This is a genomic window from Nicoliella sp. ESL1106 (genome assembly GCF_058509965.1).
In genome coordinates, this window is the sequence record NZ_CP196340.1 from 1499457 (window position 1) to 1545676 (window position 46220).

51 protein-coding genes, 5 tRNA genes, 1 other RNA gene and 1 other annotated feature (1 of these 58 only partly in view) are annotated in these 46220 nt (G+C 37.9%); of the genes, 8 read left to right on the plus strand and 49 right to left on the minus strand.

What is annotated here, in order from left to right; genetic code table 11:
* Both groES and ACSVI6_RS06510 read right to left on the minus strand, forming a co-directional pair.
* Positions 1–5: the 5' portion of a co-chaperone GroES gene (gene groES / locus ACSVI6_RS06505; protein ID WP_491716640.1), read on the minus strand. It extends 280 nt beyond the left edge of the window; 5 of the gene's 285 nt are visible here — the first part of the coding sequence; its start codon is at positions 3–5; its stop codon lies beyond the left edge, outside the window.
* Positions 6–216: 211 nt separating this feature from the next.
* The gene (locus ACSVI6_RS06510; protein WP_491716641.1) at positions 217–849 is read right to left on the minus strand and encodes a redox-sensing transcriptional repressor Rex; all 633 of its coding nucleotides are present in this window, start codon (positions 847–849) and stop codon (positions 217–219) included.
* A 171-nt stretch (positions 850–1020) separates the two neighbouring features.
* Between ACSVI6_RS06510 and ACSVI6_RS06515 the strand changes: the two genes are divergently transcribed.
* Positions 1021–2982, plus strand: a complete 1962-nt coding sequence (locus tag ACSVI6_RS06515) for an ATP-binding cassette domain-containing protein (protein ID WP_491719720.1) — start codon at positions 1021–1023, stop codon at positions 2980–2982.
* 45 nt (positions 2983–3027) lie between these two features.
* Here ACSVI6_RS06515 and tsaD read toward each other — a convergent pair whose 3' ends face one another.
* From tsaD to ACSVI6_RS06595, 16 genes are all read right to left on the minus strand, one after another.
* On the minus strand, positions 3028–4041 hold the full coding sequence (tsaD, locus tag ACSVI6_RS06520; protein ID WP_491720953.1) for a tRNA (adenosine(37)-N6)-threonylcarbamoyltransferase complex transferase subunit TsaD: 1014 nt from the start codon (positions 4039–4041) through the stop codon (positions 3028–3030).
* A 33-nt stretch (positions 4042–4074) separates the two neighbouring features.
* On the minus strand, positions 4075–4674 hold the full coding sequence (gene rimI, locus ACSVI6_RS06525; protein WP_491716643.1) for a ribosomal protein S18-alanine N-acetyltransferase: 600 nt from the start codon (positions 4672–4674) through the stop codon (positions 4075–4077).
* Positions 4658–5371 (minus strand): tRNA (adenosine(37)-N6)-threonylcarbamoyltransferase complex dimerization subunit type 1 TsaB, encoded by a 714-nt coding sequence (gene tsaB / locus ACSVI6_RS06530; RefSeq protein WP_491716644.1) that lies wholly within the window; start codon positions 5369–5371, stop codon positions 4658–4660. The genes rimI and tsaB overlap by 17 nt, the downstream gene beginning before the upstream one ends.
* A gap of 82 nt (positions 5372–5453) precedes the next feature.
* The gene (locus ACSVI6_RS06535) at positions 5454–6203 is read right to left on the minus strand and encodes an acyl-[acyl-carrier-protein] thioesterase (RefSeq protein ID WP_491716645.1); all 750 of its coding nucleotides are present in this window, start codon (positions 6201–6203) and stop codon (positions 5454–5456) included.
* Positions 6204–6212: 9 nt separating this feature from the next.
* Positions 6213–7100 (minus strand): 16S rRNA (cytidine(1402)-2'-O)-methyltransferase, encoded by an 888-nt coding sequence (rsmI, locus tag ACSVI6_RS06540; protein WP_491720676.1) that lies wholly within the window; start codon positions 7098–7100, stop codon positions 6213–6215.
* A 17-nt stretch (positions 7101–7117) separates the two neighbouring features.
* A complete protein-coding gene (locus tag ACSVI6_RS06545; protein WP_491716647.1) occupies positions 7118–7462 on the minus strand; it encodes a DNA replication initiation control protein YabA in 345 nt (114 codons plus the stop codon).
* 25 nt (positions 7463–7487) lie between these two features.
* Positions 7488–8513, minus strand: coding sequence for a DNA polymerase III subunit delta' (gene holB, locus ACSVI6_RS06550; RefSeq protein WP_491716648.1), 1026 nt, complete (start codon positions 8511–8513; stop codon positions 7488–7490).
* Positions 8513–8839 carry a cyclic di-AMP receptor DarA gene (gene darA, locus ACSVI6_RS06555; RefSeq protein WP_491716649.1) on the minus strand — a complete coding sequence of 109 codons (327 nt, stop codon included), beginning with the start codon at positions 8837–8839 and terminating at the stop codon, positions 8513–8515. The genes holB and darA overlap by 1 nt, the downstream gene beginning before the upstream one ends.
* Complete coding sequence (tmk, locus tag ACSVI6_RS06560) at positions 8839–9483, minus strand: dTMP kinase (protein ID WP_491716650.1); 645 nt, start codon at positions 9481–9483, stop codon at positions 8839–8841. Before tmk ends, darA begins: the two co-directional genes overlap by 1 nt.
* A gap of 99 nt (positions 9484–9582) precedes the next feature.
* Entirely contained in the window at positions 9583–9831 is a 249-nt protein-coding gene (locus tag ACSVI6_RS06565) for a YaaL family protein (RefSeq protein ID WP_491716651.1), read from the minus strand.
* 13 nt (positions 9832–9844) lie between these two features.
* Positions 9845–10444 (minus strand): recombination mediator RecR, encoded by a 600-nt coding sequence (gene recR, locus ACSVI6_RS06570; protein WP_491716652.1) that lies wholly within the window; start codon positions 10442–10444, stop codon positions 9845–9847.
* Between the two features lie 18 nt (positions 10445–10462).
* Complete coding sequence (locus ACSVI6_RS06575) at positions 10463–10774, minus strand: YbaB/EbfC family nucleoid-associated protein (protein WP_491719726.1); 312 nt, start codon at positions 10772–10774, stop codon at positions 10463–10465.
* 19 nt (positions 10775–10793) lie between these two features.
* Positions 10794–12704: a DNA polymerase III subunit gamma/tau gene (dnaX, locus tag ACSVI6_RS06580; RefSeq protein ID WP_491720677.1), complete on the minus strand. Its 1911-nt coding sequence runs from the start codon at positions 12702–12704 to the stop codon at positions 10794–10796.
* Between the two features lie 137 nt (positions 12705–12841).
* Positions 12842–12928, minus strand: an RNA gene (ffs, locus tag ACSVI6_RS06585) — signal recognition particle sRNA small type.
* A 31-nt stretch (positions 12929–12959) separates the two neighbouring features.
* Entirely contained in the window at positions 12960–13451 is a 492-nt protein-coding gene (gene tadA / locus ACSVI6_RS06590) for a tRNA adenosine(34) deaminase TadA (protein WP_491719728.1), read from the minus strand.
* Positions 13452–13462: 11 nt separating this feature from the next.
* Complete coding sequence (locus ACSVI6_RS06595; RefSeq protein ID WP_491716656.1) at positions 13463–14065, minus strand: class I SAM-dependent methyltransferase; 603 nt, start codon at positions 14063–14065, stop codon at positions 13463–13465.
* A gap of 246 nt (positions 14066–14311) precedes the next feature.
* On the opposite strand from ACSVI6_RS06595, the gene ACSVI6_RS06600 reads away from it, so the two are divergent.
* From ACSVI6_RS06600 to nrdF, 3 genes are all read left to right on the plus strand, one after another.
* Positions 14312–14548 carry a redoxin NrdH gene (locus ACSVI6_RS06600; RefSeq protein WP_491716657.1) on the plus strand — a complete coding sequence of 79 codons (237 nt, stop codon included), beginning with the start codon at positions 14312–14314 and terminating at the stop codon, positions 14546–14548.
* Positions 14549–14636: 88 nt separating this feature from the next.
* Positions 14637–16802, plus strand: a complete 2166-nt coding sequence (gene nrdE, locus ACSVI6_RS06605; RefSeq protein WP_491720678.1) for a class 1b ribonucleoside-diphosphate reductase subunit alpha — start codon at positions 14637–14639, stop codon at positions 16800–16802.
* 103 nt (positions 16803–16905) lie between these two features.
* Positions 16906–17874, plus strand: coding sequence for a class 1b ribonucleoside-diphosphate reductase subunit beta (gene nrdF / locus ACSVI6_RS06610; RefSeq protein WP_491716659.1), 969 nt, complete (start codon positions 16906–16908; stop codon positions 17872–17874).
* 52 nt (positions 17875–17926) lie between these two features.
* Here nrdF and mprF read toward each other — a convergent pair whose 3' ends face one another.
* The 16 genes from mprF to ACSVI6_RS06690 form a co-directional block, all read right to left on the minus strand.
* Entirely contained in the window at positions 17927–20551 is a 2625-nt protein-coding gene (gene mprF, locus ACSVI6_RS06615; protein ID WP_491716660.1) for a bifunctional lysylphosphatidylglycerol flippase/synthetase MprF, read from the minus strand.
* Between the two features lie 90 nt (positions 20552–20641).
* Positions 20642–21007 (minus strand): 50S ribosomal protein L7/L12, encoded by a 366-nt coding sequence (gene rplL / locus ACSVI6_RS06620; RefSeq protein WP_491716661.1) that lies wholly within the window; start codon positions 21005–21007, stop codon positions 20642–20644.
* A gap of 34 nt (positions 21008–21041) precedes the next feature.
* Entirely contained in the window at positions 21042–21548 is a 507-nt protein-coding gene (gene rplJ / locus ACSVI6_RS06625) for a 50S ribosomal protein L10 (RefSeq protein WP_491716662.1), read from the minus strand.
* Between the two features lie 28 nt (positions 21549–21576).
* Positions 21577–21687: a sequence feature (ribosomal protein L10 leader region), on the minus strand.
* Between the two features lie 67 nt (positions 21688–21754).
* Positions 21755–22447 (minus strand): 50S ribosomal protein L1, encoded by a 693-nt coding sequence (gene rplA / locus ACSVI6_RS06630; RefSeq protein WP_219282776.1) that lies wholly within the window; start codon positions 22445–22447, stop codon positions 21755–21757.
* Between the two features lie 102 nt (positions 22448–22549).
* Positions 22550–22972: a 50S ribosomal protein L11 gene (rplK, locus tag ACSVI6_RS06635; RefSeq protein ID WP_491720679.1), complete on the minus strand. Its 423-nt coding sequence runs from the start codon at positions 22970–22972 to the stop codon at positions 22550–22552.
* 125 nt (positions 22973–23097) lie between these two features.
* Positions 23098–23646 (minus strand): transcription termination/antitermination protein NusG, encoded by a 549-nt coding sequence (nusG, locus tag ACSVI6_RS06640; RefSeq protein ID WP_491716664.1) that lies wholly within the window; start codon positions 23644–23646, stop codon positions 23098–23100.
* A 128-nt stretch (positions 23647–23774) separates the two neighbouring features.
* A complete protein-coding gene (gene secE / locus ACSVI6_RS06645) occupies positions 23775–23948 on the minus strand; it encodes a preprotein translocase subunit SecE (RefSeq protein ID WP_491716665.1) in 174 nt (57 codons plus the stop codon).
* A gap of 12 nt (positions 23949–23960) precedes the next feature.
* Positions 23961–24110, minus strand: coding sequence for a 50S ribosomal protein L33 (gene rpmG, locus ACSVI6_RS06650; protein ID WP_491716666.1), 150 nt, complete (start codon positions 24108–24110; stop codon positions 23961–23963).
* Between the two features lie 73 nt (positions 24111–24183).
* Complete coding sequence (locus ACSVI6_RS06655; protein ID WP_491719731.1) at positions 24184–24825, minus strand: sigma-70 family RNA polymerase sigma factor; 642 nt, start codon at positions 24823–24825, stop codon at positions 24184–24186.
* A 120-nt stretch (positions 24826–24945) separates the two neighbouring features.
* Positions 24946–25470 (minus strand): NYN domain-containing protein, encoded by a 525-nt coding sequence (locus ACSVI6_RS06660; protein ID WP_491716668.1) that lies wholly within the window; start codon positions 25468–25470, stop codon positions 24946–24948.
* Positions 25471–25490: 20 nt separating this feature from the next.
* Positions 25491–26243 (minus strand): 23S rRNA (guanosine(2251)-2'-O)-methyltransferase RlmB, encoded by a 753-nt coding sequence (gene rlmB, locus ACSVI6_RS06665; RefSeq protein WP_491716669.1) that lies wholly within the window; start codon positions 26241–26243, stop codon positions 25491–25493.
* Entirely contained in the window at positions 26233–26652 is a 420-nt protein-coding gene (locus ACSVI6_RS06670; RefSeq protein WP_491720680.1) for a Mini-ribonuclease 3, read from the minus strand. Before ACSVI6_RS06670 ends, rlmB begins: the two co-directional genes overlap by 11 nt.
* Positions 26652–28061 (minus strand): cysteine--tRNA ligase, encoded by a 1410-nt coding sequence (cysS, locus tag ACSVI6_RS06675; protein ID WP_491720681.1) that lies wholly within the window; start codon positions 28059–28061, stop codon positions 26652–26654. The genes ACSVI6_RS06670 and cysS overlap by 1 nt, the downstream gene beginning before the upstream one ends.
* Positions 28062–28182: 121 nt before the next feature.
* On the minus strand, positions 28183–29670 hold the full coding sequence (gene gltX / locus ACSVI6_RS06680) for a glutamate--tRNA ligase (RefSeq protein WP_491716672.1): 1488 nt from the start codon (positions 29668–29670) through the stop codon (positions 28183–28185).
* A 71-nt stretch (positions 29671–29741) separates the two neighbouring features.
* Positions 29742–31136 carry a DNA repair protein RadA gene (radA, locus tag ACSVI6_RS06685; RefSeq protein WP_491719733.1) on the minus strand — a complete coding sequence of 465 codons (1395 nt, stop codon included), beginning with the start codon at positions 31134–31136 and terminating at the stop codon, positions 29742–29744.
* Positions 31137–31150: 14 nt separating this feature from the next.
* Positions 31151–31690, minus strand: coding sequence for a dCTP deaminase/dUTPase family protein (locus ACSVI6_RS06690; protein WP_491716674.1), 540 nt, complete (start codon positions 31688–31690; stop codon positions 31151–31153).
* A gap of 283 nt (positions 31691–31973) precedes the next feature.
* Between ACSVI6_RS06690 and rpiA the strand changes: the two genes are divergently transcribed.
* The gene (gene rpiA, locus ACSVI6_RS06695; protein WP_491716675.1) at positions 31974–32654 is read left to right on the plus strand and encodes a ribose-5-phosphate isomerase RpiA; all 681 of its coding nucleotides are present in this window, start codon (positions 31974–31976) and stop codon (positions 32652–32654) included.
* A 98-nt stretch (positions 32655–32752) separates the two neighbouring features.
* A complete protein-coding gene (locus tag ACSVI6_RS06700) occupies positions 32753–34093 on the plus strand; it encodes a C1 family peptidase (RefSeq protein WP_491716676.1) in 1341 nt (446 codons plus the stop codon).
* Between the two features lie 41 nt (positions 34094–34134).
* On the opposite strand, the gene ACSVI6_RS06705 is transcribed toward ACSVI6_RS06700, so the two are convergent.
* From ACSVI6_RS06705 to ACSVI6_RS06715, 3 genes are read right to left on the minus strand one after another with little or no spacing between them, the layout of a single operon-like run.
* Positions 34135–34785, minus strand: a complete 651-nt coding sequence (locus ACSVI6_RS06705; RefSeq protein WP_491716677.1) for a 2,3-bisphosphoglycerate-dependent phosphoglycerate mutase — start codon at positions 34783–34785, stop codon at positions 34135–34137.
* Positions 34786–34826: 41 nt separating this feature from the next.
* Positions 34827–35789 (minus strand): DMT family transporter, encoded by a 963-nt coding sequence (locus tag ACSVI6_RS06710; protein WP_491719736.1) that lies wholly within the window; start codon positions 35787–35789, stop codon positions 34827–34829.
* Positions 35790–35812: 23 nt separating this feature from the next.
* Complete coding sequence (locus ACSVI6_RS06715; protein ID WP_491719737.1) at positions 35813–36778, minus strand: AEC family transporter; 966 nt, start codon at positions 36776–36778, stop codon at positions 35813–35815.
* Between the two features lie 215 nt (positions 36779–36993).
* Between ACSVI6_RS06715 and ACSVI6_RS06720 the strand changes: the two genes are divergently transcribed.
* Complete coding sequence (locus tag ACSVI6_RS06720; RefSeq protein ID WP_491720682.1) at positions 36994–38103, plus strand: LCP family protein; 1110 nt, start codon at positions 36994–36996, stop codon at positions 38101–38103.
* A 54-nt stretch (positions 38104–38157) separates the two neighbouring features.
* Here ACSVI6_RS06720 and ACSVI6_RS06725 read toward each other — a convergent pair whose 3' ends face one another.
* The 7 genes from ACSVI6_RS06725 to ACSVI6_RS06755 all read right to left on the minus strand — a co-directional run bounded on the left by ACSVI6_RS06725 (position 38158) and on the right by ACSVI6_RS06755 (position 44051).
* Entirely contained in the window at positions 38158–39609 is a 1452-nt protein-coding gene (locus ACSVI6_RS06725; protein WP_491716681.1) for a catalase, read from the minus strand.
* A gap of 128 nt (positions 39610–39737) precedes the next feature.
* Positions 39738–39823, minus strand: a tRNA-Leu gene (locus ACSVI6_RS06730).
* 61 nt (positions 39824–39884) lie between these two features.
* Positions 39885–40757, minus strand: a complete 873-nt coding sequence (locus tag ACSVI6_RS06735) for a homoserine kinase (protein ID WP_491719739.1) — start codon at positions 40755–40757, stop codon at positions 39885–39887.
* Positions 40758–40771: 14 nt separating this feature from the next.
* A complete protein-coding gene (locus ACSVI6_RS06740; protein ID WP_491720683.1) occupies positions 40772–41215 on the minus strand; it encodes a SprT family protein in 444 nt (147 codons plus the stop codon).
* A 92-nt stretch (positions 41216–41307) separates the two neighbouring features.
* On the minus strand, positions 41308–41727 hold the full coding sequence (locus ACSVI6_RS06745) for a hypothetical protein (protein WP_491716684.1): 420 nt from the start codon (positions 41725–41727) through the stop codon (positions 41308–41310).
* Between the two features lie 16 nt (positions 41728–41743).
* Positions 41744–42571, minus strand: a complete 828-nt coding sequence (gene nadE / locus ACSVI6_RS06750) for an NAD(+) synthase (protein WP_491720684.1) — start codon at positions 42569–42571, stop codon at positions 41744–41746.
* Between the two features lie 16 nt (positions 42572–42587).
* Positions 42588–44051, minus strand: a complete 1464-nt coding sequence (locus tag ACSVI6_RS06755) for a nicotinate phosphoribosyltransferase (protein WP_491716686.1) — start codon at positions 44049–44051, stop codon at positions 42588–42590.
* A gap of 74 nt (positions 44052–44125) precedes the next feature.
* On the opposite strand from ACSVI6_RS06755, the gene ACSVI6_RS06760 reads away from it, so the two are divergent.
* Positions 44126–44857 (plus strand): WecB/TagA/CpsF family glycosyltransferase, encoded by a 732-nt coding sequence (locus tag ACSVI6_RS06760; protein WP_491720685.1) that lies wholly within the window; start codon positions 44126–44128, stop codon positions 44855–44857.
* Positions 44858–44888: 31 nt separating this feature from the next.
* Here the strand turns inward: ACSVI6_RS06760 and ACSVI6_RS06765 are convergent, their stop codons facing one another.
* From ACSVI6_RS06765 to ACSVI6_RS06785, 5 genes are all read right to left on the minus strand, one after another.
* Positions 44889–45590: a GntR family transcriptional regulator gene (locus tag ACSVI6_RS06765; protein WP_491717311.1), complete on the minus strand. Its 702-nt coding sequence runs from the start codon at positions 45588–45590 to the stop codon at positions 44889–44891.
* Positions 45591–45742: 152 nt separating this feature from the next.
* Positions 45743–45814 (minus strand) — tRNA-Gln (locus ACSVI6_RS06770).
* A gap of 6 nt (positions 45815–45820) precedes the next feature.
* Positions 45821–45903 (minus strand) — tRNA-Tyr (locus tag ACSVI6_RS06775).
* A gap of 113 nt (positions 45904–46016) precedes the next feature.
* Positions 46017–46089: transfer RNA gene (locus ACSVI6_RS06780), tRNA-Thr, on the minus strand.
* A gap of 53 nt (positions 46090–46142) precedes the next feature.
* A tRNA-Asn gene (locus ACSVI6_RS06785) sits at positions 46143–46215 on the minus strand.
* Positions 46216–46220 lie beyond the last annotated feature (5 nt).

The following is a 46220-nucleotide window of genomic DNA, read 5'->3' on the forward strand; positions in this document are numbered from 1 at the left end:
AACACATTAATCCCTCCAATTAAGTTTACATAAATTTAGCACTTGAACTATGTCAGTGCTAATTGTTATCTTTAATATATATTCTTTTAATTTTAATTGCAAACATTTTGACCGCTGCCCAAATAAAAAAACGCTCATGCAACTTTGCATGAACATTTTATCGAAATCAGATTAATAATGCGATGATTTAAAACTAGGAATCTTGAATCTAAAGGTTTACTTAATGTAATGTTCAATAAAGTAAATCAAGGTCTGTAACTCATTCGTTAAATCAACATTTTGCACCGTTACGTTCTCGGGAGTTGATAGACGGACCTGGGTGAAGTTAAGAAAGCCCTCCGCCCCCGCTTTAATGGCATTATCGCAAACTTCTTGGGCCACTTTAGAAGGCACCGTTAAAATAACGACCTTGATCTGTTGATCCCTTAATTGTTGAACCATTTCTTCATATGAATAAATGGGGACCCCATTTTGAATGGTGTTAATCATTCGCTCCTTAGTATCAAAGGCAGCAGCAATCCTAACGTTGCTATCACGATGAAAATTAAAGTTCAGTAGTGCCTGTCCAAAGTTTCCGACCCCGACTAATGCAACGTTAGTCAAACGGTCTTCATTTAGAATCCGCTTAAAGAAATTCAATAAATTCTCAACATCATAACCATAGCCACGTTTACCAAGCGCCCCAAAATAGGAAAAATCCCTTCTAATCGTAGCAGAGTCCACTTGAATTGCGTCCGCGAATTTATTTGATGAGATTCGTTCAACGTTTGAATCGTGTAAAATCGTAAGGTATCGATAATAGATCGGCAATCTTTTTGCGGTTGCCCGTGGAATTTTATTTTCAGCCATAAGTCTTTCCTCCCGGCATTTTCGTTCATAAAAAAACGTTTCCAGATTATTTTATCATAAAAAAAGACTTTGTGAAATATTAATCAATTATATCGATTTTCATAATTTCATATTATATGTAAATTATGATAAAATTATCCTTAAACTACTATAATATAAAGGGGTGAGGACTTGCAAATCTTACAAGTAAATAACGTAACCAAAAGATTCGATGGTGTGCCAATTTTCACAAATGTTAATATGAATATTGAAAATCATGCTAGAATCGGGCTCGTTGGCCGCAATGGAGCCGGTAAATCAACGCTAGTTAAAATGATTATTGGTGAAGAAAGCATCGACGAAGGGAAGATTACTGAAAAAAACGGCCTTACAATTGGCTATCTTTCACAAAATACGGGTCTTCATTCAGAACGAAACGTCTGGGATGAGATGTTAAGCGTGTTCGCCGAATTAATTAAAACGGAACACAAGATGCACGCGTTAGAAATACAAATGAGTGATCAACAGGTTAATCAAGATCCACAAAAACTAGCAGAAGTCACTAAATCATACGACACGATTCAGGCTAACTTTACCGCTAATCATGGGTACAGTTATAAAGCTGAAATCAAGGCGGTTTTAAACGGATTTGGTTTTGGAGAATCATTCTACGAACAACCCGTTAATTCTCTTTCAGGTGGGCAACAAACCCAACTTGCATTAGCGAAACTGCTCCTTGAAAAACGCGACCTCCTTATTTTAGATGAACCAACCAACCACTTAGATGTTGAAACGATCACATGGTTGGAAGGCTACGTCCAAAACTATCCTGGTTCGCTTTTGATCATTTCACATGACCGTTACTTCATGGATAAGTTAGTCAATGAAGTCTATGACTTGGATAACGGAACGCTAACATATTACAAAGGTGATTACACTAGCTTTGTGAAGCAAAAACAAGCGCGCTATGCTGAACGGCTCCATGCGTATGAAAAACAGCAAGCTGAAATTAAAAAAATGCAGGACTTTATTGATAAAAACATCGTTCGGGCATCGACTACTAACCGTGCTCAGGCACGTCGTAAACAATTAGAAAAAATGCCAAAGCTCGAAAAACCATTTGATAATAATAAGGTCGCTCAATTTCGATTCTCAGAAGCAAAGCCCAGTGGTAACATCGTTTTAACCGTTCGGAATCTGGCGGTCGGCTATGATGATCAGGTTCTAGCTAGTCCAATTAACATTGACGAAAAAAAGCACCAATCGATCGCAATTATCGGACCCAACGGGGTTGGTAAGTCGACCCTATTAAAAACCATTTTAGGCAAGCTACCAAAATTAGCGGGGACCGTTTCATTCGGGACCGGAGTCAGCATTGGCTACTACGATCAAAAACAGACTTCATTACACAGTAATAAAACCGTTTTAAATGAAATTTGGGACGACTACCCTACTACTCCAGAAGGCCACATCAGAACCATTTTAGGGAGCTTTTTATTTTCTGGTAATGACGTTGAAAAAGTCGTCGGTAACCTTTCTGGTGGTGAAAAGGCGCGTTTGATGCTCACCAAATTATCAATGGATCACGATAATTTCTTAATTCTCGATGAACCCACTAACCATTTGGACATTGAAAGTCGCGAAGTTCTTGAAAATGCATTGAAGCAATTTGATGGGACGATCCTGTTCGTTTCACACGATCGATACTTCATTAACCAAGTTGCTAGCGAAATTATTGAAATTACCCCTGAAGGATCAGAAAGATACCTAGGGGATTATGATTACTATATCGAAAAAAAGGAAGATCAAATCGCCCAAGCACAACACGAGGCCGCTAAATTAGCTGCTGAACATCCCGAAGCGGTTCAACCCACCGAATCGAAGGGCAAGGTCGATTACCAAAAGAGTAAGCAAGACCAAAAGCAACGGCGTAAATTAGAACGCCAAATCAGCGAAATTGAGGAACAAATGGGCAAGCTCAGCGAACAACACGCTCAAATCGAGGATCGAATGGCCCAACTAGCTGCTGATCAAAAGATTAGTGAACTTGAGGAACTCCAAAAGAATCTCGATCAAGTCAACCACCAAAATGAAAAACTATCAGATCAGTGGACTCAACTAAGTTTAGAACTCGAAGATTTAAATAATGAGTAAATAAAAGGACTGAATCAAAAATTTTGATTCAGTCCTTTTTGAATTTTATTGAGCTACATCAGGAGCCCATTCAAACTCAAGGCTCGGGTCAGCATTTAAATCGAGGCCTGCAAAACGCCCTTCTTTAAACATAATAAAGCCAGCTGCACCAATCATCGCAGCGTTATCACCACATAGTTTACGTGGCGCCATTATTAATTTCGTATTTGGTAGTTGATCAATTGCTGATTGCAAGCGTGTCCGCAGTCCATTGTTGGCAGCTACTCCTCCTGCTAAGATCAATTGTTTGACTGGGTAGTTCTCCAACGCCCGCAGTGTTTTATCTACTAAAACATCTACGACCGCATTTTGAAAACTAGTTGCCAGGTCATCATGATTCAACTTATCACCTACTTGTTCTGCGTGATGGTAAGTGTTAATAAAGGCACTCTTTAACCCACTAAAACTAAAATCATAATTAGATGACTTATCCATTGCTCGTGGAAAGTTAAATGTATCCTTACCCTTGGCTGCCATCGCATCAACAGTAGGGCCGGCGGGGTAGTTAATCCCTAACACCCGACCAATTTTATCGTAGGCTTCACCAGCGGCATCATCGCGCGTTTCACCAATAATTTCGAACTGGCCCTCTTTGGGCATGTAAACCAATTCAGTGTGGCCACCAGAAACGACTAATGCAAGGGTTGGAAATTCAATTGGTTCGACAAAGCGAGCAGCATAAATATGCCCCGCGAGGTGATTGACTGGAATTAACGGAAGGTGGTGAGCCCACGCAACCATCTTAGCAGCAGTCACCCCGATCAAAAGCGAACCTACTAATCCAGGCCCATAGGTAACGGCCACGGCATCTAAATCATCATAGGTAACATTGGCCTCTTGCATCGCATCACGAATACAGATGGTAATTTCTTCGATATGATGACGACTAGCAACTTCTGGAACTACGCCACCAAATCGTTTATGGCTATTGATCTGTGTGGCCACGATGTTAGAAAGAATTTGATTGCCATCTGCAATAATTGCGACACTAGTTTCATCGCAACTAGACTCAAATGACATGATTAAATTACGCTTCAAAATTATTCCTCCAAATTATAATCCATAATTAATTGGGCTATTATCAATTTCACTAATATCTAGCGTCATATCAATGGCATCTTCTTGATTATCAATATAGTAGTTATTTTTAATGCCTGAACGTTTAAATCCTAAATCAGCATAAAGATGCTGAGCACGATAATTACTACTTCTCACTTCTAGCGTGATCTTTGAATAGTCAATGCGACGCGCTTTTTTAATAATTACCGTTAACAAGTAATATGCAAGCCCCCGATGTTGAAATTCTTTTTGAACCGCTAGATTCGTAATATGGCATTCCTTATTATTATCAAACATTGCACAACCAATGAATGCAACCAATTGATCATGATATCTAATTACTAAGTATAAACGGTCTTGATCACGCTTAAGTTCCCTTAGCATCGTATTGTAATTCCATGGAGTTTTGCCGTCATAAACAGATTTTTCAATCTTTAATAACTCTGGGGTATCTGTAACCATGGCCCTTCCAATAAAGTACTTAACATTTTTAATTTCAATCGTATGGTTTTTAACCGCAATTTGTTGTTCACGAAATACTGCTTCACTTTTTAAAAATAGGCTATGGTACCATTGCTTAAACTTTTTTAACATATGAACTTGAATCCTCTTTTGGGTGTAGTTTTTGCCAATCGGCTTCTGCTTTCGTCAATCTCAAATAATTAGGAACAAACGTATCAATGTCTTGAACTGGTGGTAAAGTCTCGCCAAATAGTCCTAGGTTTGCAGCTTGAGGAAGGTTATCTAAATTATTAATCATCGTAAAATTAGCAGGCAAGCGATCGTTAAAATGATTAGCATCACCTAATCCAATAATCGATTCATTTTGATAGGCCTCCATTTTACTCAACCAACGGGATAATGAAACGTGTTGATCAGGAATCACTGCAACTGGGCGTCCGTTTTGAATCCGATACAATCCAGTAAACATGTTCTCATTTCTGGCATCAAACACTGGATTCACTAATTGACCTTCAATATTGATATTCAAAGCCAATGTTTGCAAACTAGAAACCCCCACTAATTTAATCCCTAGGGTAAATGCTAATACCTTAGCAGTCGCAGTTGCAATCCTAATTCCGGTGTAAGAGCCAGGACCATCAGCAACTACCACGCGATCTAAATCGCTGGGCTGCATTCCACAATCTTTCATTAGATTATCGATAATCGGTAGTAAGTATTGAGCATGTTTTTGATGCGTCGTTGTTGTCGTTGTTGCTAAAATTTGTTGATCCTCTAAGATCGCGATACTTAGGGGGCGATTGGAAGTATCCAATGCTAAAACCTTCATAAAATAATCTCCCTATTGTTGTTAATTTTTATCATGCTTATTATATACCATTATAAAGCATTAAAAAAAGCGAACCAGATGTTTAATCTACCTCGCCATCGTGTTGCCAAGTAATATTAGCAATTGCTGCTAATTGTTGATTGTGATAAATTTCGTGCTTCGTAACAACGGTTCCATCAATTTCTTGATGTTCATAATTACTTTCAATTACGTTGCCATAACGCACTTCGCTATCATATTTTAGGTTAATGTGAGCAGGAATGTTTTGAACTAAAAAATCATATGGTAATAAATCAGTCATCCAATCCAAATAACGAGTATTGTTGACGTGAATATTCGTATCAATATCGCTATAACGGATTCGATACTGGCGACTATTAGATAATGATTCAATCTTGCGTGGCTTTTTAATTCGAGGAGTTAACTTCACAGCATTAGAATGATACGGATCAACAATTTGATGCGGGATCGGTGCTAAACGCCGTTGTTCAATATTCATTGAAACCCATAAGCTTTTGATGTAAACGCACTGACTGCCCTTCTCATCTAAAATCCAAAACTCTCGAAAGGCAAAAAATTTATTATAAGATGTCGATTGGGTTTGGATGGTAATATTTTCATCCGTCTTAGGAAGATGATTAATTTCTAAATCATATTGAATGACCACCCAAGTTACCCCAAACGATGCAATAAATTCATTGGTTAACCCAAGCTCTTCATTTTGATCCTCAGAAACTAAAATTGCCATGTTAAGGAGCATTGGTAACGTAACTCGATTCTGATTATCAGTTTCATAATAAGTGATTCGATGTTTTTCACTAAAGCGACTCACGATAAATGGTCAATCCTCCTTTTCAATATGGTGATATAGGTTATAAACTTCTTGCTTTTTAATTTGGTGTAACTTAGCAACTTGCTTAATCGCAACGTTTGGCTTATCACCTTGCGCAATTAAATAATCGACCTGTTCAACCATCGAAAGCCCGTTCAGTTCATCATCTTGATGATCATCGATTTGTGCCTCTGAATTGCCCTCAACAATAATTACGAATTCTCCCATAATTTTATTGTTGGCAGCCCAATCTAATAATTCAAGCAAGGTCCCCCTATGAAAATCCTCATACCGCTTTGTAATTTCCCTACATAAGACGGCACGTCTTCCTTCACCAAGTACGCTCGCCATGTTCTTAAGGGTTTTTCTTAAACGATGTGGCGCCTCATATAGAATGAACGTTTCTTGATGACGGTTCAGATCTTCAAGTTCAGCGATTTGATCACTTGGCTTCCGATTCAAAAAGCCATAGAAATAAAAGGGTTGTGGTGATAACCCAGATGCAATTAGTCCAGTTAATCCGGCATTCGCCCCTGGCAATGGAACGACTGGGATATTAGCCTCAATACAAGCAACCACTAATTCGTGTCCTGGATCACTTATCGATGGCATTCCCGCATCGCTAGCTTGGGCAATGTTCATTCCTGATTGCAATTTTTGAATTAATTCTGGAATCCGTTCCATTGTGTTATGTTCATGAAAACTAATTTCCTTAGTCTCAATTTCAAAATGATTCAATAATTTCTGGGTATTTCGTGTATCCTCAGCCGCAATTAAATTGACTTCACGAAGCACCTTAACTGCTCTAAAAGTCATGTCATCTAAATTGCCAATTGGGGTTGGCACTAGATATAACGTTCCAGTATCATGTTTAGCAAAACTGTGTTGAACTTGCAATTTAATCCCTAACTTTCTTATTTTCGGTTAATAATTTCATCACAGAACATACAACCTTCACCATTTTCACGCGGTTTACCATAAAATTGATTACATACGTGAAATCCATCGTTAAATAACTTTTCTAATATCTTGCGGGACTCATTATGCTTGGTTGCTTTCTGTGTTGGTACTTTTTGATCATGATTTTCATTTGAATGTGTTTCCAATAATTCACGCAAATGCTGATTTTCAATTTCTAATTCTGAATTTTTTTCCAAAACTTCGTTCATTGCTTCACGGAGTTCGGAAAAGCGGGTCAACATCGATTGAGTTTGAGACTCCATATTCTTTAACCCACTGTATAGCTCTTTATTATTCAATATCAATTTCACCCTTATTAATTGTTTAATTCAACTGATCTAGCACCTTTAAAGTAGTTGATTCTAAAACGTTTTGAAAATTAATGTTAATTGCTAAATCACTATTACTCTTAAGCATTAGTTCAATTATACTGAGCAACTTTTGCTTAGGAATCTGCAACGCAATTTGGTGAATTTGGCTATTAATTTGTGGAAAATTAAGTTCATTATCATCAACTGCTTTAAATTTAATATCTAATACATCCCGCCAAACTTCAATCATCATATCGATTGTAATTCGCTTTGCATCCTGATTATTAATCAAGGCCATCATATCAGTTTGCACCATTGTAAATGCAACTGGATTGCGCTTGTTGAGCTGAAGAAACCATTGACTAATTGCATTTTGCAACTTTGCGAACCAATTATTTTCAAACCACCCAGAGGCAGTATCAATATTATTAGTCATTTTCATAATTAAGTTAAAATATACACTATCAATACCAGCTTTAGTGAGTTCTTCGCTAAAGAGGGTCGGCGAAATTGAAGGAAATTCAACTAATTGGGTTCTTGAAATAATGGTTGGTAACAATAGTGATTTATTGCTGGTAAGTAGAAATGAAAATACATTCCCAACTGGCTCCTCAATAAACTTTAAAAGACTATTAGCAGCCTCTGTGGTCATTTTATCAGCATCATTGATTATGAATGCCTTTTGATTACCCTCAACAGCACTCTTGGTAAATTCAGCCTTTAGTAATCGCACTTGATCAATTTTGATGCTTGCTCCGTCTGGTTCAATGATCATTACATCTGGATGCTGCCGACTGGCAATTCGGATACACTCATTGCACTTACCACAAGGTCTACCATCTTTTTGATGGGGACAAAACAATGCCATCGTAATCTGTAACGCAACCGCTAACTTCCCAGTTCCTAGCGCCCCGCTAAATAGGTACGCATGGGTCAAATCATGGTCACTAACAACCTGGGCAAAATGTTCAACTAATTGGGGTTGCTTAATAGATGCCTCTTTAATAATGGACTCAGCAACTGATTTTTCCATCGCCATTAGAATTGATAAAATTGATCCATTGGTAAGATCATTACAGTTGCCCCACCAACTTGGATTTTGACGGGATATGAACCTTCATTTGCTCCGCCATCTAGATTAACTGGTGGCGTCATATATTTCTTTCTAGTTCTTGAAATATTCTTGATGATATCTAAGGTTTTTTGCACCTTTTCATCTTCAATTCCAATCATGTAAGTGGTGTTCCCTGATTTAAGAAAGCCCCCAGTTGTAGATAACTTGGTTGCTCGAATATTATTTTTGATAAATGCCTCTTGTAGCTCACTAGTATCTTTATCTTGAATAACTGCAATTAATAATTTCATTATTTGTCACCCCTATTTAGATAATCGTGCAAAATTTTTAATACCGCATCATAAACTTCATCGATTGACCTAGTTGCGTCAACTCGGATGATTCGATTAGGATAATCATGAACTAGCTGCTCATAAGTAGCATGAACCCGATAATGAAATTCCTTGGTCTCAACATCCAATCGATCAACTTCATTGGCACTTCGATGAGCACTAATCCTATTTAAACCAACTTCAACCGGGACATCAAAATAAATCGTTAAGCCCGGCATTAAACCATCGGTAGCAAATTGATTCATGTCAAAAACTGGTTTGATTCCCAGCTGACGACCGCCACCTTGATAAGCAAGCGAACTGTCCAGGTATCGATCGCTTAAAACCAATTTACCCTTCTCCAGAGCTGGAATGACAGTCTCCACCAAATGTTGCCGTCTAGCGGCAGCATACAATAACGCTTCCGTTTTGAAATCCATTGCTTGATTATCACGGTCTAAAATTACATTCCTTATCATTTCTGAAATTCGATTCCCGCCTGGTTCACGAGTTAGGATCACTGGTACATCCAATTGGCTTTGCACAGTTTCAAAAACCCGTTTTAAAACCGTGGTTTTGCCAGCCCCATCAGAGCCTTCGAACGTAATAAAATTTTTATTCATTAGTAACTATCCTTTTTGTTTTCTAACTATAATTGTACTTTATTAAAAGTTCATTGGCAAAGCAAAAAGAGTCAAAACCACAAACGTGATTCCGACCCTTTAATAATCAAATACCGACGATTGAATCCGATTATTATGAACATTTCGGAATCTAGCTTCTCGATACAGATACAAATATTTACAACGAGCAAGTTGGGTTTGAGCAATAATTTCGTCATCCACTTCTGAAATTGCGTTTTGGGTTTCTTGAGCCCGTGACCATTCAGACTTTGCTTCGTCAATTGAATCCAATAATTCTTGATCATATTGCATTTTATTCTTTTGTGCACTGCTCTTTCTACCAAACATAAATAATTCGCCCCTAAATTTCGGTTCGACCTTGAACGGCTCTAAACAAAGTCATCTCATCAGCATACTCAATATCGCTTCCCACTGAAAGTCCATAAGCTAAACGAGTTACCTTAATTCCAGCTGGTTTAATCAACTTGGAAAGATACATTGCAGTTGCTTCTCCTTCGGGAGTTGCATTGGTAGCAATAATCACTTCGTTAACGGCTTCATTCGATTGTAGTCTCTTGATCAATGAACTAACGTTTAGTTCATCTGGACCAGTGCCATCCAAGGGAGATAAAACCCCACCTAAGACGTGATAAAGGCCATTATAATCCTTCATCTGCTCCATCGTCATGATATCCTTAGGTTGTTCAACTACTAAAATTTTGGTTTGATCACGATTTGGATCTTGACAAATTTCACATGGATCTTCATCGGTTAAGTTCCCACAAATCGAACAATAAGTTAGTTTATCCTTTGTTTCAGTAAGTGCTTCCGCAAAATTAGCAATGTCATCCTTATTCATGTTAACAGTAAAATAGGCTAATCTAACGGCAGTCTTTTGTCCAATTCCTGGCAGATGCATATAACTAGCAATTAGTTTTGCAATTGGCTCTGGATATTGCATTTAAATTCCTTCTTTATTTTACATTCCTGGCATACCCTTAGTGTATTTACCAAGGGTACTTTGAGTTGCGTCATCAATTTTACCAAGCGCATCGTTTACAGCAGTTAATACCATGTCTGACAGCATGTCTGGATCTTCAGGATCGATTACTTCTGGGTTAATTTGCATGTCAGTCATCTTACGATCACCAGTAAATGTAACTTTGACCATTTCATCAGGAGCAGAGCCAATAAATTCTTGCTTGTTCAATTCTTCTTGTTCTGCACCCATTTGCTTTTGCATTTTTTTAACTTGCTTCAGCATTTTGTTCATGTTCATTCCATTCATCATATTATCTACCATCCTTTAATTAATCATCTTTAATATCTAAAATATCACTACCAAATGTTTTGATCGCTTTTTCAACAACGTCAGCATTCGAATCCGACTCAGTTGCGACTTGCGATTCTGAATTCGAACTTGATTGCTGAACGGTGGCAGCAACTTGCGAATCTTGATGTGCTAAATTATCAACACTGTCATCAGCATCTGATGATTTTAGCGAATCATTAGCAGGCTTTAAATCATCCTTTACTGCAGCACTTTTGGGAGCTGCAGAACTAGGGTTAGAATTTTCATTAGGCATTACCCCACTACGAGTGTAATAGTCATGCCTAACTTTAGGCCACTGGTTCTCTGACACATATGCCAAGTTAGGAGTATACCCAATAAATTGATTAAAGCCTTTACCAATTATATCATCTAATTCGCGGTCATTAACTGCCCGTTGGTAAAAGAAATCATAACCAAATGATACCACAACTCCACTACTGCTGGCAGCTACTGGGGTAGCAATACTAAGTAAAGATTTATAAATAATCGGCATCTTTTGGACTAACTCAGTCCAAGCGCTGCGCACGCGGACTAAGTCCTCCTTAGTGGCTGAATCTAAAATAGGATAAATTTTACTCAAGTTCACCTTAATTGTTTTTTGATTCACATCTATTTTATTATTCTGTTGATTGTTAGTCGAGGCAGCATTTACAGGTTGTGAATTCTGATTATTTTGCGATTGCTGCATTTGTTGTTGCTTAAGTTGATTGATCTGTTGTTTTAAGTCATTGATCTGAACAGACAAATTTTGAATTAGATGTTGGTCATTTTCATTGTGTTCGACAGAACTAGACGCATTATTTTGACTTAACGTTGCAATTTTAACCGTTAGCACCTCTAAATAAACATCTGGGTGCATTGTATACCGCATTTGTTGTTGGATATCATTCAAATTTTCAATAATTTGATAAATAATATTCGAATCTACCCGCTCAGCTAATTGTTTGAACTGGTCATTAACGATCCCTAACTCTTGTTCTAATAGCATTTCAGGAGCTTGTTTATAAAGAAGGATGTTTTGATAATAACTAATCAAGTCTTCAATAAATTGCCCAGCATCTTTGCCCTCATCCATAATTTTACGAACAGAAACTAGCGCAGCTTTCACATCTTGATTAAAAACATCACTTACGTACTGAAATAGTAAAGACGTAGTAACACTGCCAGTAACTTGCAGCGCATTATCATAGGTAACAACATCATCTCCATATGACATCGTTTGATCTAAAATGCTCAGGGCATCCCGCATTCCACCCTCAGCTGCCTTCGCAATTACCTTCAAAGCACGATCGTCATATTTTACTGATTTTTGATTCAGTATATATTCCATTCGTTCTAAGATATCCTTAGGTTGAATCCGTTTAAAATCAAATCGCTGGGTCCGAGAAATAATCGTAGCTGGAAGCTTATGGGGCTCCGTCGTCGCTAGTATAAAAATAACGTTAGCAGGAGGTTCTTCTAATGTCTTTAACAAGGCATTAAAGGCCCCCGTAGAAAGCATGTGCACTTCATCGATAATATAAACTTTGTATGTTGCTTCAGTTGGCGCATACTTGGCCTTATCACGGATGTCTCGAATTTCATCAACCCCATTATTAGAAGCGGCATCGATTTCAATTACATCATTTAAGGTCCCATTCGTAATGGATTTACAAATTTTACATTCATTACAAGGTTCACCATCCTTTACGTTCGGACAATTAACAGCCTTTGCAAAAATCTTGGCAGCAGATGTTTTACCAGTTCCACGGGGCCCAGAGAATAGGTAAGCATGACTAATTTGATTCGTAATAATGGTATTCTTTAACGTTTCAGTAATAACGTGTTGGCCAACTAAATCGGCAAAACGTTGGGGCCGCCAAACTCGGTACAGCGCTTGATAACTCATCTACTTTTCCTCCTAATAATGATAACGATAACGAAACAACTATTAACAATTATAAATGGAATTAAACACGATTTCTAATCAAACCATGTTAAAATAAAAAATCTCTTAGCCTAAACAGACTAAGAGGGCGTTATTCTATGTACGAGAAGCACAGAACGTAGGAAACTTAGTGCTGCTTCCTTCCGGATCTGACACGGTTCGTTAGCACATCCTTGCTTCAAGGCCTAACGGCAAATATTATCTTAACTTATTTTACTATGATTGTCCAGAACGACGAGCCATTTTTTTACGCTTCCGAGCTGCCTTAAAAAATGATTTCATTATCGTTTTAGAATCATTAGCTAATATCCCACCGTTAACGTTGACTTGATGATTAAATCGCTGATCGTTCAAAACTTGGTATAGGCTATCAACTACCCCACCCTTAGCATTACGGGAACCATAATAAAGATTTTTAATGCGCGCATTTAAAATCGCCCCCGCACACATTAAACAGGGTTCAACGGTTACATATAGATCACAATCTTCTAAGCGCCAACTATTCAAAGTACTACAGGCCTCTTGAATCGCAAAAATCTCAGCATGACCAGTGGCATCCTCGGCTAATTCACGGAGATTATGGCCAGTCCCGATTACCCTGCCATTATGAACGACTACTGCTCCAATTGGCACTTCATGAATGTAATAGGCCACTCGAGCCTCAGTTAGCGCCATTTGCATAAAAGATTCAATTTGTTGATTGTCCATTTGACCCCCTGCTATTGCTTGCGACTTTCTAAAATGTAATAACCTTTATCACGCTTTAAAACCTTACAATTGCCAAACGTGTTGGTCATTAATCGCTTAGCGGAAGGCGCCCCTTGCTTTTTTTGTAAAACAACGGTAAGACGTCCTCCGATTACTAAGTGCTCCAATGCGCCAGTGATCATATCATCAACAACTTTTTTACCAGCTCGTACTGGTGGATTCGTAATTACAGCTGCAAATTGTTCTGGAACCGATTCATAACCATCAGAATTTTTAACGATCACGTTTTGGACCTGGTTTTGCTTAGCATTTACTTCAGCCAATGCTAACGCCCGATTGTTAACATCAACTAAGGTAAATTGACGATGTGGGTACTTTTTAGCCAAGGACAAACCAATTGGACCATATCCACAACCTAAATCTAAGATGTCTCCATCGGGAAGGGCATTAATTTCAACGTTGTCAATTAAAACCCGTGATCCATAATCAACAGTCTTTTTCGAAAAAACACCGTTGTCGGTAGTGAAGGTAAATCGATTCCCTAATAATTCAAAATTCCATGTCTGTTCTTCGTGTTTAACATCAGGATTTGGTGTATAATAATATTCAGTCATTTCTACCATCCGTTTCTATAAGGTTAATAATATTTATCGAATTTAATACTAAAAAAGTAATTTTAAAATTGTTTCACACATTATCATAATACCACATCTAGTGTTACACGAATTTAGAGACACTACTTGTGGTATTTTTACATTGAAATTATTTATTAAGAGTGTAAAATTAAAACATGTCAATATCAATTGAGGTTCACCTCAATTGATTCGAATTAAAATGAAAATTTACTGGAGGTCGCGCTTATGACACAAGTTACCCTATTCTCAAAAAACAACTGTATGCAATGCAAAATGACAAAACGTTTTCTAGAAGAACACTCAATCGACTTCAATGAAATCAACATCAATGAACAACCAGAATACATTGAAACATTAAAATCAGAAGGATTTATGGCAATGCCAGTTGTTAAAGCTGACGGCATCAAGGCATTTAGCGGTTTTAGACCTGATCAACTAAATAAGTTATCAGTGTTAGCCTAAGCTTAAATAATTCTACTACAATGGCGATGTCTGTAAAGACTTCGCCACTTTTATTTTAGCAAATTTTGAAGGAGAGCGTGGAGAAATAATGGGACTATCGAATCTAAAGGACGTTACTTATTACGACTTAAACAATGAAATCAACATCCCAGTTGATGGTCAAATTCAACTGGACAAGGACAAAGAGGCACTAGCAGCCTTTTTAAAGGAAAACGTCCAACCAAATACTAAGCAATTTGAATCATTAAAAGCAAAATACCAATACCTAGTGGATAACGACTATTTAGAAAAGGAATTCATAAACAAGTACAACTTTAGCTTCATTGAAAAGCTATATGATTACCTAAAGGCACAAAATTTCCATTTCAAAACATTCATGGCCGCATATAAATTCTATGCCCAATATGCTTTAAAAACTAACGATAATGAATACTACCTAGAAAACTTCATTGATCGTGCAGCCGTAAACGCCCTTTACTTTGCTGATGGTAACGAAGAATTGGCAATGAGTTTAGCAAATGAAATCATTAACCAACGTTACCAACCAGCTACCCCTAGTTTCTTAAATGCCGGGCGGAAGCGTCGTGGTGAACTGGTATCTTGTTTCTTAATTCAAACAACTGATGATATGAATACAATTGGTAGAACCATTAATTCCGCCCTTCAATTATCCAGAATTGGTGGCGGGGTTGGAATCAACCTTTCGAACTTAAGAGCCGCTGGCGATCCAATCAAGCACATTGAAGGAGCCGCAAGTGGGGTCGTTCCAGTAATGAAATTGCTAGAAGATAGTTTCTCATACTCCAACCAATTAGGCCAACGCCAAGGAGCCGGAGTGGTTTATCTCAGTCTTTTCCATCCTGACATTATTTCCTTCCTATCCGCTAAAAAAGAAAACGCTGATGAAAAAATTCGGGTCAAGACCCTGTCATTAGGGGTAACCGTTCCTGATAAGTTCTATGAACTAGTGAGAGCTGATGCTGATATGTACCTATTCAGTCCTTACGATGTTGAACGGATTTATGGCGAACCCTTCTCATACGTTGATATTTCAAAAGAATATGACAACATGGTCAACAATCCGGAAATCAAAAAGACTAAGATCAAGGCGCGGGAGCTAGAAACTGAGATCAGTAAGCTTCAACAAGAATCAGGCTATCCTTACATCATCAATATCGATACTGCTAATCGTGCAAACCCAATCGATGGTAAGATCGTAATGAGTAACCTTTGTTCCGAAATCATGCAGGTTCAAACCCCATCCACTGTTAATAATAAGCAAGAATACGTTAAGTTGGGGACTGATATTTCATGTAACCTAGGATCCACAAATATGGTCAATATGATGGCAAGTCCTGATTTTGGCAAGTCGATCGAGGCAATGGTCCGAGCACTTACATTCGTTACCGATCATTCAGACATTGATGTCGTTCCATCAATTCAACATGGTAATAAATTAGCCCATACCATTGGTTTAGGCGCAATGGGGCTTCACAGTTTTCTCGCTAAAAATCAAATCGAATACGGTGCACCTGAATCCATTGAATTCACTGGCGTATACTTTATGCTATTGAACTACTGGACACTAAAGGTTTCTAACCAAATCGCACGGGAACGAAATACCAGTTTCCATAATTTCGAAAAGAGCAAGTACGCAGATGGGACTTACTTTGATAAATACGTTGAAAAGGATTGGGGTCCACAATCAGAACGGGTCAAGGAATTATTCAAGGGTATTTTCGTCCCAACCACTAAAGATTGGAACGAATTAAAACAAGCCGTTATGAAGGATGGCCTTTACCACCAAAATCGATTAGCAGTCGCACCGAACGGATCGATTTCATACATCAATGATACTACTGCTAGTTTACATCCGATCATTAGCCGAATCGAAGAACGGTACGAATCAAAGATCGGTAAAATCTATTACCCTGCTCCATACCTTTCAAATGATACGATCAAGTACTACAAGTCTGCTTACGATATCGATATGCGCAAGGTCATCGACGTTTACGCAGCTGCTCAAGAACACATTGATCAAAGCATGAGTTTGACGCTATTCATGCGTTCCACCATTCCAGAAGGCCTCTACGAATGGAAGAATGGTCGGACTGATAAGATGTCGACTCGTGATCTAAACATCCTGAGAAACTACGCTTACTATAAGGGAATTAAGTCATTATACTACGTGAGAACATTTACAGATGACCAACAAGAAGTTGGGGCTAGTCAATGTGAAAGCTGTGTAATTTAAGATTATCTAATAAGTAGTTGTATAAATGATAATTATTAGTTATAGTTATTAGATATGTTTAATATTCGAACAGAAAGCTTATTTTATAGGATGGGAGAATCTCATGGAAAATTATAAAGCAATTAACTGGAACGCAATCAATGATGAAATTGACAAGGCTACCTGGGAAAAGTTAACCGAACAATTTTGGTTAGACACTCGGGTACCATTGTCAAACGATCTTCATGATTGGCGGAGCCTTGATGATGACCATAAATGGGTCGTGGGGCACGTTTTTGGCGGATTGACATTATTAGATACTTTGCAATCTCAAGATGGGATGGCAGCTTTAAAACAAGATGTTAGAACCCCTCATGAAACTGCAGTATTAAATAACATTCAATTTATGGAATCAGTGCATGCCAAAAGCTATTCATCAATTTTTTCAACGTTAAATACGAATGAAGAAATTAAAGAAATTTTTGATTGGAGCGACAGTGAAGAGTTCTTACAAAATAAAACTAAGAAGATCTACACGCTCTATCATGACGACAGCCATCCACTAAAGAAAAAGGTTTCCAGTGTTTTCCTTGAAACATTCTTATTCTATTCTGGCTTCTTTACCCCATTATGGTACCTCGGTAATAATAAGTTACCAAACGTAGCTGAAATCATTAAGTTAATTTTACGTGACGAATCGGTCCACGGAACTTATATTGGTTATAAATTCCAATTAGCTTTTAATCAACTTCCAGATAGTGAAAAAGAATCGATTAAAAGTTGGATGTATGACTTTCTTTATGAATTATATTCTAATGAAGAAAAGTACGTTCACGTGCTTTACGATCAAGTTGGCTGGTCTGACGAAGTCCTAACTTTTACCAGATATAATGCTAATAAAGCATTGATGAACCTAGGTCAAGATCCACTCTTCCCTGATACTGCAGATGATGTTAATCCAATCGTTATGAACGGAATTTCAACCTCTACTGCTAACCACGACTTCTTTTCACAAGTTGGAAATGGGTATCGACTAGGCCAAGTTGAGGCAATGAATAACGATGACTATGATATCGGTCGTCCTAAAAAATAATCAATCCACGCAAAAAGTGCCCCCTAGAATTATCTAGGGAGCACTTTTTTGGTTACTTCGATGAAAATAACTGTGCAATTAATTTAAACGGTCCTCGTTGATGCTGTTCCCCGCCAATCCGTTCGTTCACAATCATCAAAATTTGCAGCATTGTAAATATCAATGAACTCTTTCTGCGATAAACGATGTAACGAGGGACCCAGACATTAACGTATTTCTCCTTATATGATCTTAATCCTTGGAAACTATAAAACGATTGACCATAACGATAAACTAAGTTAGCAAGCTTTTCATCAATAAAACTAAACCGTGAACGACCAACATTTGATAATGGTGCCATTCCTAAGTTAAAGTATTGGTACTTATTTTCCAATGAATATTGGAATAAATTAATGAAAATGCCATCCATGATTCCAGATGGAGCATCTTCACTTGAACGCATCAAATCAATTGAAGTGATGTCATGTTCACCGGTTGGCATAATATTGGCAAACGCAACTACCTTGCCATCTTGGTTCTTCATGATCGCAATTGGTGCCTGATTCAAATAATAAGGGTCAAAATAGCCTAGCGAAAAGCCCTTTTCAGAATTGCCGTTTAACCACTGGTCAGAAATATCCTTCAATTCATTCATAAATTGATCATCAAACGGTGGCTGAACAATTGAAAATACATACCCATCACGTTCAAACTTATGCATCAATGCTCGTTCACCCCGATGTTTTTTACCAACTAAGGTGAACTTGCTTAATTCGACCATTCCTTCTTCACCAGCCTTGGTAAAATCAAAGCCCTTTTCATGAAGGATCATGGTGAATTTTTCTCCAACTTCATAGAATACTAATGATAAACCAATTTTATCAGCATCGATCATAAATTGATCGATTGCTGCTGAAACCCGTTCTTGATTTCCAACTGGTTCTCCCATAATAACTAATTTATTTGCCTTTCGCTTAAACATAAAGAAGACTTGATCTTCATCATCTTCGGTATAGAAATAGATCTGCTTGTCGCGAACAAACGCTAAGTGACTCACTTCATTGCCACCAAATTGTTCAATTACTTTGCGAACTCGATCGGCATTAAAGGGTTGGTCTAACCATTTAGATTCCTTAGATGAGAAGTAGCGATAAATAATTACTAAAATTAGCGAAGCAGCTAATAATCCTAGAAAACCGGATAACCAAACCTGCTGGGATGGGAATAGATAGGAATTTTGTTGATGGAAAAAGCCCTTAAATGGTCCATGCTTAAAGTTATGGTGAAAACGGTTATAAATACCTAACAACGTGTAAGCTGTAAATGTAAATGCAAAAATAACCGTATCCATAATTCGTTGACCCCAGGAATAAGATAGTCGGGAACGATATAGTGAACCCTTGGATGCCCATAATAACAATATCAATATGATCGATAAAATGGTCATATTAGCAGGAAAACTCTCTTTCCACAAGGTATTACCAATCGCAACTATTAAAACGACTACCGTAGGCCAAAAGGCCCGATTGACTCTTGAACCGTATCCGCGCGCTAATCCAATGAGAATAAACGCTACGATAATTGTCGACAATTGATTCAAGAAGTAGAACGTATAAGGCTCGAACGATAGATAAAAGCTATTTACCAAGACCACGTTCGGTAAGGTAATCGAAAGTAACAACATAATTCCAGAAAAATAAAGGAAAAATGTCATTAAAAGCTGCGATGTCCTTTGAAAAATGGTCTTTGGAATATCATCTAAAAATTCATTAATCCGTTTCCCGTAATCATGAATGAACAGAATTAATGCAATCACAAACGGAATAACATAGTAAAAGATTCGGTAGAGTGCCAGCCAAACTAGTGTTTGTGGTTTATCAAGTCCGATCATAATCAATCCAGTCGTAATGGTTACATCGAATCCGCCCAATCCACCGGGCGTCATTCCAATTACCCCCATTAGGTTGGCGATAATGAATAACGGAAATACTGAGACTAAATTAACTTCAACGTGCATTAAAGCACCAATAATTAAGAACAGTGCAGCACAGCTTCCCCATTCTAAACAAGAACCCATGATCAAAGTTAATTCTCTTTTAATGGTTAAATCCTTGAAAAAATCTGAATTATTCAGACGGGTAATAATGAAAATAATGGGGAAATAAAGCGCTCCCGCAAAAAGAAATGGCCAATAATTAGCTAATACGCCATCCATATCGAAGCCAAAGATCATTATTAACGAAACCCAACAGAAAGTGGAAAGTCCCGCCAATAAAAACAATGCAATTTTAGAAATCGCATATAAAATTTCCTTAGGCTTAGCATTTTCATTGTAAAAATTAGCTCGTAGACTTGCCCCAATCAGTCCACCCAAACCCAAGATATTGGTAAACGCATTGGTAATCCATCCGGTTTTAACAATATAAAGGGGCTTAAATTTACCAGGTAAAAATTTCACAATTGTAAAATCATATACTAGCATTGGTAAAACCGCAATAATCCCCAATACAAACATGATTAATAGCGATGTTGGCGATTGACTTTCAAAACTAGCCTTAACCTGTTGACCATTCACTTCAGAAATAATTTTTGAAAATTCTCGAATTGAAAAAATTAAAACTGAAAAAATGAATAAAATTCGAATAACCTTAAGGTGCCTAGCAAAAAATTCCCTAGTATTTTGATATAAAGATTTCAACGGAAGTGCCCTCCATCTCTAAACTTAGTTCCAATAAACAAAAAAGCGCATGGCATCTAAATGCCACACGCTTTAAGCTTAATACTAAAATTACTTAAGGGTAACAGTAGCACCAGCAGCTTCAAGTTGTTCCTTGAGCTTGTTAGCTTCTTCTTCAGAAACGCCTTCCTTAACAACGGCAGGAGCACCGTCAACCATGTCCTTAGCGTCCTTCAAACCAGCACCAGTGATTTCACGAACTGCCTTGATAACCTTGATCTTAGCACTACCAGCTGAAGTTAATTCAACGTCGAATGAATCCTTAGCGCCACCATCGGCACCAGCAGCACCAGCAGCTGCAACAGGAGCAGCAGCTGAAACACCGAATTCATCTTCGATTGACTTAACTAAGTCGTTTAAGTCAGAGATTGAAGCATCTTTAAGTTGAGCAATAATATTATCTTTATCAAAAGCCATTTTATTTTCCTCCATTTTGGATAAATTTTAATTTTTAAGCGGCACTATCGTCGTCTTTACTTTCAGCAATTGCCTTAACACCGTAAGCAACGTTCCGAATAGGAGCTTGCAATACGTTAGCAAGAGTAGCAAGTAATTCGTCACGACTTGGTAATGAAGCGAATTCATTAATTTCATCTAATGAAGCAACCTTCTTTTCAATCATACCACCCTTGATAACAAGAGCGTCATTATTGTCAGCAAAGTTCTTCAAGATCTTAGCGGGAGCAATTGGGTCTTCGTTAGAGAAGGCAACTGCAGTAGGTCCCTTAAAGATATCCTTTAATTCTTCATAACCAGCCTTTTCAGCAGCACGACTGATAACGTTGTTTTTAATAACGTTAAATGAAACGTCAGCATCACGTAATTGCTTACGTAAGTCAGTAACGTCAGCAACATCTAATCCACGGTAGTTAACTACGATCGCAGAGTTAGCATCTTGCAATTTCTTTGTAAATTCTGCTACTAATTCTTCCTTAGCAGCTAAAACATCTTTACGCATTCATTTTCACCTCCCAAATTTGTTTGGGATTTAAATAAAAAAATCCCCACGCCTACCCAGACATAGAGAGAATTGAATTCCTCGGCAGGATATTTAAGGCGAACGCCACCTGAGTCTTAGGTAGATTGATATAACAGAGTAACTATACCACAAGGGATCGTTACAGTCAATATGAGGATTTTTTATTTCGATCCTAGTTTAATAACTTAGAATGATTCAACGTCAACCTTAACTCCAGGGCCAAAAGTTGAAGCGATTGAAATATTCTTAATGTAAGTCCCACGTACTGAAGCAGGGCGGTTCTTAGCAATAATGTTTTCAATTTCTTTTAAGTTACCAACTAATTTGTCAGCATCGAATGATACCTTACCAACTAAAACAGCAACGTTTCCATCACGGTCAGTACGGTAAGTAACTTGACCTGCTTTGGCATCATTAACAGCCTTAGCAACGTCCATAGTAACAGTACCAGTCTTAGGGTTTGGCATTAAACCTTTAGGTCCAAGTACCCGACCAAGACGACCAACTTGTGCCATCATGTCAGGAGTAGCGATTGCAACATCAAAGTCCAACCAACCGTCTTGAATCTTTTCAGCTAAATCAGCGTCACCAACGAAGTCAGCGCCAGCTTCCTTAGCAGCAGCGGCCTTGTCACCCTTAGCAAATACAACAACAGTTTGGTCTTTACCGGTCCCATTTGGTAACACAGTAGCACCACGCAATTGTTGGTCTGCTTGCTTAGTATCAACGTTTAAGTTAAATGCAACTTCAACACTTGCGTCAAAGTTTGCAAAATCAATTTTCTTAACCAAGTTAACTGCATCTTCAACAGAGTAAGCCTTTTCACGGTCTACTTGCTTAAGTGCGTCTTGGTATTTTTTACCTCTATTACGAGCCATGTGTATTTTCCTCCTTGCAATTGTGGTTATAACGGATAAACCTCCCACTTGATACCCTAAAATCAATTAGAGCATCGGGGCCTACCCACAGTATGAATGAAATTACTTAACAGTGATCCCCATACTGCGTGCAGTACCTTCGACCATACGCATTGCGGCTTCTACATCAGCTGCGTTAAGATCTTTCATCTTAGTTCCGGCGATTTCCTTCACTTGGTCCTTGGTAACTTCAGCTACCTTGTTAGTGTTAGGTTCACCAGAACCCTTTTGAATTCCAGCAGCTTTCTTTAATAATACTGCAGCTGGTGGTGTCTTAGTAATAAATTCGAATGAACGGTCATCGAAAACAGTAATAACAACTGGGATAATCATACCAGCTTGATCAGCGGTACGGGCATTAAAGTCCTTAGTGAATCCCATGATGTTAATTCCAGCTTGACCTAAAGCAGGTCCAACTGGAGGAGCGGGTGTTGCTTTACCCGCAGGAATTTGTAATTTAACTACATTAGCTACTTTTTTAGCCACGAGACATACCTCCTTAAGTCCGTGTGTGGTAAATGGAGATCTAAATTTCTCCTCCCACGTTCAAAAACATATGCAAAAAACATACAAAAGTAAATATAACACAAAGTTATTTGTGTTTCAAGGTTTTATTCATCAGTTTTAATTTGATTAAAATCTAATTCAGCACTAGTTTCCCGACCGAACATATCAATATCAACCTTTAATTTAGCTTTTTCATTATCAATTTCAATAATCTTACCAGATAGTCCGGAAAATGCACCATCAATAATGGTAACAGTGTCACCAACTTTGGCATCGATTTCCTTTGTTTCAGGAGTTTGATCCAAACGACTCAAGATTAATTCTACTTCATCAGGTAGCAATGGCGTTGGCTTACTTCCTTGTCCATGGGAACCAATAAAACCAGTCACTCCTGGTGTATTTCGAACAATATACCATGATTCATCGGTCATAACCATTTGAATTAATACATATCCAGGGAAAGTCTTGTCCATTTTAATCTTATCTTTCCCGTTCTTAACTTCATGTTCTTCTTGTTCAGGAACGACTACTCTAAAGATATAGTTAGACATCCCCATTGATTCCTTACGTGACTCGATGTTCGCTTTGACACGGTTCTCATAACCAGAGTAAGTATGTAATACATACCATTGTTTTTCTGCTGATTCTACCATTTCAAATTGCTCCTTTATTTATTAATCATTCAACCATCTAGAATATTATATCATAATAACCACTATCCACTAATTATGCAAAATTTTCCAAAATAAAAAAACCTCACATTTGTAGGTTTTTATATATCTTATAAAATCTTTAATAATAGCTGAACCAAGTGGTCGACAACTGCAAAGAAAACTGCAAATAAAATTGTAACTCCTAAAACAGTTGAAGTATCTTCCCTTGTTTGTTTAGCATTAGGCCAAACAACAATTTTCATTTCTTGAATAACGCTCTTAAAAAAATTAATTAATCGCATAAGACCCTCCTACTAGCGTGTCTCTCGATGCAAAGTATGCTTTCCACAGTGCTTACAAAATTTTTTTACTTCTAGGCGTTCAGATCGTTTTGAATTGTCATCCGTGATGTAATTCCGTGATCCACAAACTGAACATGCTAGTACTAACTTATTTTTTGACATAGGAATACCCCCACGTAATCATTTAAATATTAGCATGTTCAACCTTGGTAGTCAAACATCACTAAATCAACGTTCATTCCATTTGGTTAAACTTACGCTTACAACGTTCAAAAGCATTTATTACTTTTTCTTCCGAACAATTATACTTATTAGCAATCTTACTTATGGAGGATGATTTTACCATTTCACCAAAAACCCTAGATTCAAATTTAGAAAGCTTACTAAAGATTGCACTTAGCTTTTCAATTTGAAAAATTAATTTTTCAGGACAAAATGAATTCGTATCAACAAGCGTATCAGAATAAAAACCCTCAGATGCTTCAAATGAACTCACTAAATTATCAGGAAATCTTTTTTGGGCATTCTTACGCCGAATTAAATCAAAAAAGCGGTTTTTTAATGCTTGGCGGTAATAACTACCAAAGCTAATCCCTCTGTCACAATCATATTTATCTACGATTCGGACTAAAACGATCATTGATTCTTGATACCAATCCTCAATTTCCATTCCCTTGATAAAATATTGCCGCCACATTTTATTAACGATTGGTTTATATTTATTAAATAACTTTCTAATTGATTGCTCGTTCCCACTTTGAATCGATTTAATTAAATCAATTTCACTAATAATTTGGTTTTTATGAATGGGTTTTTTAGATTTTATAACATGCGTAGTAGTAGTATTCGCAATTCGATTTTGTTCGATCGTGTTCATTATGGATCACCCCCTTTTAAACAAATTTAGCAAAAGGGTATCATAACAACAAGCGAACATTTATTCTTAAAACATGTACCAATTATTAAATATTAATTAATTAATAAAAATTAAATTAATTTATTGATCTGAAAGACGGTCTCGTAAATGCGCTAACTTACTTAACTGTTGATCTGAAAAAGGTGAATTACGTCCACTGCCTATGTTTTTATAACTATGCACATGGCGCGTAATTTCCTTTTTAGCACGCGTAACATCCCGCAATAAATCTCGGGAAGTCAATCGCAATGCGCCAGCTGAAAAAACAGTCCATTGTTCAGCTTGATCACTGGTAACTACTATTACTTGGATAAAACGCGATTGCTTCTTACGAGCTAACGCTTCGATGTAACTATCAGCAGTTTCATCCTTACCAGTCCAAACAATATCAAGATTATAATGTTTATCTTTTTTAGCCAACCCAGGAACATACATCGCATCAAAAATTATTACCATATTAATTTTACGGTATTTTTGATATTCCGATAAAATCCGTAGTAATTCGTCACGTGCTTCTGGTAAGCGATTATCCAATTTTAGTTCATTTAACTTTGGCCAACTACCAATTACATTATAAGCATCGACCAACAATAGCTGCTCTTTCATAATTAATCAACTCCATTATTTTAAGATAATGGATTTCTGGAGTTAAAACATTGATACATTAATAGTCCGGCAGCCACACTTGCATTTAAACTTTGTAATTCTCCGACCATTGGGATTGTTAACATTTCATCAACTTGCTTCTTTAGAAGCGGTGAAATTCCCTTGCCCTCATTTCCAATTACCAAAGCAACCGCACCATTTCCATTCCATTTCCGGTAATCAGTTCCATTAACATCGGTTCCAAAAATCCAAACATTACGATCTTTTAATTCATTTACGGTTTGTACCAAATTTGTAACCCGAGCAACTGGAACCCGTTCAATCGCGCCAGCAGAAGTCTTAGCAACAGTTGAAGTTAAACCGACTGCACGATGCTTTGGAATAATGATTCCAGAAACACCAGCAGCATCAGCGGTTCTCATAATGGAACCTAAGTTATGTGGATCCTCAATACTATCCAAAATTACGAAAAATGGAGCAGTCCCCTTTTTTTCAGCATTTTCAAAAATTTCATCGATCGTTGCGTATTTATATGATGCAATCGCCAAAATGACACCTTGGTGATTTTGATGATCTGAAAGTAAATCTAACTTTGCTTTTGGAACCATCGAAATAATTAAATGACGACCCTTTGCTAATTTAATTATTTCACTAACCACTGCATCGCTTTTTTTAATTCCATCTTGCAAAAACACTTTATTAATTTCCTGCTTACTTCTTAAAGCCGCAACTGCAGGATGGCGGCCAATCACAAAATCGTCATTACTTTTCATGAATCGTTCTCCCATTATCAACTTGTTTTATACACCAATCAGCTAAGAAATTGAGCCGATCTAATTCTTCACTTAACGATAGGTAGCCCATTAACGCCTCAAATCCAGTTGAAATGCGATAAGTTACAACACTGGTGTTTTTAGCATGGGTATAACTCTTTGCATTTCTTCCCCGTTTAAAGACCGCCCATTCCGCTTCAGAAAGAATCCCATCTTCTTGCATTAGAGCAATCAAAGCTGCTTGCGCTTTCGCTGAAACGTACTTAGTAGCCACTTTTTGTAACCGATTTGGCTTCGTGATCCCAAGTGTAAGGAGGTGCTTACGGATGTATACCTCATAAACTGAATCGCCTAAATAAGCTAAAACAATCCCGTTAAGCTGTTGATAATCAACATTATTCTCTGTCATTATGATTCCCTTCTGAAACGAGTTCCTTGTGCTGTATCTTCAAGCACGATTCCCTGTGCCTTTAGCTCTGATCTGATCTGATCACTACGTTCAAAATTACGATCATCACGCGCTTGATTCCGTTCTTGAATTAAGGCTTCAATTTTTTGATCATCTAATTGATCAACCGTAAACTCAATCCCAAAAATACTAGCTAGTTGCTTTAAACGTTGTAAGATCAACTTGATAGTATCCTTGAACACCAATGGGCGTTCGGAATAAACATTCCCTAACTTAGCTAATTCATAGACTTTATCAATTCCATTTTGCACATTAAAGTCATCATCCATGACATCTTGAAAATCTGCTTGGATCTGTCTAATTTCTTGATCGACCTTTGGATCATTATAATCATCAGCATCCTTAAGCCGATAGCTTAAATTACTATAAGCAGTTTTGATTTTCTTTAAATTAGCAGCCGCTGTTTGCAAGTTAGTAGGATTATAATTAATTGGTCTACGATATTGAGTCGTCGACATCAAAAAACGGACTGCTTGTGGATCAGTGGTTTTAATTAAGTCATGGACCGTCACAAAGTTACCTAGGGACTTACTCATCTTTTCATTGTCTTCACCAACGGTCACGAATCCATTATGCATCCAGTAGTTAACGAATGTTTGCCCAGTTCTAGCTTGGCTTTGGGCACGTTCATTTTCATGATGAGGAAATTCTAGGTCGATGCCTCCACCATGAATATCGATTGTATCGCCGAGATACTTGGTAGCCATTACTGAACATTCAATATGCCAGCCGGGACGACCCTTCCCCCATGGGGAATCCCAAGCAATCTCATCGCCCTTTTGCTTCTTCCAAAGTGCAAAATCAATTGGATCTTCTTTTTGGGCTGTTTCCTCATCACTAACGTGTTTACTAGCACCAGCCTCTAAGTCATCGATACTTTCATGCGCTAATTGACCATAGGTCGCAAACTTACGGGCCCGATAATAAACATTTCCATCAACGACGTAAGCATATCCCTTATCAACTAAATCACTAACGAATTGAATAATTTCTGGAATGTTTTCTGTAGCACGCGGATGCTTGGTTGCCTTTTGGACATTTAAAGCCCGCGTATCTTCCATAAATGCAGCAATATATCTATCTGCCAGCTCGGGAACTGTAATCCCCTCTTGCTTAGCCGCATTAATCATCTTATCGTCAACGTCAGTAAAATTAGAAACATAATTAACTTGATATCCGCAGTATTCTAAGTAACGGCGAATGGTATCAAAAGCAACGACACTTCTCGCATTGCCAATGTGGATGTAATTGTAGACGGTAGGTCCACAGACGTACATATTCACTACTCCTGGATGAATTGGTTCAAAGTTTTCTTTTTCTTGAGTTAACGTATTGTAAATTTTTAGCACATCCTACACCCCAATCTCAAAATTATTAATAAGTGTTTTCATTTTAGCATAAACTAATCATCAATTTAAAATAAAAAAGGGTTCCTTTACGATAAATTATCGTACGGGAATCCTTTTTAAATTAATCAATTTGCTTTAATGTTTGTTCAATGTGTTCAAGGGCCTTATCGCGACCAATTAATTCAATTGATTCTGGCAATTCAGGACCAGTCATTTCATGGGTTACCGCGATTCTAATTGGCATCCAAAGTTTACGCCCCTTAATCTTGGTATCTTTTTGAACCGCCTTAATCGTTCTTAGAATTTCAATCTTATCAAAGATTTGTAATTCCTTTGCCCGCTTAGCAAATTCCTTTAGAACTACAGGTGCAGTATCGTTACTGATTTCTTCAAGTGCATCGCCAGTTACTTGATCTGGTTCATGGAAGAAAACATCAGCCATTTCATTAATTTGCGCCATGTAACTCATTTGTTGTTTGTAAACGTTGATCAGCTTCCGTGCCCATTCAACTGTCTTGGCATCTGGATTAGCTGGAATATTACCCTTATCGATCAATTGACGAAGCGCAAGATCCATCACAACGTCTTCATCACTAGATTTAACGTATTGATTATTGATCCATTCCAACTTTTTGTTATCGAACTTAGCGGGTGACTTACTCAATCGCTTATAATCATACATCTTAATGAATTCACGTTCTGAGAAGATTTCATCTTCACCAACTGGTGACCAACCAAGTAAGGTAATGAAATTGAACATTGCTTCTGGGAGGTATCCTAAGTCGCGATATTGTTCAATGAATTGAATAATCGATTCATCACGTTTACTTAACTTCTTCCCTGAATCAGCGCTGGTGATCAAACTCATGTGCCCAAACTTAGGAGCATCCCAACCAAATGCATCGTAGATCATCAATTGCTTTGGTGTATTGGATACGTGGTCATCACCTCTAAAGACGTGGCTGATTTCCATTAAATGATCATCAACAACTACGGCGAAGTTATAAGTAGGCATCCCGTCACGCTTGGCAATAACGAAGTCCCCACCAACACTATCGGAATTAAATGATAAATGACCCTTTACCATATCATCCCATTCATAGTCATGGTTCTTTGGAACTCGGAACCGAATCACTGGCTTTAAGCCCTTGGCTTTTGCATCAGCAATTGCTTGGTTCTTTTCTTCTTCGGTCATGCCTTCAAATTCATATTCATAATGGGGCATTACACCACGGGCCTTTTGTTCTTCTCGGTCAGCGGTAAGCTCTTCTTCAGTCCGATATGATTCATAAGCCTTCCCTTCATCCAATAATTTTTGAATGAGTGGTTCATAAATATCACGGCGTTCTGATTGACGGTATGGTCCAAAATCACCTGGTTTATCTGGACCTTCATCCCAATCCAAACCTAACCACTTTAAGTTATCTAATTGGCTGATTTCACCATCAGCCACGTTTCTTTTCGTATCAGTATCTTCAATTCTGATAATAAATTTACCCTTATTATGACGGGCAAAAAGATAATTGAAAATTGCAGTTCTTGCGTTTCCAATGTGTAAATGTCCAGTAGGACTTGGTGCGTATCTAACTCGAATCGAATTCTTAGCCAATTCTATTCCCCTCTTTTACTAAAATCGTTATTAATTATAACATACTCATATTTTTTTGCCCTAGGATTAACTTATTTTCTAAGCGCAATTGAAAGGGCCTCTCTAAGGGTTGAAACACCAATGACTTTAATTCCAGTCGGTGGTGTCCAACCATTCAAATTATTTTTAGGAACTAATACCCGTTCAAAGCCCAGCTTTTGAGCTTCTGCAACCCGTTGTTCAATTCTTGTGACCCGACGAATTTCTCCGGTCAATCCAATTTCTCCGATATAACATTCTGACGGAAGCGTTCCTTGATCCTTATAGCTAGAAGCAATGCTGACTGCCATTGCTAAATCAATTGCCGGCTCGTTCAACTTCACCCCACCAGCAGCTTTCAAATAAGCATCTTGGTTCTGTAACATTAGGCCCGCACGTTTTTCTAAAACTGCCATGATCAAGGAAACGCGGTTGCGATCCAGCCCAGATGCCGTCCGCTGAGCGTTTCCAAAAATCGATGGTGTGATCAAAGCCTGAATTTCAACTAGGATCGGCCGTGTTCCCTCCATTGAGACAACGATTGCCGATCCCGTTGCATCCTTAAGTCGTTCTTCTAGGAAAATTTCTGAAGGGTTCCGAACTTCTTTTAAGCCCCCCTCACGCATTTCAAAAACACCTAGCTCGTTCGTTGAACCAAACCGATTTTTAACGGCCCTTAGTAGTCGATAAGAATGGTGCATATCGCCTTCAAAGTAAAGGACCGTATCAACCATGTGTTCCAAAGTCTTAGGACCTGCTAATGCGCCACCCTTAGTAACATGACCAACTACGAAGATGGTAATCCCCTTTGACTTAGCAATGTTCATTAAATCAGAGGTAATCCCTCTAACCTGCGCAACGGAGCCAATCGCAGACTGGATTGCAGGCTCTTCGACAGTCTGAACTGAATCAATTACGACTGCATCTGGTTGTAACTCCTCAATGGCATGTCTAATTGAATCCATGTCAGTCTCTGGGTAAATATATAACTGATCACTAGCAACCGCTAAGCGATCAGCGCGCAACTTAATTTGATTAGCACTTTCTTCACCTGAAACATAAAGCATCTTGTGTCCAGAATTGCTTAACTCCCCTGATATTTGCAACAAGAGTGTTGATTTACCAATTCCTGGATCGCCACCAATTAATATTAATGAGCCAGGCACCACACCTCCTCCTAAGACGCGATTAAATTCCTCTGAATCCGTCTTTACTCGCATCTCAGTACGAGATTTAATTTCACCGACTAATTCAGGCCTAGTTGAGCTTCCATCAAAGTCAGTTCGACTAGGCGAAATTTTTTTGGCACTCCCGGTGCTTGCGTTTTGCGGTTTAACGATTTCTTCAACCAGTGTATTCCATTTGCCGCAATTGGGGCATCGGCCTAAGAAACGTGGTGAAATATATCCACAATTATCACAAACATACTGGGTTTTTACCTTTGCCAAGTGACCACCCCTTCCTACTTACCAGAAGAACCAAAACCACCAGTTCTTTGCTGGGCTTGACTAGCATCATCATTGTCCGCCACCAAGTAAGGCATAAAAATGCCTTGAGCAATTCTTTCACCCTTTTTAATTTTGCGATCAGTAAGCCCAAAGTTAATCATTTGAACGAAAATTTCGCCTTCATTATTGGGATTGTCATAATAATCAGCGTCAATTACACCAATTCCGTTCGGCAAATACATTCCCCGCTTAAGCGGATTACTAGAACGGTTCGCAATAATTAGGACCTCATCATTTTGCATATAAGCCTTAATACCAGTAGGTACTAACAGGGGTTTTAAAATTTGTTGAGCATCCTTTAAATCATCAGTAGCCACCTTTTTACGATGCTTGATGGCCCACAAAATCCGTAAAAAGTTCAGTTTCCAAATCGATGGTAGAACAAAATCCTCCGCACTAGCAAAATCATACCCAGCTGCCTGCTGAGTAGCTCGAAATGGAAGGGTTAATCCACTATCCTTATATTTTGAAACGATCTCAAATCCACGATTCATTTTTTCACGTCCTTAATTTAATTAATAGTCAAATTATACTATTATCCATTCTTTAAATCAGTATTCAAAAGATGATTTACGAAAAAAGTAGATAAATTAATTAGATTTTGCTAAAATTTTTTTATTAATAACGATAAATATTAAATCTTGAATTGCTTATTGCAACAAATTTTGAGACAATTACCATTAGCGAATAAATATGTTGGATTTTAATCGGATGATTAAATAGTTACTAAGTTCTCATTCCGCAGTACACTTATTAATTTCTAGAGGGGCATACAAGATGAGCCAAGACGATTTAAAAAAAATAGTTGGGATTGAATCCGTAAAGTACATTGAAGATGGGATGACCGTTGGATTAGGTACTGGTTCAACGGTTAAATACCTAGTTGAAGCATTAGGGGAACGGGTCAAAAATGAACACTTAAATATCATTGGAGTCCCAACTTCGAACCGAACTGCCAAGCGTGCAACCCAATTGGGAATCACGGTTAAGGATATTGACCAAGTTGACCATATTGATTTAACAATTGATGGAGCAGATCAAATTGATGCAAACTACCAGGGAATCAAGGGGGGCGGCATTGCCCACCTAAGAGAAAAAATCGTTGCAATTAATTCCAAGAAGAACATTTGGATCGTTGATGAATCGAAGTTAACTAAACAATTAGGTTCATTTCCCCTACCAGTCGAAGTTATCCCATATGGTAGTCAACAACTATTTAAAAAGTTTAAAAAGCGCGGCTACAATCCAAAATTTAGAATGGATGGTGAAAGATTCATTCTGACCCATTCCAAAAACTACATCATTGACCTTGGATTAGGTAAAATTGGTGATCCCCATAAACTCGCCAAAAATCTAAAGGATATGACTGGCGTCGTTGAACATGGACTATTTTTAGACATAGTTAATACAATTATCGTTGGCCATCCAGATGGTCCAGAAACAATTCAAGCTAGATAATCTGTAAAAATTAGCAAAACTCAGTGGGTTTTGCTTTTTATTTAGGCTTTTTTTGTTTACAATATGGTTATTGTTCTATTAATTAAGGAGTGAATTCAATGAGTAAGAGTATCAATTTTGATGATATCAAGAATTATCAGTCTGACGTAGATAAGCGCAAAGACGCTAAGATTTTAGAGCGCGCCGTTTCTCACCAAGGAGTCGCTAAAGTTAGTGCTAACTACAGTTCAGAAATCGCTAACAAACCTGTGTTTTCCATTGAATTAGAAACTGGTGACGTTGCGAACCAACAACGCAGTGGTCGTTGTTGGACATTTGCAGCCTTGAACACTTTACGCCACAAAGTTGCAAATGAATTTAACCTCAAGGGTAACTTTGAATTATCACAAAACTACATTAACTTCTGGGATAAGTTTGAAAAGTCAAACTTCTTCTTGGAAAATATCATTAACACTGCCGATAAAAAGCGGACATCTAGAAAAGTTTCATTTCTCCTTGCTACCCCCCAACAAGACGGTGGACAATGGGATATGCTCTGTGCATTAGTTGAAAAGTACGGTGTCGTTCCTCAATCAGCAATGTCAGAAACTTTCAATAGTAATAACTCTGCTGATTTAAACAGCGTTTTAAACTTGAAGCTTAGACGCGATGCAATGATCTTGAGAAACCTAGTTAATGATGGTGAATCAAAAGAAAAAATCGCTGCTAAAAAGGACAAGATGCTCAATGAAATCTATCGAGTCCTTGTTTATGCGTTGGGTGAACCAGCTAAAAAGTTTGACTTTGAATACCGTGATAAAAATAATAACTATCACATTGAAAAGGGTCTTACTCCTAAGACGTTCTACAAGAAATACATCCAATTAGATTTGGAAGATTACGTTTCAATCATTAATTCGCCTACTGACGATAAGCCTTACAAGAAGACTTACACAATTGAATTATTAGGAAACGTTGTTGGTGGTCGTCAAGTTAAGCATTTAAACCTTTCAATCGATGACTTTGAAAAATTAGCAATCAAGCAGCTAAAAAATGGCGAAACAGTTTGGTTCGGTAGTGATGTTGGTCAAGATTCTGATCGGCAAAAGGGAATCATGGACGACAAACTTTACTCCAGAAATGAACTATTTGACATTAACCTTGATTTAACCAAGGCAGAACAATTAGACTACGGTGAAAGTGTAATGGATCATGCCATGGTTATCACTGGAGTAGACATCGTTGATGGTAAACCAACTAAGTGGAAAGTTGAAAATAGTTGGGGTAAAAAAGTTGGAACTGATGGTTACTTCGTAATGAGTGAATCATGGTTCAGAAAGTACGTTTACCAAGTTGTTATCAACAAAAAATACTTCTCAGATGAATTAAAGAAAGCCCAAGCACAAGACCCAATCGTCTTAGATCCATGGGATCCAATGGGTACCTTAGCTAAATTCTAATTTCAAAATAAAAAGCTGATCCTTAGGGATCAGCTTTTTATTTACAATGTTTTTTTATCAACAATTTTTAATTGACGGTCTAATTCATATTGAATTGGTTTCCCGTTCGGTACCTCGACTCTATCGATTTGTCCATCACTAATGCGTTCTAGATACTTAATCATGGCGCGTAAAGTACTACCGTGAGCAATAACCAATTGATTATGACCATCTAACAGGCGTGGAGCAATGGCATCCTCCCAGTATGGCATAATCCGTTCGTAAGCCATTTTTAAACTTTCCCCTAGGGGTTCCAATACCCCAATTCGTTCATAGCGGTAGTCATGGTCACGTTCTTTCAACAACGGCGGCACCGAATCGAAACTACGCCGCCATTGATTAAACTGTTGCTCCCCCACTCGTTGCTTAACAACTTGTTTATTTTGACCCCGTAGCGCTCCATAATGGCGTTCGTTCAAGCGCCATGATTTATGCTCATCAATAAAGGCCTGCTCAATTTCATCTAAAACGATGTTAGTGGTATCGATTGCTCGAATTAAAAAGGAAGTGTGAACATCATCAAATTGAATTCCAGTTGCCTTAATTTTCTGCCCTGCTAAATGAGCCTGTGCAATTCCGACATCAGTCAATGAAACATCATTCCAACCAGTAAAGATATTATTAGCATTTGCTAAACTTTCTCCATGCCGCATTAACGTTAAAAACAATCGTTATCCCACACTTTCTAATTTGATCACTCAATAGCATCCTTCATTTCGGAGCTATCGGTCTTAGTGCGATTACCAATGAAGGTAATGACTGAACTAATTAAAATTACAATAATTCCAATAATTGTATTAATCGAGAGGGTTTCATGTAAAATCAATAGTGCCAAAATAGGGGCTAACCCTGGCTTTATAAAGAATACGAGCGATGCCATTGAGACCCCGCCGCGATCCATGGCCAAGAAGTAAAATGCAAAGCCCCCACCTGTCACGCAGACACAAATAAAGAATAAAATCCAAAAATAATGAACACTAACGTTTTGTAAAATCGGTGTATCAGCAAAGGATTTCATCCAATTAACCGTTCTCATTGAATTAGCAACTGCTGGAACTTTAGAAATCAATACTAATCCAAACAACTCGATCGAACCAGCAATAAATGTATAACAGGTCATCGTTATTCCATCAAAGCCACTAACTACGGATGACCACCGTGATACGATGCTATAAAGGCCAAACGTAACTGCAGAACCAATCGCTAGTGAAATCCCCAGCGGATTAGTTAACTTAGTTGGATTAACGATTATTAATAACCCTGCTATTGATAATAGCATTGAAATTAAATTCAAGCGACCAATTCGCTCTTTTAAAATAATAAACGCAAATAGCAATGAAAAAACGGGATTAACGCTAAACAATACCGCAACCGTTGCGGCTTCATCATATTCAATCGCCATTTGATATAGCGTCATACTAACAATCACACATAAAAAGCCACTCAATGCAAACACTAGCAGGTCTTTTTTGGTAAATTGCTGGTTCGCTTTTTTACTGTGCCGCAAAGCAATTGGTAATAGGACCAAGCCACCCACGAAGAATCGAATTAAATTAAGTTGAATCGGTGAAAAAGCACCTTGGACACTCTTTAAAGCAATTTCCATCGAACTGAACATAAAGGTTGAAATTAAAACATATAAAAGCGTTTTTCGCAAAACAATTTCGCTTCCTTATCTGATTAAAATTTTTGAACCAACGTCATTAAGATTGGAATTACGATTAAACTAAGTAACGTAGTTTCAGTTACCATTAACGATGCGTATTCATCATCCGCATTATATAGTTTGGATACAACTGGTGCATTCGTCATCACGGGCATTGCAGATTGCAAAATAAAAACTTGTTTCATTAATACTGGCATGTTCGTAAACGTTACCAATAATGTCATCAAAAGCGGTGCCATCATGAACCGTCCCAATAGAATGCCCCAGTTAAGACGATCGAACTTCACAGCCTTTAAGCTCACCTTAGAAACAGCAATCCCTATAAATAACATCGAAAGCGGGGTTGTTAACCCACCAATATAGTCACAGCTTTGGAGGACTGGTTCTAAAATTGGGTGTAATAACTCCATTTTGGGAATGTCCAAGAGGACCATGATAACGGCAACGATAAACCCTAACAGTGGTGGTGAAAAAACTTTTTGTAGGGTTTGTTTTAAATTAAACTTGCTATCGGCATCACCATCCCGTTGGATCAAATAAACGCCCAGCGTCCAAAAGAACGTGGTATTTGCCATATAATAAACCAACACATATGGTAAACTGCGATTCCCAAATAATGCTATGTTGACTGGCAAGCCCACAAAAACAGTATTAGAATTAAAAAACATGGATTCGAACAATCCACGATGGTACTTAGCGATCCTAAGCGCCCTGGCAACCGCCACTGAGATCCCGAATAAAATCAACATGGAAATAACGGGGAAGCGAAGGTCAGGCAATGTATGTAAAAGCGTCTGTGCGGTAAATTTACTAGTGATCGTGCTAATCATATAGGCAGGTAAAGCAACTTGGGTAACGATTTTTGCGATCAGTTTCGAAGATTTCTCATCGAACCACTGTCGTTTAGCCAAGAAGAAGCCTAATAGGATCATTAATAAAATCACTACAATTCCAGAAATACTCTTCTCAAAAACTATCAAATAGCATCACATCCTAACTCAAAAATTATTGTAACAGTTTGCATTATAGCATAAAAATAAGTCTGCTTTAACGCTTCAATTTTTTCAAATATTAAATATTAAATTGGTGTTAAATATCACTAAGTAAAGTTGTGATTTGATTCAATTTTTTTTATAATGCAAACATATTGTTTAAAAATCGAATTCAAGACTATAAATGATGGGGTAATTAAAATATGAATAATTCAAACGAAAATAATGGTTATCAACGACGCGAAAATCGAACCCATTTTAAAAAACGTAGTCATAAAAAGCTATGGACGTTCCTGATTATCTTACTAATCATCGTAACGGCTGGATTGATTTACTTATATATGGCTTATAATAGTGCACAAAAAACCTTCAATAAAACATTTGAAGCTGGTGATACTCATAAATTAAGGGATGTATCATCAGTGATCAGTAAGGATAAGCCATTTTCAATCTTACTATTAGGAACTGATACAGGGGCATTGGGTCGTGATGACATGGGAAGAACTGATACCATGATGGTAGTCACGATTAATCCCAAAAAAGAGAATATTTCAATCACTAGTATTCCACGGGATACTAAGGTAACTGTACCTGGTGATTCGCAACCATATGAAAAAATTAATGCTGCGTATACGATTGGTGGGCCATCGACTGCCGTTCAAACGGTTCAAAACTTGTTGAACATCCCAATTGATTTTTACGCAATCATTAACATGGGTGGACTCGAAAAAATGGTTGATGCCGTCGGTGGCGTGGAAGTCGATCCGCCACTTACGTTTAAGTACGGTAATGCAAACGTGGTCAAGGGGCAAAAGGTAACTTTAAACGGTAAACAAGCACTTGATTACTCAAGAATGCGCCATGAAGATCCAACCGGTGATTACGGTCGACAAGCACGCCAAAGAGAAGTACTTCAAAAACTAGTCCTTAAGGCAATGAAGATTTCTTCACTACCACGTTACAAAGAAATCCTCGAATCACTAAATGGTAATTTAAAGACTGATATTACTTTTAATGACATGGTTTCGATGCGGGCTCGTTATGGTGATGCAACGCACCATATTAAGTCAGATACCCTGCAAGGTGAAGACGCCACTATCGATGGGATTGACTATCAAGTCGCACCAGAATCAGAATTACTAAGGGTTTCTAACTACATTCGCAAGAATCTAAACCTCAGTTCACTATCAAGTATCTCAGCAACACAAAGTGCTACTGATGATAACGGGAGCGGAATTGATAGCACCACTGACGGAACTAGTACTGACGGAACTGGTACTGGCGCTACTACCAATTCATCAACTGGATATTAAACAAAAAAATACCAATCTGGGTAATGCCCAGATTGGTATTTTTAGTTTCAATTATTATTTGGTAATTTCATCCATGTTTAAGCCCAATGCATCAGCGACACGTTTTCCATATTCATGATCTGCATTGTAAAATTGACGCGTTTCCAAAACCTTATTTTCATGGCTCTTCACAGTCCCGAGAGTTCCCTTAATCGTCTCAATTAAGCGGTCTCGTTCCTCTGGGCTCATAACACGGTATAAGGCACCAGCGTCAGAATAATAGTCGACATCGTAGGTCTTATAACTACCTGCATCCCCCTCAACGCTAAATGGCTTAATATTAGCGTGAGGATCTTCAACAGGGCCACCTTCACCATTTGGTTCGTAGTTAACGGCATTCCCCTGATCATGAGCCATAAAACCATCCCGTTCATAGTTCTTAGGGGTACCGTTCTTCGGACGATTAATTGGTAGCTGTTCATAGTTAGCACCTAATCGATATCTTTCAGCATCTTTATATGCAAACAAGCGTCCTTGAAGTAACTTGTCTGGGGATGCTTCAATTCCTGGAACTAGATTAGCTGGTGAAAAAGCGGCTTCTTCGACGTCATCAAAATAATTAGTTGGATTTTCATCCAATGTAAATTCACCGACTTCTTGGAGTGGATAGTCTGCATGACTAACGACCTTGGTCACATCAAAAATGTCCTTCTTATAATTCAAACCATCTTCATAAGGAATAATTTGCACCATCACTTTCCACTTTGGGAAGTTTTTATCTGCAATTGCATCATATAGATCATGAAGCAAGAAATCAGTATCCTTTGAAGCGGTCTTAGCAGCCGTTTCGTTCGACATGTTCTTTACGCCTTGTTCACTCATAAAGTGATATTTAACCCAGAACACCTCACCCTTGGCGTTGACCCATTTATAAGTATGACTTCCATACCCATTCATTTCACGATAACTAGCAGGATTACCACGGTCACCCATTAAATAGGTCACTTGATGAACTGATTCTGGAGAATGGGACCAAAAATCCCATTGCATATCTTGACTTCTTAAGTGAGTATCTGGTTCACGCTTTTGCGAATGAATAAAATCTGGGAACTTAAGTGGATCATTAACGAAAAAGACAGGGGTATTATTACCAACGATATCGTAATTACCGTCATTAGTGTAGAACTTCAATGCGAATCCACGAACATCGCGTTCTGTATCTGGATATCCTGATTCACCAGCAACTTGGGAAAATCTGATGATCATTGGTGTCTTTTTACCAGGTTCGCCATTAAAAATATCAGCCTTAGTATATTTACTCATATCATGAGTTAGCTTAAAGAACCCCTTTGCACCAGCTCCCTTAGCATGAACGACTCGTTCTGGAATTCTTTCACGATTAAAGTGTGCTAGTTTTTCTAGTAATTGGTAGTCTTGCATTAAAACAGGGCCACGATTTCCAGCTGTTTGTGAATGATTATTGTCAGCCCATGGTTGACCTTCAGCTGTTTTGATCTTATCTGTCATGTGAACCACTCCTTTTAATAAATACAATATTTTTACAGAATAATGGTAACATGGTGTCACTTTATTGACAAACAAAACGGCGCACAAAAAAAGCTGAAACGCATTTCTGCATTTCAGCATCTTATTTATGCGGCCAAGAGGACTCGAACCTCCACCGAGAAAATTCCCGACAAGATCCTTAATCTTGCGCGTCTGCCAATTCCGCCATGGCCGCATGTGAAAATCAACATATATAAATATATCAAATATTCACAAAATAAGCAACTCTTTTTTTATTATTCACCACGAACAGTAGCGCCATCACGGTCGAGATCCATTACCCGCACTTTTCCTGCTAATCGGTCATCTGCACGGAGTTGATCACGCAACTTGATCAATAAGTCTCTTTGCCCCAGCGATACGATCACTGGACCCGTACCGCTAATAAAGGTTCCATAAATCCCTAAATTATGAGCGGCCGTACGAATTAAATCTAAATTGTCTTGATCGCGTTTCAAATTTTCTTCTCCAAAATATTCTCCCTCAATCAAAGAAGATGCAACGGCCCAATTATCAGTAATTAAAGCTGCTACTAATAAGTTAGCATCGTTACTGGCTGCTAATGCAGACTGGGCATTAATTTGCTTAGGTAGCTCGATTTTGCCTACTTTACCACGTGGCATAACAAACATTAACGCTGAAACGGCGGGCATTTTAGCTTTAATTGCAGTTAATTGACCATCTTTTTCATTTGAAATTGTTAAATCACCTAAAAAACCGGCAGCAACATTTTCAGAATGCTCTTCAATTTCACTTCCAATTTGCATCTGTTCGTCGATTGAAAGATTTAAATTTCCCAAAGCATTGGCAATTTTTATCCCTACGATTACTGCAGTAGTACTAGATCCCAAACCATGTTCAACTGGGATATCAGACATTACCGTTAATTGATGGGGATGAATTTTAGGATCTAACCGTAAAATTGTTTGAACGATTAAATTATTTTCATCATGCGGAATGTTTTCACCGAGCGCATGGTTAACACGCCAATGGTCAGTTTCTTCTTCTACGATTACTGTATAGTAAAGGTGTAATGCTAACCCTAATGAATCGATACCAGGACCTAAATTAGAAACAGTCGCTGGAACTCGAATAATGATCTTTCCCAATGAATATCGCTCCTTTATCTTCTTTGTGAAATTAATTTTAACCTACCACGACATTTCCCGCAAACAAACTTGCTCGTGTTAATTAACCGTTCGCGATTATATTTTCGATGACATTTTTCACACTCAAATGTATATCTGGGTTGATCAATGCGTGGAGCAAACCGTAGCCCACCCACCGCAGCTAAAAGCTGTTGAAATTCTTTTGTACGATGTTGACCACTATAACCTGCTAAATGGAGATGGTAGTGGCATAATTCATGCTTAATAACCCCAATTAGCGTTTCTTTAGAAAAAGCCGTTAACATCTTCGGATTAATATCAATATTGTGACTTTTTAAATAATAACGTCCGCCCGTGGTTTTTAAACGATTGTTAAAATAAATCCGATGATTAAACGGTCGGGCAAAATACCGTTGTGAAATTTTTTCACATAGCGCTTGTAATTCCTGATTGGACAATAATAAAATCTCCTCTACCCCTTAATACTTTAAAATACGTGATTATATTACTATCCGATTAATAAAAAAACGGGTTGCCCCGTTTTTAATCATTAACCTACTAAAATTTTTTGAGTATATTTAATTACGCGTGCAACACTATCGCTTTGGGCATCTTCTGAATCTTTAAAGGCCCCTTTATCAATAGTATTTTCATCAACATTAATACTATCAACCATCTCTTGGCATGCATCAGCATAATCTGAATAAGCACCCACTAACAACTTATGCTTACCAAGAACCCTTGCTGGAACGCCTAGCACTTTTAACTTGCGAAGGGTTTCCTTATAGAAAGTAGTCCCATTTTGAAATTTTTCTTTCGTCTCTGCCAAGTTAATATCAGATAAATCATCCTTATCCAATGCCTTTTTTAATGGTTCATAAAACTTAGCCAGCTTTTCACCAGTTTTATCCGTTTCAGTAATTAATTGTGAAACAGTTGGTGCATAGTTACTCATTTTTGCGCCCTTCATATTTGTTAACTCCTTTTTATTTCCAGAATGTGGAATAGATATTTACAGGTAATTCCCGTTTATGTTCAGTCTTAATATACCAGTTTTCAATGGTTTGCGCAGCTTTTTCATCAACATCCTTACCCTCTAAATAAGCATCGATGTCAGAATAACGAACCCCTAAAGCTGCTTCATCAGGTAATGCAGGACGATTATCCTCTAAATCAGCAGTTGGGACTTTATCATAGAGGTGTTTAGGCGCATTTAAAACGGCTAGTAGCATTTTCCCCTGCCGCTTATCTAAACGCCACAATGGAGTTATATCGGCTGCTCCATCACCAAATTTAGTATAAAAACCAGTAACTGCTTCTGCAGCATGATCCGTTCCAACTACGGCTCCAGAACATTCACCTGCAATTGCATACTGAGCGATCATCCGTTCACGTGCCTTGATGTTCCCCTTATTAAAATCATTAATAGTAGGGCCATCTTCTTCAACCGCATTAACTGCAGCATCCACCATTGGCTTAATATTAACTCGAATTGTCTTATCAGCATCCATATACTTAATTGCTTCCATAGCATCAGCTTCATCTGCTTGTTTACCATACGGCAACCGCACCGCGATAAACTGGTAGTCATTATTACCAGTTTCTTCACGTAATTCACTGATTGCCATTTGAGATAACTTACCAGCTAGTGTTGAATCTTGTCCTCCAGAAATACCGAGAACCAATGTTTTCAAAAAAGAATTCTTTTTCAAATAATCTTTCAAGAATTCGACACTATTTCTGATTTCTTGATGTGGATCAATCTCAGGCTTCACCTTCAAAGCAGCAATGATTTTCTTTTGTAAAGGTCTCATAAAGCTCCCCCTAATCTTAATAATTTAACTTTTGAACGTATCCATGAACCTGTTCGATCAACTTCATCTTATTATCCCAACAATTCTTAGATAGATCCACCGGATAATCCTGTGGGTTTAACTGCCGTTTGTATTCTGGCCACAGCGAAGCAAGCGATTCATTCGCATGGGCTTGGATATCGACTAATTCTGGAACCTCATAAACCTGTTCACCCTTATCAATTATTGTCTTTAAGAGTGGAGTAGCTTCAAAGTCAGTCAACGTCTTACTAATGTAAGTAAACTGCGGATGGAACATGTACAGACTATCTTGACTGTTAGGGTCTTCATCACTCAACGCAACGTAATCGCCTTCTGATTTTCCATCTGACTTCTTATTGATCCGCCAAACTTGTTTCTTCCCAGGAGTAGAGACCTTAGCAGCGTTATTAGATATTTTAATGGTATCACGCATTGTCCCATCGTCATTCTCCACTGAAACCATCTTATAGACAGCTCCCAAGGCTGGTTGATCATATGCGGTAATTAGCTTGGTCCCAACACCCCAGATGTCGATCTTAGCATCTTGCATTTTTAAACTAGTGATGGTGTTTTCATCTAAGTCATTTGAAGCAATGATCTTAGTGTCCTTAAAACCAGCTGCATCTAACATCTCCCGAATCCGTTTAGAAAGGTATGCCATATCGCCAGAATCAATCCGCACCCCTGCGAAGTTGATGCGGTCACCCATTTCCTTAGCAACCTTAATCGCATTAGGAACACCACTTTTCAAAGTATCATAAGTATCAACTAAAAAGACACAGTTCTTATGGGTTTCAGCATAGGCTTTGAAAGCATCGTAATCATGACCAAATGTTTCTACCAATGAATGAGCATGGGTACCACTAATTGGGATTCCAAATGACTTTCCAGCTAAAACATTAGAAGTAGAATTAAAGCCACCAATGAACGCAGCTCTAGTCCCCCAGAGGGCGGCAGCAGTTTCTTGTGCTCTTCTAGAACCAAATTCCATTAATGGATCGGATCCGACCGCTTGGCGAATCCGAGAGGCCTTTGTAGCGATCAACGTTTGATAGTTTACAATGTTTAAAATTGCAGTTTCAACTAATTGACACTCTGCTAAAGTTCCCTCTACCTGCATGATAGGTTCATTATTAAATACTAAATCTCCCTCTTGAGCAGAACGAATCGTCCCCGTAAACTTAAAGTTACGTAGAAATTCTAAAAATGCGGGGGTATATTCCCCATTTTCCTTTAAGTATTGAATGTCATCATCGGTAAAGTGAAGATTATTAACATAATTAATTACATGCTCTAATCCAGCAAATACGGCGTATCCATTTTCAAATGGCATCTTTCTGAAGAATACTTCGAACACCGCGTGGCGACTTTCCATTTTCTTTGAAAAATAAGTTTGCATCATATTGATTTCGTAATCATCAGTATGGAGCGTTAAATTCGTATAGTCTCTAAGTGACATTTCCTATTTACACCTCAAAATAATCTTTGATAAACTTGATAGTTCAATTATAATTAATATTATACATTGAAAGGATGTTTTTATTGAACGACAAGTTAAAAAAAACCACAATTTTAAATATTTCATATATTAATACTAACTTTACCCATTTTTTACAAATTATTCAAGCAAGAGTTCAGCAACGTGAAAATACATTCATTGCAACCGTCAATCCAGAAATTGCTTACTATGCATATCAAAACCATGATTACCAAAACCTTTTAAAGCATGCTGATTTTATTACTCCAGATGGTATTGGAATTATTAAAGCATCTGAAATTATTAATCAACCCATTCAAGAAAGAATTACTGGGTTTGATATATTTAAAGCAATGCTAGAATGGGGAAATCAAAATCATAAATCAGCTTATTTCGTGGGGGCAAAACCTAAGGTTATTGAAGATTTAAAAAGTGTTTTGCATAAAAAGTATCCCAATTTAATAGTCAGTGGGATTCGTGATGGTTATTTCCAGGAGAACGAATCTGTAGCAAAGGAAATAAAACGACAACAACCTGACATGGTTTTTTTAGCCCTTGGATCACCGAAACAAGAGAAGTTCATTAATCAGTATCGTCATTTAAATAACGGGCTTTGGATTGGCTTAGGCGGCAGTTTTGATGTTTTATCTGGTAATAATAAAAGAGCCCCAAAGTTTTGGATTAACCACCACTTAGAGTGGCTATATCGTTTACTTAAAGAACCAAAAAGGCTTCCCCGAGTTATGGTCATTCCGAAATACCTCAAGTTAGTTCGAAAATCAAAATAAAGTCGTAGTTGGATATAATCCAGCTACGACTTTATTTTTCGAGATAAAATTCAAACCGCTTTCCAACGTATTGAGTACGAACATATTCAAATGGAGTCCCATTTTGTAAATATGTGATTTGTCTAAGTCTTAAAATTGAATCCCCTTTTTTAATATCTAGATAGGTAGCAATTTTTTCTGAAGCTAACATTGCGGAAACCGTTTGGTGCGCCTTTCTAGGAATTAAATCCTTTTTCTCTTCCAACGCTCGATAAAGTGAACTAGTAACATCTGATTTACTAAGTCCATCAACAATGTTTTCAGGAACCGTTGCAACCTCAAAACAAATTGGAATTCCATCACCATAACGAATCCGTTCCATTCTAAGAACTTTATCGTTTTGACCAATTTTTAATTTTTCCATTTCACTTAATGATGGTGCCATCACATGATAAGAAATGGTCTTGCTATCAGGTTTTTTACCCTGTGAAACCATGATATCTGTAAAACTGGTTACCCCAGACATCTTCTCTTGCACCTTAGAATTAGCAACAAAAGTTCCTGAGCCCACATGTTGCTCTAAAATACCCTCATCTACTAAAGTTTGAATTGCTTGTCTTAAGGTCATTCTGCTAACTTGAAAATGATTAGCTAGTTCCCTTTCTGAAGGAATTCGATCACCAATTAGCCATTCTTTATCTTCAATTTTACGCTTGATTACATTATGGATTTGAATATAAATAGGTGAACTCAAATTAAAAATCCCTCCATTTGATTCTGATAGTTTCATTATATAGCATCTTTGATCAAATTTAATTCTTTTAAACTAAAAACATTTACACAATAAACAAAAAAACCGTTATATCAACGTATTTAAACATTAATAATAACGATTGTTTATTAAGATTGGGCTAGCTGGGTTCGAACCAGCGCATCACGGGATCAAAACCCGTTGCCTTACCACTTGGCTATAGCCCAATATTATGGAGGGGAGTGGATTCGAACCACCGAACCCGAAGGAGCGGATTTACAGTCCGCCGCGTTTAGCCAGACTTCGCTACCCCTCCGAAATGTAGAAGTATCGTATCAAACGACAATTAATATAATACCTAAATATAGCACAATAGTCAATAGTAAATTAACATTTTATTGTAATTACTCAACTAATTAGCTATATTTATGCCGGCTGCAGGACTTGAACCTGTGACCCTCGGTTTACGATACCGATGCTCTACCAACTGAGCTAAGCCGGCATATAATATAACACAAAAGTGCTAACATAAGTTAGCACTCTATCTAGTTATGACTCCGGCAGGCGGGCTCGAACCGTCGACAACCTGATTAACAGTCAGGTGCTCTACCAACTGAGCTATGCCGGAATAAT

Bases quoted from the DNA above. Each gene is read 5' to 3' on its own strand.
- ACSVI6_RS06510 (WP_491716641.1), bottom strand. From the start codon at position 849: ATGGCTGAAAATAAAATTCCACGGGCAACCGCAAAAAGATTGCCGATC.
- tsaD (WP_491720953.1), bottom strand. From the start codon at position 4,041: ATGTCATTTGAGTCTAGTTGCGATGAAACTAGTGTCGCAATTATTGCA.
- rimI (WP_491716643.1), bottom strand. From the start codon at position 4,674: ATGTTAAAAAAGTTTAAGCAATGGTACCATAGCCTATTTTTAAAAAGT.
- tsaB (WP_491716644.1), bottom strand. From the start codon at position 5,371: ATGAAGGTTTTAGCATTGGATACTTCCAATCGCCCCCTAAGTATCGCG.
- holB (WP_491716648.1), bottom strand. From the start codon at position 8,513: ATGGCGATGGAAAAATCAGTTGCTGAGTCCATTATTAAAGAGGCATCT.
- darA (WP_491716649.1), bottom strand. From the start codon at position 8,839: ATGAAATTATTAATTGCAGTTATTCAAGATAAAGATACTAGTGAGCTA.
- tmk (WP_491716650.1), bottom strand. From the start codon at position 9,483: ATGAATAAAAATTTTATTACGTTCGAAGGCTCTGATGGGGCTGGCAAA.
- ACSVI6_RS06565 (WP_491716651.1), bottom strand. From the start codon at position 9,831: ATGTTTGGTAGAAAGAGCAGTGCACAAAAGAATAAAATGCAATATGAT.
- recR (WP_491716652.1), bottom strand. From the start codon at position 10,444: ATGCAATATCCAGAGCCAATTGCAAAACTAATTGCTAGTTATATGCAT.
- ACSVI6_RS06575 (WP_491719726.1), bottom strand. From the start codon at position 10,774: ATGATGAATGGAATGAACATGAACAAAATGCTGAAGCAAGTTAAAAAA.
- dnaX (WP_491720677.1), bottom strand. From the start codon at position 12,704: ATGAGTTATCAAGCGCTGTACCGAGTTTGGCGGCCCCAACGTTTTGCC.
- tadA (WP_491719728.1), bottom strand. From the start codon at position 13,451: ATGGACAATCAACAAATTGAATCTTTTATGCAAATGGCGCTAACTGAG.
- ACSVI6_RS06595 (WP_491716656.1), bottom strand. From the start codon at position 14,065: ATGACTGAATATTATTATACACCAAATCCTGATGTTAAACACGAAGAA.
- ACSVI6_RS06600 (WP_491716657.1), top strand. From the start codon at position 14,312: ATGACACAAGTTACCCTATTCTCAAAAAACAACTGTATGCAATGCAAA.
- nrdE (WP_491720678.1), top strand. From the start codon at position 14,637: ATGGGACTATCGAATCTAAAGGACGTTACTTATTACGACTTAAACAAT.
- nrdF (WP_491716659.1), top strand. From the start codon at position 16,906: ATGGAAAATTATAAAGCAATTAACTGGAACGCAATCAATGATGAAATT.
- rplL (WP_491716661.1), bottom strand. From the start codon at position 21,007: ATGGCTTTTGATAAAGATAATATTATTGCTCAACTTAAAGATGCTTCA.
- rplJ (WP_491716662.1), bottom strand. From the start codon at position 21,548: ATGCGTAAAGATGTTTTAGCTGCTAAGGAAGAATTAGTAGCAGAATTT.
- rplA (WP_219282776.1), bottom strand. From the start codon at position 22,447: ATGGCTCGTAATAGAGGTAAAAAATACCAAGACGCACTTAAGCAAGTA.
- nusG (WP_491716664.1), bottom strand. From the start codon at position 23,646: ATGGTAGAATCAGCAGAAAAACAATGGTATGTATTACATACTTACTCT.
- secE (WP_491716665.1), bottom strand. From the start codon at position 23,948: ATGCGATTAATTAATTTTTTTAAGAGCGTTATTCAAGAAATGAAAATT.
- rpmG (WP_491716666.1), bottom strand. From the start codon at position 24,110: ATGTCAAAAAATAAGTTAGTACTAGCATGTTCAGTTTGTGGATCACGG.
- ACSVI6_RS06655 (WP_491719731.1), bottom strand. From the start codon at position 24,825: ATGAACACGATCGAACAAAATCGAATTGCGAATACTACTACTACGCAT.
- ACSVI6_RS06660 (WP_491716668.1), bottom strand. From the start codon at position 25,470: ATGAAAGAGCAGCTATTGTTGGTCGATGCTTATAATGTAATTGGTAGT.
- rlmB (WP_491716669.1), bottom strand. From the start codon at position 26,243: ATGAAAAGTAATGACGATTTTGTGATTGGCCGCCATCCTGCAGTTGCG.
- ACSVI6_RS06670 (WP_491720680.1), bottom strand. From the start codon at position 26,652: ATGACAGAGAATAATGTTGATTATCAACAGCTTAACGGGATTGTTTTA.
- ACSVI6_RS06690 (WP_491716674.1), bottom strand. From the start codon at position 31,690: ATGAATCGTGGATTTGAGATCGTTTCAAAATATAAGGATAGTGGATTA.
- rpiA (WP_491716675.1), top strand. From the start codon at position 31,974: ATGAGCCAAGACGATTTAAAAAAAATAGTTGGGATTGAATCCGTAAAG.
- ACSVI6_RS06700 (WP_491716676.1), top strand. From the start codon at position 32,753: ATGAGTAAGAGTATCAATTTTGATGATATCAAGAATTATCAGTCTGAC.
- ACSVI6_RS06705 (WP_491716677.1), bottom strand. From the start codon at position 34,785: ATGCGGCATGGAGAAAGTTTAGCAAATGCTAATAATATCTTTACTGGT.
- ACSVI6_RS06720 (WP_491720682.1), top strand. From the start codon at position 36,994: ATGAATAATTCAAACGAAAATAATGGTTATCAACGACGCGAAAATCGA.
- ACSVI6_RS06725 (WP_491716681.1), bottom strand. From the start codon at position 39,609: ATGACAGATAAGATCAAAACAGCTGAAGGTCAACCATGGGCTGACAAT.
- ACSVI6_RS06745 (WP_491716684.1), bottom strand. From the start codon at position 41,727: ATGAAGGGCGCAAAAATGAGTAACTATGCACCAACTGTTTCACAATTA.
- nadE (WP_491720684.1), bottom strand. From the start codon at position 42,571: ATGAGACCTTTACAAAAGAAAATCATTGCTGCTTTGAAGGTGAAGCCT.
- ACSVI6_RS06755 (WP_491716686.1), bottom strand. From the start codon at position 44,051: ATGTCACTTAGAGACTATACGAATTTAACGCTCCATACTGATGATTAC.
- ACSVI6_RS06760 (WP_491720685.1), top strand. From the start codon at position 44,126: ATGTTTTTATTGAACGACAAGTTAAAAAAAACCACAATTTTAAATATT.